This window comes from Martelella alba, from assembly GCF_006516955.1.
Classification (GTDB): domain Bacteria; phylum Pseudomonadota; class Alphaproteobacteria; order Rhizobiales; family Rhizobiaceae; genus Martelella; species Martelella alba.
Window position 1 is genome coordinate 282,944 of the sequence record NZ_VHLG01000003.1, and the last position, 57,671, is coordinate 340,614.

General features: G+C 58.8%; 52 protein-coding genes (2 of these 52 running past the window's edge). 29 read left to right on the plus strand and 23 right to left on the minus strand.

What is annotated here, in order from left to right:
- The 3 genes in view from FJU08_RS23065 to FJU08_RS07715 are tightly spaced (at most 33 nt apart) and all read right to left on the minus strand, a layout consistent with a single transcriptional unit that may run on beyond the window.
- Positions 1-1,079, minus strand: the 5' portion of a protein-coding gene (locus FJU08_RS23065) for a DUF2254 domain-containing protein (protein ID WP_141148391.1). 211 nt of this gene lie to the left of the window's left edge; 1,079 of the gene's 1,290 nt are visible here — the first part of the coding sequence; its start codon is at positions 1,077-1,079; its stop codon lies off the left edge, out of view.
- The gene (locus FJU08_RS07710; RefSeq protein ID WP_141148392.1) at positions 1,076-1,603 is read right to left on the minus strand and encodes a DUF1697 domain-containing protein; all 528 of its coding nucleotides are present in this window, start codon (positions 1,601-1,603) and stop codon (positions 1,076-1,078) included. The genes FJU08_RS23065 and FJU08_RS07710 overlap by 4 nt, the downstream gene beginning before the upstream one ends.
- Before the next feature lie 33 nt (positions 1,604-1,636).
- A complete protein-coding gene (locus FJU08_RS07715; RefSeq protein ID WP_141148393.1) occupies positions 1,637-3,751 on the minus strand; it encodes a S9 family peptidase in 2,115 nt (704 codons plus the stop codon).
- 161 nt (positions 3,752-3,912) lie between these two features.
- On the opposite strand from FJU08_RS07715, the gene FJU08_RS07720 reads away from it, so the two are divergent.
- Entirely contained in the window at positions 3,913-4,305 is a 393-nt protein-coding gene (locus FJU08_RS07720) for a DUF930 domain-containing protein (RefSeq protein ID WP_141148394.1), read from the plus strand.
- 60 nt (positions 4,306-4,365) lie between these two features.
- On the opposite strand, the gene FJU08_RS07725 is transcribed toward FJU08_RS07720, so the two are convergent.
- On the minus strand, positions 4,366-5,652 hold the full coding sequence (locus tag FJU08_RS07725; RefSeq protein WP_141148395.1) for an NAD(P)/FAD-dependent oxidoreductase: 1,287 nt from the start codon (positions 5,650-5,652) through the stop codon (positions 4,366-4,368).
- Positions 5,653-6,061: 409 nt separating this feature from the next.
- Here FJU08_RS07725 and FJU08_RS07730 point away from each other — a divergent pair, with 409 nt between their 5' ends.
- The 6 genes from FJU08_RS07730 (at position 6,062) to FJU08_RS07755 (ending at position 9,539) form a co-directional block, all read left to right on the plus strand.
- Positions 6,062-6,472, plus strand: coding sequence for a universal stress protein (locus tag FJU08_RS07730; RefSeq protein WP_141148396.1), 411 nt, complete (start codon positions 6,062-6,064; stop codon positions 6,470-6,472).
- Between the two features lie 41 nt (positions 6,473-6,513).
- On the plus strand, positions 6,514-6,837 hold the full coding sequence (locus FJU08_RS07735) for a TraR/DksA family transcriptional regulator (RefSeq protein ID WP_141148617.1): 324 nt from the start codon (positions 6,514-6,516) through the stop codon (positions 6,835-6,837).
- Between the two features lie 278 nt (positions 6,838-7,115).
- Positions 7,116-7,790 carry a PAQR family membrane homeostasis protein TrhA gene (trhA, locus tag FJU08_RS07740; protein WP_141148397.1) on the plus strand — a complete coding sequence of 225 codons (675 nt, stop codon included), beginning with the start codon at positions 7,116-7,118 and terminating at the stop codon, positions 7,788-7,790.
- Positions 7,791-7,793: 3 nt separating this feature from the next.
- Complete coding sequence (locus tag FJU08_RS07745; protein ID WP_141148398.1) at positions 7,794-8,306, plus strand: lysozyme inhibitor LprI family protein; 513 nt, start codon at positions 7,794-7,796, stop codon at positions 8,304-8,306.
- A gap of 88 nt (positions 8,307-8,394) precedes the next feature.
- Positions 8,395-8,886: a GNAT family N-acetyltransferase gene (locus FJU08_RS07750; RefSeq protein ID WP_141148399.1), complete on the plus strand. Its 492-nt coding sequence runs from the start codon at positions 8,395-8,397 to the stop codon at positions 8,884-8,886.
- Positions 8,887-8,894: 8 nt separating this feature from the next.
- A complete protein-coding gene (locus FJU08_RS07755) occupies positions 8,895-9,539 on the plus strand; it encodes a ThuA domain-containing protein (protein WP_141148400.1) in 645 nt (214 codons plus the stop codon).
- A gap of 7 nt (positions 9,540-9,546) precedes the next feature.
- On the opposite strand, the gene glpK is transcribed toward FJU08_RS07755, so the two are convergent.
- Positions 9,547-11,043 carry a glycerol kinase GlpK gene (gene glpK / locus FJU08_RS07760; RefSeq protein ID WP_141148401.1) on the minus strand — a complete coding sequence of 499 codons (1,497 nt, stop codon included), beginning with the start codon at positions 11,041-11,043 and terminating at the stop codon, positions 9,547-9,549.
- Positions 11,044-11,140: 97 nt separating this feature from the next.
- Positions 11,141-12,673: a glycerol-3-phosphate dehydrogenase gene (gene glpD, locus FJU08_RS07765; protein ID WP_141148402.1), complete on the minus strand. Its 1,533-nt coding sequence runs from the start codon at positions 12,671-12,673 to the stop codon at positions 11,141-11,143.
- 396 nt (positions 12,674-13,069) lie between these two features.
- Here glpD and FJU08_RS07770 point away from each other — a divergent pair, with 396 nt between their 5' ends.
- Together FJU08_RS07770 and FJU08_RS07775 are read left to right on the plus strand one after the other, a co-directional pair.
- Positions 13,070-14,236, plus strand: coding sequence for a dienelactone hydrolase family protein (locus tag FJU08_RS07770; protein ID WP_141148403.1), 1,167 nt, complete (start codon positions 13,070-13,072; stop codon positions 14,234-14,236).
- 136 nt (positions 14,237-14,372) lie between these two features.
- Positions 14,373-15,251 (plus strand): alpha/beta hydrolase, encoded by an 879-nt coding sequence (locus FJU08_RS07775; RefSeq protein WP_141148404.1) that lies wholly within the window; start codon positions 14,373-14,375, stop codon positions 15,249-15,251.
- 9 nt (positions 15,252-15,260) lie between these two features.
- Here FJU08_RS07775 and FJU08_RS07780 read toward each other — a convergent pair whose 3' ends face one another.
- Positions 15,261-16,661, minus strand: coding sequence for an MFS transporter (locus tag FJU08_RS07780; protein ID WP_141148405.1), 1,401 nt, complete (start codon positions 16,659-16,661; stop codon positions 15,261-15,263).
- A gap of 261 nt (positions 16,662-16,922) precedes the next feature.
- Between FJU08_RS07780 and FJU08_RS07785 the strand changes: the two genes are divergently transcribed.
- The 4 genes from FJU08_RS07785 to FJU08_RS07800 all read left to right on the plus strand — a co-directional run bounded on the left by FJU08_RS07785 (position 16,923) and on the right by FJU08_RS07800 (position 20,618).
- Entirely contained in the window at positions 16,923-17,912 is a 990-nt protein-coding gene (locus FJU08_RS07785; RefSeq protein ID WP_141148406.1) for an MBL fold metallo-hydrolase, read from the plus strand.
- A gap of 190 nt (positions 17,913-18,102) precedes the next feature.
- Positions 18,103-19,608 carry an IMP dehydrogenase gene (guaB, locus tag FJU08_RS07790; protein WP_141148407.1) on the plus strand — a complete coding sequence of 502 codons (1,506 nt, stop codon included), beginning with the start codon at positions 18,103-18,105 and terminating at the stop codon, positions 19,606-19,608.
- Positions 19,609-20,074: 466 nt separating this feature from the next.
- On the plus strand, positions 20,075-20,302 hold the full coding sequence (locus tag FJU08_RS07795; RefSeq protein WP_141148408.1) for a hypothetical protein: 228 nt from the start codon (positions 20,075-20,077) through the stop codon (positions 20,300-20,302).
- An 88-nt stretch (positions 20,303-20,390) separates the two neighbouring features.
- Positions 20,391-20,618 carry a hypothetical protein gene (locus FJU08_RS07800; RefSeq protein WP_141148409.1) on the plus strand — a complete coding sequence of 76 codons (228 nt, stop codon included), beginning with the start codon at positions 20,391-20,393 and terminating at the stop codon, positions 20,616-20,618.
- Positions 20,619-20,930: 312 nt separating this feature from the next.
- Here FJU08_RS07800 and FJU08_RS07810 read toward each other — a convergent pair whose 3' ends face one another.
- The 5 genes from FJU08_RS07810 to mnmC2 all read right to left on the minus strand — a co-directional run bounded on the left by FJU08_RS07810 (position 20,931) and on the right by mnmC2 (position 27,346).
- On the minus strand, positions 20,931-21,755 hold the full coding sequence (locus FJU08_RS07810; RefSeq protein ID WP_141148411.1) for a transglutaminase family protein: 825 nt from the start codon (positions 21,753-21,755) through the stop codon (positions 20,931-20,933).
- A 37-nt stretch (positions 21,756-21,792) separates the two neighbouring features.
- Positions 21,793-22,731, minus strand: coding sequence for an alpha-E domain-containing protein (locus FJU08_RS07815; RefSeq protein WP_141148412.1), 939 nt, complete (start codon positions 22,729-22,731; stop codon positions 21,793-21,795).
- A gap of 3 nt (positions 22,732-22,734) precedes the next feature.
- Complete coding sequence (locus tag FJU08_RS07820; RefSeq protein ID WP_141148618.1) at positions 22,735-24,132, minus strand: circularly permuted type 2 ATP-grasp protein; 1,398 nt, start codon at positions 24,130-24,132, stop codon at positions 22,735-22,737.
- 754 nt (positions 24,133-24,886) lie between these two features.
- Positions 24,887-26,314 carry a DEAD/DEAH box helicase gene (locus tag FJU08_RS07825; RefSeq protein ID WP_235890627.1) on the minus strand — a complete coding sequence of 476 codons (1,428 nt, stop codon included), beginning with the start codon at positions 26,312-26,314 and terminating at the stop codon, positions 24,887-24,889.
- A gap of 279 nt (positions 26,315-26,593) precedes the next feature.
- Positions 26,594-27,346 (minus strand): tRNA (5-methylaminomethyl-2-thiouridine)(34)-methyltransferase MnmC2, encoded by a 753-nt coding sequence (gene mnmC2 / locus FJU08_RS07830; RefSeq protein ID WP_141148414.1) that lies wholly within the window; start codon positions 27,344-27,346, stop codon positions 26,594-26,596.
- On the opposite strand from mnmC2, the gene FJU08_RS07835 reads away from it, so the two are divergent.
- The 8 genes from FJU08_RS07835 (at position 27,345) to FJU08_RS07870 (ending at position 33,586) form a co-directional block, all read left to right on the plus strand.
- Entirely contained in the window at positions 27,345-28,541 is a 1,197-nt protein-coding gene (locus FJU08_RS07835) for an NAD(P)/FAD-dependent oxidoreductase (protein ID WP_456237956.1), read from the plus strand. The genes mnmC2 and FJU08_RS07835 overlap by 2 nt on opposite strands.
- A 95-nt stretch (positions 28,542-28,636) precedes the next feature.
- Positions 28,637-29,371 (plus strand): DUF1045 domain-containing protein, encoded by a 735-nt coding sequence (locus tag FJU08_RS07840; protein ID WP_141148416.1) that lies wholly within the window; start codon positions 28,637-28,639, stop codon positions 29,369-29,371.
- Between the two features lie 116 nt (positions 29,372-29,487).
- Positions 29,488-30,420, plus strand: coding sequence for an allantoinase PuuE (gene puuE, locus FJU08_RS07845; protein ID WP_141148417.1), 933 nt, complete (start codon positions 29,488-29,490; stop codon positions 30,418-30,420).
- On the plus strand, positions 30,420-30,917 hold the full coding sequence (gene uraD, locus FJU08_RS07850) for a 2-oxo-4-hydroxy-4-carboxy-5-ureidoimidazoline decarboxylase (protein ID WP_141148418.1): 498 nt from the start codon (positions 30,420-30,422) through the stop codon (positions 30,915-30,917). The genes puuE and uraD overlap by 1 nt, the downstream gene beginning before the upstream one ends.
- Positions 30,918-31,949, plus strand: coding sequence for an allantoicase (alc, locus tag FJU08_RS07855; protein ID WP_141148419.1), 1,032 nt, complete (start codon positions 30,918-30,920; stop codon positions 31,947-31,949).
- A 3-nt stretch (positions 31,950-31,952) separates the two neighbouring features.
- Positions 31,953-32,453, plus strand: a complete 501-nt coding sequence (locus FJU08_RS07860) for an ureidoglycolate lyase (RefSeq protein WP_141148420.1) — start codon at positions 31,953-31,955, stop codon at positions 32,451-32,453.
- Entirely contained in the window at positions 32,450-32,806 is a 357-nt protein-coding gene (gene uraH, locus FJU08_RS07865) for a hydroxyisourate hydrolase (RefSeq protein WP_141148421.1), read from the plus strand. Before FJU08_RS07860 ends, uraH begins: the two co-directional genes overlap by 4 nt.
- Positions 32,807-32,845: 39 nt before the next feature.
- Positions 32,846-33,586, plus strand: a complete 741-nt coding sequence (locus FJU08_RS07870) for a metallophosphoesterase family protein (RefSeq protein WP_141148422.1) — start codon at positions 32,846-32,848, stop codon at positions 33,584-33,586.
- Between the two features lie 313 nt (positions 33,587-33,899).
- Here the strand turns inward: FJU08_RS07870 and FJU08_RS22965 are convergent, their stop codons facing one another.
- The 8 genes from FJU08_RS22965 to FJU08_RS07905 form a co-directional block, all read right to left on the minus strand.
- Positions 33,900-34,067 (minus strand): hypothetical protein, encoded by a 168-nt coding sequence (locus tag FJU08_RS22965; RefSeq protein WP_210245211.1) that lies wholly within the window; start codon positions 34,065-34,067, stop codon positions 33,900-33,902.
- 474 nt (positions 34,068-34,541) lie between these two features.
- Positions 34,542-35,690, minus strand: coding sequence for an alpha-hydroxy acid oxidase (locus FJU08_RS07875; protein WP_141148423.1), 1,149 nt, complete (start codon positions 35,688-35,690; stop codon positions 34,542-34,544).
- Between the two features lie 125 nt (positions 35,691-35,815).
- Positions 35,816-37,126, minus strand: coding sequence for a guanine deaminase (gene guaD, locus FJU08_RS07880; protein WP_141148424.1), 1,311 nt, complete (start codon positions 37,124-37,126; stop codon positions 35,816-35,818).
- On the minus strand, positions 37,123-38,364 hold the full coding sequence (locus FJU08_RS07885; RefSeq protein WP_141148425.1) for a urate hydroxylase PuuD: 1,242 nt from the start codon (positions 38,362-38,364) through the stop codon (positions 37,123-37,125). The genes guaD and FJU08_RS07885 overlap by 4 nt, the downstream gene beginning before the upstream one ends.
- Positions 38,365-38,496: 132 nt before the next feature.
- Positions 38,497-39,303, minus strand: a complete 807-nt coding sequence (xdhC, locus tag FJU08_RS07890; RefSeq protein WP_141148426.1) for a xanthine dehydrogenase accessory protein XdhC — start codon at positions 39,301-39,303, stop codon at positions 38,497-38,499.
- Positions 39,300-41,657 (minus strand): xanthine dehydrogenase molybdopterin binding subunit, encoded by a 2,358-nt coding sequence (xdhB, locus tag FJU08_RS07895; RefSeq protein ID WP_141148427.1) that lies wholly within the window; start codon positions 41,655-41,657, stop codon positions 39,300-39,302. The genes xdhC and xdhB overlap by 4 nt, the downstream gene beginning before the upstream one ends.
- A gap of 1 nt (position 41,658) precedes the next feature.
- Positions 41,659-43,119: a xanthine dehydrogenase small subunit gene (xdhA, locus tag FJU08_RS07900; protein ID WP_141148428.1), complete on the minus strand. Its 1,461-nt coding sequence runs from the start codon at positions 43,117-43,119 to the stop codon at positions 41,659-41,661.
- A 32-nt stretch (positions 43,120-43,151) separates the two neighbouring features.
- On the minus strand, positions 43,152-43,928 hold the full coding sequence (locus FJU08_RS07905; protein WP_141148429.1) for a 3-hydroxybutyrate dehydrogenase: 777 nt from the start codon (positions 43,926-43,928) through the stop codon (positions 43,152-43,154).
- A 273-nt stretch (positions 43,929-44,201) separates the two neighbouring features.
- Between FJU08_RS07905 and FJU08_RS07910 the strand changes: the two genes are divergently transcribed.
- The 6 genes from FJU08_RS07910 to der all read left to right on the plus strand — a co-directional run bounded on the left by FJU08_RS07910 (position 44,202) and on the right by der (position 50,591).
- The gene (locus FJU08_RS07910; RefSeq protein WP_141148430.1) at positions 44,202-45,245 is read left to right on the plus strand and encodes an LLM class flavin-dependent oxidoreductase; all 1,044 of its coding nucleotides are present in this window, start codon (positions 44,202-44,204) and stop codon (positions 45,243-45,245) included.
- A gap of 41 nt (positions 45,246-45,286) precedes the next feature.
- Positions 45,287-46,045, plus strand: coding sequence for a type I methionyl aminopeptidase (gene map / locus FJU08_RS07915; protein WP_141148431.1), 759 nt, complete (start codon positions 45,287-45,289; stop codon positions 46,043-46,045).
- A 126-nt stretch (positions 46,046-46,171) separates the two neighbouring features.
- On the plus strand, positions 46,172-47,458 hold the full coding sequence (gene sbmA / locus FJU08_RS07920; RefSeq protein ID WP_141148432.1) for a peptide antibiotic transporter SbmA: 1,287 nt from the start codon (positions 46,172-46,174) through the stop codon (positions 47,456-47,458).
- Between the two features lie 84 nt (positions 47,459-47,542).
- Complete coding sequence (locus FJU08_RS07925) at positions 47,543-48,130, plus strand: NnrU family protein (RefSeq protein WP_141148433.1); 588 nt, start codon at positions 47,543-47,545, stop codon at positions 48,128-48,130.
- Between the two features lie 123 nt (positions 48,131-48,253).
- On the plus strand, positions 48,254-49,036 hold the full coding sequence (locus tag FJU08_RS07930; RefSeq protein ID WP_141148434.1) for a tetratricopeptide repeat protein: 783 nt from the start codon (positions 48,254-48,256) through the stop codon (positions 49,034-49,036).
- Between the two features lie 127 nt (positions 49,037-49,163).
- The gene (gene der / locus FJU08_RS07935) at positions 49,164-50,591 is read left to right on the plus strand and encodes a ribosome biogenesis GTPase Der (RefSeq protein ID WP_141148435.1); all 1,428 of its coding nucleotides are present in this window, start codon (positions 49,164-49,166) and stop codon (positions 50,589-50,591) included.
- 101 nt (positions 50,592-50,692) lie between these two features.
- Here the strand turns inward: der and FJU08_RS07940 are convergent, their stop codons facing one another.
- Positions 50,693-51,733, minus strand: coding sequence for a glycosyltransferase family 4 protein (locus FJU08_RS07940; RefSeq protein ID WP_141148436.1), 1,041 nt, complete (start codon positions 51,731-51,733; stop codon positions 50,693-50,695).
- Positions 51,734-51,947: 214 nt separating this feature from the next.
- Here FJU08_RS07940 and bglA point away from each other — a divergent pair, with 214 nt between their 5' ends.
- Positions 51,948-53,594 carry a beta-galactosidase BglA gene (bglA, locus tag FJU08_RS07945; protein WP_141148437.1) on the plus strand — a complete coding sequence of 549 codons (1,647 nt, stop codon included), beginning with the start codon at positions 51,948-51,950 and terminating at the stop codon, positions 53,592-53,594.
- A 494-nt stretch (positions 53,595-54,088) separates the two neighbouring features.
- The gene (locus tag FJU08_RS07950; protein ID WP_141148438.1) at positions 54,089-55,519 is read left to right on the plus strand and encodes a hypothetical protein; all 1,431 of its coding nucleotides are present in this window, start codon (positions 54,089-54,091) and stop codon (positions 55,517-55,519) included.
- A gap of 5 nt (positions 55,520-55,524) precedes the next feature.
- Here FJU08_RS07950 and ade read toward each other — a convergent pair whose 3' ends face one another.
- The gene (ade, locus tag FJU08_RS07955) at positions 55,525-57,228 is read right to left on the minus strand and encodes an adenine deaminase (RefSeq protein WP_141148439.1); all 1,704 of its coding nucleotides are present in this window, start codon (positions 57,226-57,228) and stop codon (positions 55,525-55,527) included.
- Positions 57,229-57,315: 87 nt separating this feature from the next.
- On the minus strand, positions 57,316-57,671 hold the end of the coding sequence (locus FJU08_RS07960) for an aldose 1-epimerase family protein (protein ID WP_141148440.1). The gene runs 517 nt beyond the window's last position; 356 of the gene's 873 nt are visible here — the last part of the coding sequence; its start codon lies beyond the right edge, outside the window; its stop codon occupies positions 57,316-57,318.

Genomic DNA, 57,671 nt, shown 5'->3' on the forward strand with positions numbered 1-57,671 from the left:
ATCAGACCGGCGCCATCGCGTGAAATGCCAGTGAAAGCGGCATCGAAAAAGGCATTGGGCTCCAGCGGCATGATGTGAATGTGGCGATGAAGCGGTTCTGTCTCGGCCTTGATTTCCCGTCCGACAGCCAGAACCCGCACCAGATTGTTGATCACATCGATGGCGGTGCCGGGATCGTTGATGCCGGGCGACATGGCGCGCATGGCGATCTGCGATAAGACCGTCAGGCCGTAAAGCGGGTCCTGGTCATAGCTGCGTTCGGGTCCAAGCGCGAAAGTGGCGCGGATTTTCTCGATCATCTCGTCAGCGGGGCGCTTTCGGCCTTCAAGCTTCAGCCCGGCAACGAAACGGCCGGGCGTGACAAAGACACCGGGGCGCTCGAGGATATAGATATCCGCATCGACTTCCTCGGCGACAGCATTGAGCGCGGCAAGGTCGATGAAACGCAGATAGCCGATGTGATTGTGCTCGATCAGCGTCAGATCTTCAGGCGCATCGTGAAAGGCATGAGCACCGAAAAGCGGTGTCTGGCGAAAGCTGCACATGGCGAGCTGGGCGGCCTGTTCGACCTGCATGATGGTGTTGGAGACCTGGCCAAGGCTGCCGAGATGGCTGATCCAGCGCAGCAGCATGACGACGATCACCACGATCAGCAGCAGCGTGACGACGAACAGGACGAAACGCCCGCCATCGCCGTAAAGCCCGGACTTCAGGGCAATCAGCCCGACAAGGGAAAACAGGAAGGCACCGAGAAAGGTCGCCAGCGCGCCCTGCGCCGTGCGGTCCTGCAGCAGGTTGGAAACAGCGCGCGGCGTAGCGTTCTGCGCGGCTGACGAGGTGGCGGAAACAAGCGTGTTGAGTGAGAAGACTGTGACCGTCAGCATGCTGGTGGCGATGATTTCCAGCAGTGATCCGACGGCATCGATCCCGGCGAAATCACCAAGTGCCACAGGGATGTAGGGATCAAGCGCCGCACCGGCAAGCGCGGTGAAAACACCGGCAAGGCAGAAGGCCGCCGCCATGAACCAGATCTGGCGCATGGCCTCGCGGATCTGCCAGAGCGACATGCCCAGTTTCACGTTTCATCCCCTTCACATTCTGCTGCCATGACGCTGAGCTTTCTCAACGTATTGAGATTGCGTCCGGTTCCCCGTTCCAGCCCTTTCAGTTTCAGCTTCGAACGTCCCGAACCGGTCGGATAGTGGACATGGACCGCGTGGCCGATAATGCTCACCGTCTCGCCATCCGGCGCCATCATGGTGTCGAGTATGGCGGGATCGGGCGGTGTCTGGAACAGGTAGATGATCGAGCGGGCCGGATCACCGTCTCCCAGCGGTGAGGCCGCGAGCATCTGGTCGAATGCGGCGCGCGAGCACAGAAAAACCTCGAAATCCTGCCCGGTCAGCGCCAGAAGTGCCTGTTGCAGCCCGAAACGGGCGGCATCTTCCTGAAGCTGCGTTGCAAAGACGGCGTTGCCGCTCTGGATATAGGTCTTTACGCCGGAAAAACCCGCCGCCTCGCAGGCTGCTTTAAGCTCGGTTGCGGCAAGTCTGCCCCGGCCGCCGACATTGACCGCACGCAGGAGCGCTATGAATGCGGCCATGTCGGTGTCCTCGCTTTGCTAGAACTTGCTGGGCTAGAGCTTGCCCGCTGCCTTGATGGCGAAGGCATATTCAAGGGCGATTTCCTCCAGCCGCTGGAACCGGCCGGAGGCGCCGCCATGGCCTGCATCCATATTGGTGCGCAGCAGGATCGGCGCATCATCCGTGCTCCTGTCGCGCAGACGCGCCACCCATTTCGCAGGTTCCCAATAGGTTACCCGCGGATCGGTGAGGCCGCCAAGCGCCAGGATCGCCGGATAGGGCTTTTCCGCGACATTATCATAGGGGCTATAGCTCGCCATGTAGTCGTAGGATTCCTTCGATGCGATCGGATTGCCCCATTCGGGCCATTCCGGCGGTGTCAGCGGCAATGTATCGTCCAGCATGGTGTTCAGCACATCGACAAAGGGCACGGCGGCGATAATGCCGGAGAATAGTTCCGGCGCCATATTGGCAACCGCGCCCATCAGCATGCCGCCGGCCGAGCCACCCTCGGCGACGATCTGTCCCCGCGTGGTGAAGCCTTCGGCGATCAGCGCTTCGGCACTGGCGAGGAAGTCTGTGAAAGTGTTCTTCTTGGCAAACATCTTGCCGTCTTCATACCAGCCAAAGCCCTTGTCCTTGCCGCCGCGAATATGGGCGATGGCATAGATGAAGCCGCGATCAACCAGCGACAGGCAATTGGTCGAGAAGGAGGCGGGGATAGTGATGCCATAGGCGCCATAGCCATAGAGCAGGCAGGGCGCTGAGCCATCCAGCGGCGTGTCCTTGTGATAGACGATCGAGACCGGCACCAGCTGCCCATCGGCGGCTTTTGCCTGAATGCGGCGGGTGACATAATCATCCGGATTATGGCCAGACGGCACGTCCTGCGTTTTCAGAAGCGTGCGCTCGCGCGTCGCCATATTGTAATCATAGAGCTGCGACGGGGTCGTCATCGATGAATAGGAGAAGCGGATGACGTCGGTGTCATATTCGGCGGCACCCTGAAGGCCGAGCGCATAGGCTTCCTCATCAAAGGCAATGGCGTGCTCTTCACCGCTCTTGCGGTCGCGGATGACGATGCGCGGCAGGCCGCCGAAACGCTCGAGCCAGATGAGATGGCGGGCAAAGGCCATGTGGCTGAGGATCAGCCGGCCTTCCACATGCGGCACGACCTCGCGCCAGTTTTCCTTGCCCGGTGCCGTCACGGGTGTTTCGACGATCTTGAAGTCCTTGGCACCGTCGGCATTGGTGAGGATGTAGAAGACATCGCCGCCTTCCGTCAGATCATATTCGACCTGGGTCTCACGCGGGGCAACCAGCGCCGGGGGCTGGCCCAGCCGGTCTGCGGCGATGAGGTGCGTTTCCGAGGTCTCATGGTCGTGAATATCGATAAAGACGAAATCATCAAGGAGTGAGCCGCCGACACCGACGAAGAAACCAGGATCTTCTTCTTCGTAAACCAGGACGTCGGCGCTCTGTGCGGTTCCCAGAATATGGCGGAAGACCTTGGAAGGGCGGTGATTTTCGTCAACCTCGGTATAGAAGAAGCTTTTGCCGTCCGGTGCCCAGATCCCGTCGCCGCCGGTGTTTTCGATCCGGTCGTCAAGATCCGTGCCGGTCGTAAGGTCGCGAACACGCAGGGTGTAAAATTCCGACCCCTTGTCATCATAGCTCCAGATGCCAAGCTTGTGATCGCTGGAATGAGAAAGCCCGCCAAGCCGGAAATAGGCCTTGCCTTCGCTTTCCCTGTCGCCGTTGAGCAAGGTTGCGCGGATTGCCGCATCTTTGACATCACCGTCGCGCGGGATGCGAAAGAAATGCGGCTGCTCGCCACCAGTGACGAAGCCGGTGCCGTAGGCGAAGGGGCCGTCCTTCATTGGCACCGAGCTGTCATCTTCCTTGATACGGCCGCGCATTTCGGCAAACAACGCCTTTTGCAGCGCTTCGGTGTCTGCCATGGCGGCGGTCATATAGGCGTTTTCCGCCTCCAGATGGGCGCGGATTTCCAGATCCAGAATGGCCGGGTCCTTGAACATGGCCTGCCAGTTATCGGCGCGCAGCCAGGCATATTCGTCCGTGCGGGTGATGCCATGGCGCGTGTCTGTTGCCGGATGTTTGGGCGCATGCGGCGCTTTGGGCAGGTTTTTGAAGCGTTGTTCGGGCATGATTTTCCTTTCCCGTTTGGACAGGAAGATAAGTGGCTGCCACTTTTGCATCAAGATCCCTGTTCAATGTAGGCTAGCGCTGACACTGAAAACTATGCATAGTGCCGTCGCTTCGATTACAAGTTATTGCAAAAACTAGGAAAACAGGGAAACAAAGTACGATGAAAAAAAGGCTCGCTGCCGTCCTGTTGATTCTGGCCGGCTCCTGCCACAGCGTCTATGCCGAAAGCAAACGCATCGATAATGAACTCGAAAAACTTGAGCCGGAGGAAAGGCTTGAACAGCGCTGCGACATTGAGGCCCTGAGCCGAATCGATGCAGCACGCAAGGACATGTCACCCGACAAGGTGATCGCCTATACGTTCGGTGCACCGAAAGTTAAGGGCACGACCATTGATGCAAAGGGGGCGGTATTCCGCTCGCATGAACACTGGTACCGGCTGAGCTATCACTGCGAAGCCGATCCGACAGAACTGAATATCAAGAAATTTTCATTCAAGATCGGTGCGGAAGTGCCGCGCGCCAAGTGGACCCACTACTATCTCTATCCCTAAACGGGCGGGTGCAATAAAGGGGCCCCGAGTGCTGTCGCCGGAGTCCCCTTTGTATCGCGATCAGTTGTCGAAGGTGACGGCCTTGAGCTTGTCGATCTTCAGCGCCTGAAGCGCGAGTTTTTCATAAAATGGCTCGGCATGGCCATTGCGAACCTTGTGCAGAAAATATTTTTCAAAGCCCACCTTGGCCGTGTGGACCCAGCGTCCCGACGAGGACCAGTTGACATTGCGCGGCGGGATCTGCGGCTGCGCGACGAAGGCAACGCCCCCGTCACCGAAGTCGGCCAGGCAGACCGCATTCCATGTTGCCTGAACATTCGGTGCTTCACCCTCGATCATCAGCGCAATATTGGCGGCGGTGGCCGTCACCATCGATTCAATCATAAAGCCGGTTTTCGGTACGCCGACAGGCACGGCTGTCTTGCCGGTCGGGGCGATGGCAACGCAAACGCCGATGGCGAAGACATTTTTGAACTGCGGATTTTGCTGGTGGCGATCGACGATGATGAAGCCGCGCGGATTGGTGAGCCCTTCAATGCCGCGGACGGCGGAAACGCCGCGGAAGGCCGGCAGCAGCATGGAAAAGACCGCCGGTACCTCATGATGCTCCTTCACCGAGCCATCGTCATTGATCTCATCGGCAATGATTTTGTCGCCTTCGATCCGCTCGATCTTGGCATTGTTGATCCATTTGATGTGACGGGCGCGCAATTCGCTTTCCATCAGCCCCTTGGTGTCGCCCACGCCGTCAAGACCGAGATGGCCGATATAGGGCTCAGGGGTGACGAAGGTCATCGGCACGGCATCACGCACCTTGGCATCGCGCAGCGCCTTGTCGAGAATGAAGGCGAATTCATAGGCCGGGCCGAAGCAGGAGGCGCCCTGAACAGCCCCGACGACCACCGGGCCTGGCTTCCGCACCAATTGATCGAAAGCCTGCTTGGCGTCTGCAGCATGATCCGTCTGGCAGACGGACTGGGTAAAGCCCGCCGGGCCAAGCCCGTCGATCTCGTCGAAAGCCAGCTCCGGCCCGGTCGCGATAACGAGATAATCATAATCGACGGAAGAGCCGTCGGTTAGTTCAACACGATTTTCGTCCGGGTGAAGCTTTGCCGCGCCTTCCGGCCGCAGCGTGATGTTGCGCTTCTTAAAGGCCGGAACGAGGTCGACTTCCACGGCTTCGCGTTCGCGCCAGCCAACGGCGACCCACGGGTTAGAGGGGACGAATGAATAGACCGAGCCCTTGTTGACGACGGTGATTTCATGGTCACGGCCAAGTTTGTTTCTCAGCTCATAAGCCATGATCGTGCCGCCCAGGCCGGCGCCCAGAACAACGATTTTTGCCATTTTTTCCTCCACTCGAATAGCTTGCGATGTCGTCTTGCCCAACAGCCGGGCCCTGACGCCTCCCATCGCGCCTTGTCTAGATTATATATTCGTAAATATGAACATACGCAATAGTGAATTAGTTGGGCGCCTTTGAAGGCATCGGTGCGTTGTAAATGAGGCTTGTCGGCGGATGCGGCCTGTGTAACGCTTTGCGTGATGCTGATAATGATCAATTGCGTTCTTGATTCGGATCAATGGCGGCGCAAGTCAACGGGGGCAAGCTTGCTGCATGGGAATACCGGCCCCCGTCAGTTGAACACCGGGTCAGATTGAAGCCCGGGAAATGGTGGGAGAGACATGGTGCCGCGAGGCATTGTGATCAGGGCATGACCGGCAGGTGTTCCGGCGTTGGGCAAAGGAGGATGCCATGTTCAAACAGATACTCGTACCCGTTGATATTGCAGCGCTTGAAAAGGGTGGTGACATTCTTCGCAAGGCTTCGGAGCTTCTTGATGAGGGCGGCAGCATCACGCTTCTGCATGTCGTTGAAGAGGTCCCGGCCTATCTGTCGATTGATATCCCTGTCGATGTGATCGACAATGCCGTGGAAGATGCCAAGGACAAGCTGAAACAGCTCAAGGATGAGCTGAAGGTGGATGCCCATATTGAGCTTCGGACCGGGCCGGCCTCGCGTGAAATTCTCTCGGCAGCCAAGGACCGCAAGACCGATCTGATCATCATTGCGTCGCATCGGCCGGATCTGTCGAATTATCTCCTGGGGTCGACGGCCGACCGGGTGGTGCGTCACGCGACCTGCTCGGTGCTCGTGCGCCGCTGAGCGGCGTTTCAACCACGCGTCAGTTTGGGAGGACTGCGATGATGGATAGCTCTGTCTATAAAAATCGGCTTCTGGAGCGCAAGCACGAAATTCTCGGGCGCCTGACCAAGATCGACAACGATCTCGGGCGGACGAAAAACCCCGACAGTGCCGACCGCGCAACCGAGGCGGAGAATGATGAAGTGCTAGAAGAGTTCGGCCAGGTCGGCTCGGACGAGATGCGCGCCATTGATGCAGCCCTCGATCGGATCGAGGACGGTACGTTCGGCATCTGCGTGAATTGCGGCAAGCCGATCTCTGAGGAGCGGCTGGAGGCGGTTCCCTACACGCCGTTCTGCAAGAAATGTGCTGCTGAACTGAGATAGGGGTTCTGCCACTCGAACGATGGCCCCGGCCTTTCGCGACCGGGGCTTTTGCGCGTCCGGAGCAAGGTGATCTGGTTCGCTTTCGCCGGGTGGTGCGCTTTGAAACGGCTGACATCATCCGCCGTGAAAAGGCAGGGCGTGAGCTTGAGCGCCACCGGCCTTCGCATTGACCGGGCGTTCAGACATATCGTGTCTGTCTTGTCTGCCCTGACAATCGCCATAAATATAGGAGATGGACGGCCAGAATTTTCATCAGGCAGAGACTGGCAGGAGCGGTTATGGCGCACATTTTCCGTGTCAAGGCAACGTATGATTTCGGTGAGCTTGTCGCCGATGGCGTGGTGCATGGGATTGGCATCGTTTTCGCGCTTATCGGGGCTACGGTTCTGATTTTCTATGCCACCGTGTGGTCGACGCCGGGGGAGCTGGCTGCGGCCTGGATCTATAGTGCGGGCCTGGTTCTCGCACTGGCGATTTCGTGTTCCTATAATCTCATGCCGGGGACTGTGCCGCGAACCAAGGCGGTGTTCCGGCGGCTCGATCATTCGGCGATTTTCGTGCTGATTGCCGCTACTTACACGCCCTTTCTTGAGCGCGGTGCGGAGGACCCGGCGATCCGTGCTCTGCTTTTCGGCATCTGGATCATGGCTGGTGCCGGCGTCTTGCTGAAGGTTTTCTTTGCCGGACGCTATGACCGTCTGGCGATCCTGCTTTATCTTGCCATGGGCTGGAGCGGTGTTGCCGTGGCGCGGCCGCTCTTTCCCATGCTGCCGCTTGCCACCAGCATTCTGATCGTCATCGGCGGTGTCATCTATTCGGCCGGGGTTGTCTTTCACATCTGGGAGCGGCTGCGGTTTCAAAATGCGATCTGGCACGGATTTGTCGTTGCTGCCGCAGCCGTGCATTATGCTGCCATACTGGTGTTTTTCAGTGTGACGGGAACCGGGAGCTGAGCGATGAAACTGAGCCTTGCCTTGCTGACGACAGCATTGGGCCTGCTGGCGGCGGTGCCGACGCGCGCCGATGATATCCGCTATTCCAATGCGGCGACGGCGGCCTGCCTGGCGGATGCGGGTGATGCGGCGGCGCGACGGGATTGCGCCGGTCTCTCGGCAAAGGCCTGCGAAGATGCCACCGACGACGGCGCCACCACCTATGGCATGATCGAGTGCCTGCGGTTGGAAACCGGCTATTGGGATGATCTTCTGAACAAGACCTATCAGGATCTGCTCAAGCGTGCGGGCGACATGGATCAGGCCAATGCCGATGATCCGCGGACAACCATGCTGGTGCGCGATACATTGCGCGACATGCAGCGCGACTGGATTTCCTTCCGCGACAAGACCTGCACCTATGAATATTCGCTCTGGCAGGGCGGGACGATTTCTGGTCCGGTGAGCGCGTCGTGTTTTCTGCGCATGACCGCGGATCAGTATCTTTATCTGGCCGGTTCCTGGCCGGGCGAGTGAGCGATCGAAGAAATTCGACATGAGGCGTGGCCTTGCCGGTAAAGCTGATCTATCAAGGACCAAAAGCCTTTGATGAGAAAGCCTCCCCATGCTGATCCGTGATGCCCGCGAAAGCGATCTGCCTGTTATTGTCGAGATCTATAACGACGCCGTGGTTAACACGACCGCGATCTGGAACGATGTCCTGATTGATCTTGAAAACCGTGCATACTGGCTGGATCAACGCCGCCAGCGTGGCTTTCCGGTTCTGGTCGCCGAGGCGGAGGGCAGGGTGCTGGGCTATGCCAGCTATGGCGATTGGCGCGCCTTTGACGGCTACAAACATACAGTCGAACATTCGGTCTATGTCCACAAGGATGCGCGCGGCAAAGGCACCGGCCTCAAGCTGATGCAGGAATTGCTTGTCCGTGCCCGGGCCGGCAATGTCCATGTCATGATTGCCGCAATCGATGCCAGCAATAGCGCTTCGATCCGCCTTCATGAAAAGCTCGGCTTCGTTCATGCAGGACTCTACCGTGAAGTTGGCACCAAATTCGGCCGCTGGCTCGACCTGGCGACGCTGCAATACAGATTTGACTGAGGTGCGGTATGGCGCGGCGGGCTCAGATCATTTGGGGCGGATGGCCGGGGCATGAGCCTGAGCGCTGCGCCGATGTGATCGCCGGGATGCTGGAGGATGACGGTTTTTCCGTTTCGGTCTCAGGCGACCTGTCGCGGATTGCTGCGGGTGAAACGCTTGCTTCGGATCTGCTGGTGCCGATCGTTACCGGTGAGATGCTTGATGATCTTGATGTTCAAGCGTTGACCGGGGCGGTGCGCGGCGGGCTTGGCCTGGCAGGTTTTCATGCCGGCCTTGCAGCAAGCTTCAAGGCATCGACTGCGTTTCGATATCTGGCTGGTGTCACCTTTGCCGGTCATCCGGGCGGGATCATCGATTATCACGTCGATATCGCCCGGCCGGATGATCCGGTCATGGCGGGCGTTGAAGGTTTCGACTACCGCTCGGAGCAATATTACCTTCATTATGACCCGTCGGCCGATGTGCTGGCGACCACGCGTTTTTCCGGCCAGCATGATGATGCAACGAAAGGTGTCACCATGCCGGTCGTCATCAAAAGGCGCTTCGGGGCCGGACGGGTCTTTTATTCGGCCCTCGGTCATTCGGCGGCAGAGCTTTCCCACCCGCAGGCGCGGCTGATCCTTGAGCGCGGCCTTTCATGGGCTGCGCGATAACAGCTATTCAGCCAGCAAGCGGCCCCAATGTCCGGCTGACGGCATCCTTCCAGCCGCGATAGAGGCTCTCGCGTTTCTCCCGGTCCAGACGGGCGTGAAACTGCTTTTCAAGCGCCCAGTTCTCTGAAAACTCGGACAGACCCGGATAAAGCCCGGCGCGGCTGCCGGCAAGCCATGCGGCTCCGAGTGCCGTCGTCTCAACGACCTTCGGCCGGTCAACCGGAACGCCGAGAATGTCGGCCAGAAACTGCATGGTCCAGTCATTGGCGCTCATGCCGCCATCGACCCGCAGGATATTGGCAGAATCCTGCCCGCCCCAGTCCGCATGCATGGCCTCCAGCAGGTCGCGCGTCTGGTAGCCGACGGCCTGCAGGGCGGCGCGGGCGAATTCGGCCGGGCCGGAATTGCGGGTCAGGCCAAAAACGGCGCCACGGCATTCCGCATCCCAATAGGGGGCGCCCAGACCGGTAAAGGCGGGAACCATGTAGAGCGTCTGCTCGGGATCGGCGGCATTGGCTAGCTTGTCGGTTTCACTGGCATGGCGGATCACCTTCAAGCCGTCGCGCAGCCATTGCACCACCGCGCCAGCGATGAAGATCGAACCTTCCAGCGCATAGGTCGGCTTGCCGTCAAGCTGATAGGCAAGCGTGGTCAGCATGCGATGCGTGCTGGCAACGAATTTGTCGCCGGTGTTCAAAAGCGCGAAACAACCCGTGCCATAGGTGGATTTGATCATGCCCGGCTCGAAACAGGCCTGGCCGACGGTGGCCGCCTGCTGATCGCCCGCAACACCGAAAATCGGGATTTCGCGGCTGAAGAGATCGGCACGTGTCATGCCGAAATCGGCGGCGCAGTCCTTCACCTCCGGCAGGATCTCCATCGGGATGTCAAGAAGCGCGCAGATATCCTCGTCCCAGCACCCTTTGCGAATATTGTAGATCATCGTGCGGGCGGCATTGGTGGCGTCTGTCACATGGCTCTTGCCGCCGGTCAACCGCCAGATCAGATAGGTGTCGACGGTGCCGAAAGCGAGCTTGCCCGCCTTTGCCTCGGCGCGCGCGCCTTCCACATGATCCAGCAGCCAGGCGATCTTGGTGGCGGAGAAATAGGGATCGAGGATCAGCCCCGTTGCCGAGCGGATGAAGCCCTCATGGCCTTCCTCGCGCAGCCGCGCACAGGTATCGGCCGTGCGCCGGTCCTGCCAGACAATGGCATTATGGATCGGCCTGCCGGTCTCCTTGTCCCAGATCAGCGTGGTTTCGCGCTGATTGGCAATGCCGATTGCGGCAATCTCGGCTGCTGAAATTTCCGCGCGTTCAATGGCTGAGCGGCATGTGCCGGCAACGGTCGACCAGATATCGGCGGGGTCATGTTCCACCAGGCCCGACGAGGGGTAGATCTGCGGAAACTCCTCCTGTGCGGAGGCGACGATCCGCATGTGCCTGTCAAACAGGATCGCCCGGCTGGACGTCGTGCCCTGGTCGATCGCCAGAATATAACCCATTCATTCCTCCCATTGCCGGTTCCCTGAGCCGGCGCGATGGCGCGGTCAGGCGCGCATCGGATTTTGCGGCACAAACGCCTCCCGGGTGCTCCGCACCTCAGGCGGTCCTCCTCGATGCCCTGTCGGCAAGCCATGCGTCAAGGGCGATGACCTCCTCCTGCGTCATCTTCAGACCCAGCTTGGTCCGTCGCCAGACAATATCTTCGGCGTTCACGGCAAATTCCCGGCTTACCAGCCATTTGACCTCGGCTTCATAGAGCGTATGGCCGAAATCCTGACCGAGATCCGCGGCTGATGTTGCCTCGCCGAGAATGTGCCAGCAATCCCGGCCATAATTGCGAAACAGGCGCTCTGCCCAGCCTGTCGTCAGGAAGGGATAATCGGTGATCAGTTCACCGAGAAGGGCGTTGCGTTCGCCGACGGCGAATTCACCGCCCGGCAAAATGCTGTCGGCCGTCCATTCCCCCTTTGCATCGGGGAAAAAGGGCTGAAGCTTTTCCAGCGCATGTTCGGCAAGCTTGCGATGGGTGGTGATCTTGCCGCCGAAGATGGACAGCAGCGGCGCGCCTTCCGCACGCAGCGACAGAACATAATCGCGTGTGGCAGCCGTCGCCGATTGTGCACCATCATCATAAAGCGGACGGACGCCGGAATAGGTCCAGACGACATCGGCAGGCGTCACCGGCTTTTCGAAATAGTCCGAGGCAAAGCGACAGAGATATTCGGCTTCCTCAGGCGTGCATTCGACCTTGCCGGGGTCGGCCTTGTGATCCTTGTCGGTCGTGCCGATCAGCGTGTAATCCTGCTCATAGGGAATGGCGAAGATGATCCGGCCATCCTTTCCCTGAAAGAAATAGCAGCGGTCGTGGTCGTAGAGCTTTTTCACCACGATATGCGAGCCGCGCACCAGCCGCACGCCTTCACTCGAAGCAAGATTGAGCGTGTCGGTGATGACGTTTGCGACCCAGGGTCCTCCGGCATTGACCAGTGCACGGGCATAGACGGGGGCCAGCGTGCCAACGCCCTCGGCGGAAAGCGAAACTTTCCAAAGTGGCCCGTTATTACCGTCAATCTGCTTCGCTGCGGTGACACGGGTACGGGTCATGATGGTTGCGCCGCGCTCAAAGGCGTCGCGGGCCATCAGCGAGACCAGGCGCGCATCCTGAACCCAGCAATCGGAATATTCGAATGCGCGGTGATAGTCGCTTTTCAAGGGGGTGCCAGCTGGATCGCCTGAGAGCTTCAGCGCTCTGGTTGCGGGCAGGATCTTGCGGCCACCCAGATGATCATAGAGAAACAGGCCGAGCCGCAGCATCCACCAGGGGCGCAGCCCCTTGTGATAGGGCAGGACAAAGCGCATCGGCCAGGAAATATGCGGCATGGATTTCAAAAGCACTTCGCGCTCGATCAGCGCCTCGCGCACCAGTCTGAACTCGTAATATTCGAGATAGCGCAGGCCGCCGTGAAACAGCTTGGTCGAGGCCGATGAGGTGGCGGAGGCAAGATCATGCATTTCCGCCAGCCCGACCGTCAGACCGCGTCCGCAGGCATCGCGGGCAATTGCGGTTCCATTTACACCGCCACCGATCACAAACAGGTCAAGCGGGTCAGCAGAGCTTGCACCAGGCATTGTTCTTCACTCCTCAGAAGGGCCATCGCTTGCCCATAGATGCGCGTAAATTTTCGTTTTGTCAAATTTATGGTTCGTTTTGGTTCGTTTTTTGGACCTGAATAGAGGTGCCTTGAGCGCATCTTCGGCAGTGCAGCAAGGCGTGACAAAGATGATATTTGTTAAAATGCTGATTTAAATATTCAAATTTGAACTTTCGAATTGCTCGGCCACGCGAATCTTCTAGTATGTCAGTTGCGGGAGGGGGAACCGGACGGCTCCGGGAGGTTTATCAGATGGCGCGGTTTCGCGTCCGGGCGTCGTGCGTGTTGTTTCCTCTTCTCTTGATCCCTGGACATGCAGAGAGTGCTCCCGGCTTTTCTGCCGCCTTGGCGATCTTATCCTGGAGGACTATTCATGAAGTTGCTGACATCAACCATTCTGATCGGACTTGCCATGGCCACCACCGTCTATGCTCAATCCGCCGAGACACCGCTGGAGCCGAAATCGGGGACTTTCTTCGAGACGCATCCGATCACCGATGGCAATCTGCCGACCTTCTTTTCCGAACTGAAGGCGAAGATGACCTATCCGCTTGCCTATGATGGCGGCGATCCGAAGGCCTGGCATGACCGCGTTTTGCCATCGGCCGAAGCGCTGATGTTACCGTCGACCGATACGGTGGATTTCGCGCCGGAAGTGATCGACAAGGTCGATCGCGGTGGATTCACCGCCATGCGCGTTGCCTTCAATGTCACCGATGAAAGCCGCATCGCGGCCATCGTTCTGGTGCCCAAGGGCGAGGGACCGTTTCCCGGCGTCCTGATGCTGCACGATCACGGTGCACGTTTCGATATCGGCAAGGAAAAATGGATCCGCCCCTGGTATGATGAGGAGCGGCTGAAATCGACAACCCAATGGTCGCAGAAATATTTCTCCGGCCTGTTCCCGGGCGAGGAACTGGTAAAGCGCGGCTATGTGGTGGTTGCCACCGATGCGCTCGGCTGGGGTGATCGTGCCGGCAATGGCTATGAGGCGCAGCAGGCGCTTGCCTCCAATCTCTCCAATCTCGGCTCATCGCTGGCCGGCATCATGGCCCAGGAAGATGTGCGGGCCTCTGAATTTGTTGCCAGCCTGCCGGAGGTCGATCCCGACAAGGTTGGGGTGGTCGGCTTCTCCATGGGCGCATTCCGCGCCTGGCAGGTCGCCGCGCTTTCCCCCGTCGTCAAGGCAACGGTCGCCGATTGCTGGATGGCGACCTATGACGGGTTGATGGTTCCGGGCAATAACCAGCTCAAGGGCCAGTCGGCCTGGTATATGAACCATCCCGGCATTGCACGGCTGATGGACTATCCCGATGTCGCCTCGCTTGCAGCTCCCAAGGCGCTCTATTTCATGGAGGGTGTCGAGGATCCGCTGTTTCCCAAGGCTTCGGTGGAGGATGCCTATGCCAAGATGCGCGTTGTCTGGGACGCCTATAATGCCGATGACAAGCTGAAGACCGATTTCTTCGATGGTGGCCACATCTTCACGGAAGACCGGCAGAAGGCGGCGTTCGACTGGCTCGACAGCCAGCTGAAATAATTCGGCCCTGGCTAAATAATACGACCGGTCCCGCTTGTCGTGCTTGCGGAACTGGTCATTCTTTCGACCGGCGGAATGGGTGCAGTGCAGCCGTTCCGCCGGTCTCGTCTCGGCCATGCATAGAGGAGTGCATATCATGGCGCTTGCCCACGAACAGGTTATTCCGCTCTGGCCCGGACGTCCGAAGGGTACGCCTGCCGATCTTGAGCCGGTTATCACCGAAAGATCCGAGAACCTGTTTCGCACCAGCCGTGTGATCACCGGTGTCAGTGCACCATCGCTGACGGCCATCGTGCCGGAAAAGCCCAATGGGGTCTCTCTGATCGCCGCGCCAGGCGGCGGTTATCGCCGGATATCGCTCGATGCAGCCGGCTATCAACTGGCGCTGGAGCTGGCCCCGCTCGGGATCACGACTTTCATGATGATCTACCGGTTGCCGGGAGAGGGGCATGAGAATGCCGCGGATGTGCCTTTGATGGATGCACAGCGGGCCGTTCGCCTGATCCGGCGCAACGCTGCCGATTGGGGGCTGTCCCCGGACCGGATCGGTTTTCTCGGCTCGTCCGCCGCCGGGCATATGGCGGCTTCGGTGGCAACGGCTCATGCAAGGCAGGTCTATGCACCGATGGATGATGCCGACCAGCTTTCCGCCAGACCCGATTTTTTGGGCCTGATGGTGCCGGTCATCACCATGCAGGATCCCTTTGTTCATAACGGCTCGCGTGAGGCGCTTTTAGGCGATAGGGCCGATGAAGCGGCAAAGCGGGATTATTCGCCCGATCTTCAGGTCACGTCAGATGCGCCGGAAACCTTTTTGGTCCTGGCCGATGATGATCAGTCGGTGCCAGCCGAAAACGGTCTTGGCTTTTATGCTGCCCTGCGCCGGGCCGGTGTGCCTGCCGAGCTTCATGTCTTCCGCGATGGCGGACACACCTTTTCCGTGCCGGGCGCACCGGTCCGCGACTGGTCGCGGCTGTTCATCGACTGGCTGCGGCAGATCGGCATGCTGGACTGACGGATACTCTCAATGGCCGCCTTCGGCCGCACCGTGACGGTTCTGACCGGAAACATTGGCGCCGGATTCACGCGTCAGTGTCAGGATCGGCACCACGGCTAGTGCCGAGCAGATCGCCACCACATGGAAGGCGACATGGAACTGGGCAACGGACAGGGCTGTTCCGGCAAAGAGCGAGGAGATTTCCAGCACCACGGCGGCAAAGGCGACACCGAGCGCCAGGCTGACCTGCTGGATTGTCGAGCTCATCGCCGTCGCCTGGCTGGCGGCGCGGCCGTCAATATCGGCATAGGCCAGCACGTTGATGCTGGTGAAGAAGAAGGACCGCGTGAAGCCGGAAATCAGCAATACACCGAGAATGACGGCAGTGGGTGTTGTTGGTTCGATCAGACCGATGGCGAACATTAACAGCGCGCCAAGCGTTCCGGTGGTCAGCAGCAGGCGCTTGAAGCCGGCAAAGGCCAGAACACGCGGGGCGATGAATTTGGTGGCGATCGCACCAATGGCGCCGATAAAGGTGGTCATGCCCGACTGGAAGGGCGTGAAGCCGAAGCCGATCTGCAGCATCAGCGGCAGCAGAAAGGGGAAGGCGCCGGCGGCGATGCGGAAAAACGTTCCGGCCAGAATGGCGGTGCGGAAGGTCGGCACGGCAAACAGCTTGAGATCGAGAAGCGGCTTTTCAACTTTGCGGGCGTGGATGATGTACCAGAGCGTTGCGCCACAGCCGATGACCGTCGTGCTGATGCCAACTGCTGGCGGCAATGCCGGCATGCTGATCACCGACAGACCGAACACGACACCGGAAGCGGCGGTGGCGAGAAGGACAAAGCCGGTCCAGTCGATCGGCGGCGGGCGCTCCGCCTCGATCTTCGGCAGATAGATCGAGGTCAGGATCAATCCCAATATGCCGATCGGGATGTTGATCAGAAAGATCCAGTGCCAGGTGAAATAGGTGGTGATGAAGCCGCCAAGCGGCGGACCGGCCAGAGGGCCGACAAGGCCTGGAATGGTCAAAAGTGCCATGGCGCGTACCAGCTCGGTCCGCGATGTCGTACGCAGGATGACGAGGCGGCCGACCGGCGTCATCATCGCGCCGCCCATGCCCTGCAGAAAGCGCGAGATGACGAATGCACTCAGGCTTCCGGAAAAGGCGCACATGGCCGAACCGGTCAGAAACACCGCGATTGCGGTTCGAAACACCAGCTTGGCGCCGAAGCGGTCTGCCATCCAGCCGGAGATCGGAATGAAGATCGCCAGCGCCACCATATAGGCCGTCAGCGCCAGTTTCAGCGTGATTGGCCCGACATGAAGATCGGCTGCAATTGCCGGGAGTGCCGTGGCGATCACGGTCGAATCCATCTGCTCCATGAACAGGGCGACGGCAAGGATGAGCGGGACGATCGGATTCATCGGTTGGATTTTGGCCAGATTTATGTGACAAGAGCAAACGTCTTATCCGCCTTCTCGATGCTTGCCAATCCGGAAAATACAGATGCTCCGATCAGGGTTCCGGCTGTCTGCTTTGTCTGTCGCCGCTTTCACAAACTCTTGATCGGCGGACAGCCACCTTATCCGGCTTAGCCCGTTGAAACTGGCCTTAGAAAGGCAAGTTTTAGTCCATGCATGTTGAGCAGCCGGTCATGGTGCCGCAAACAGCGAGGGAAGTGCGTGATGAAGACAACAGTTAAACTCGGACGCCGCGGCCTGATGAAGGGTGTTGGCTTGACCACTTTAGCGGCTCCCGCTCTGCTTGCGGGTGCCGCCCATGCGCAGGAAGACCAGATGACAGAAATGCCGAAAGACATGCCCGAGACGAAACGGTTTTCGATGGGGGACTTCAAATTCGTCGTCGTGCGCGACGGTGTTCGCAAGATGGAAAATCCAGGCTCGATCTTTGGTGCCGATCAACCGCCTGAGACGGTTGCAGCGCTGCTCCGGCAAAATTTCCTGCCCGCCGATGTCTCGGTCAACATGTTCTCGCCGACGCTGATTGATACAGGTTCCGAGGTGATGCTGTTCGACACCGGCATGGGCGAGGCGGGCCGCTCCTGGGGGGCAGGGCAGCTGCGGAAAGGGCTTTCGGCGGAAGGTTACGATCCTGAAGATATCGATGTCGTGGTGATCACCCACATGCATGGCGACCACATAAACGGGCTGATGGAAGCCGGTGCGCCAGCCTTCCCCAATGCGCGCTATGTTTTCGGGCAGACGGAATATGATTTCTGGACCGATCCGGCCCGGATCGGCACGCCGGCCGAGGGTGGCCATAATGCGGTCAAGGCGATGGTCGTGCCGTTGGCGGAAAAGGCAAGCTTCATCGCCGACGGGGCAAGCATCGCGCCGGGGATCACCGCCATGGACGCGCCCGGCCACACGCCCGGCCACATGGTCTTCATGGTCGAATCGGCCGGTCGCCAGCTGCTGCTGACCGCTGATACAGCGAATCACTATGTCTTGTCGCTGCAGCGACCGGACTGGCAGGTTCGCTTTGATACCGATCCGGTAATGGCGTCGGCCACCCGCCGCAGGATCTTCGACATGGTGGCTGCGGACCGCATTCCCTTTCTGGGGTATCACATGCCGTTTCCGGCGGTCGGATACGCCGAAAAACAGGGCGAAGGTTATCGTTTCGTGCCGGCAAGCTATCAGTTTGAGCTCTGATCCGCGCCTGCGGAAACGCATTTCTTAAGATATGGCTGACCGATCCGGGTGAGAAAATCCGGATCGGCTATTTTCAAGTCGTCATGATCGTGTTACGAGCACTCGCCAACTTCCAAGATATTCTTGCAAGGGACCGGACGAGCGAAAATCGATCGCCCGGGCCATTTCGTTTATGAAAAGGAAATTGGCCATGGCTCAACTCATTCAAGCCGCGACCGGCATGCTGGCACTCACCTTTGATGATGTGCTGCTGCAGCCGGGACACTCGGAAGTCATGCCCGGACAGGTCGATGTTTCGACCACGATTGCCCGCGACATTGACCTCAATCTCCCGATCCTTTCTTCTGCGATGGATACTGTGACCGAAGCCCGTCTGGCGATCGCCATGGCGCAGGCTGGCGGTATCGGCGTGATCCACCGTAACCTGACCCCGCATGAACAGGCCGAGCAGGTCCGTCAGGTCAAGAAGTTCGAGAGCGGCATGGTCGTCAATCCCGTGACGATCGGCCCGGACGCGACGCTGGCCGAGGCGCTTGCGCTGATGAAGGCGCACAAGATTTCCGGTATTCCGGTGGTCGAGCATGGCACCAGCAACGAGTATACGGCCGGCCGTCTGGTCGGTATTCTCACCAACCGCGATGTGCGTTTCGCCTCCAATCCCGATCAGCGCATCTATGAGCTGATGACCCGCGAAAATCTGATCACGGTGCGTGAAAATGTTGATCAGCAGGAAGCCAAGCGCCTGTTGCATCGTCATCGCATCGAAAAGCTGCTGGTGGTTGATGGTGACGGCAATTGCGTTGGCCTCATCACTGTCAAGGATATCGAGAAGTCGCAGCTGAACCCCAATGCTTCCAAGGATGCGCAGGGTCGTCTTCGCGCCGCTGCAGCCATTTCAGTCGGTGATGACGGCTTTCAGCGCGCCGAAATGCTGGTGGATGCCGGTGTCGATCTGATCGTCATCGATACGGCCCATGGCCACTCGCAGAAGGTTCTCGATGCGGTTGGCCGGGTCAAGCAGTTGTCCAATTCGGTCCGTATCATGGCGGGCAATGTCGCGACAGCAGATGGCACCAGGGCACTGATCGACGCCGGTGCGGATTCGGTCAAGGTCGGTATCGGCCCCGGTTCAATCTGCACCACGCGCATCGTTGCCGGTGTCGGCGTGCCGCAGCTTGCCGCGATCATGGGCGCTGTCGATGCCGCAAAGGATGCCGGCATTCCGGTGATTGCTGATGGCGGCATCAAGTTCTCCGGCGACATGGCCAAGGCCATTGCCGCCGGTGCATCCGCCGTCATGATCGGCTCGCTTCTGGCCGGTACCGATGAAAGCCCGGGCGAGGTCTTCCTTTATCAGGGCCGTTCCTTCAAGGCCTATCGCGGCATGGGCTCTGTCGGCGCGATGGCGCGTGGTTCCGCTGACCGCTATTTCCAGGCTGAGGTTCGCGACACGCTGAAGCTGGTGCCGGAAGGCATTGAAGGTCAGGTGCCCTACAAGGGGCCGACCAGTGGCGTTCTGCATCAGCTCGCCGGTGGCCTGCGCGCCGCCATGGGCTATGTCGGCGGCAAGGATATTCCCTCCTTCCAGGAACGCGCCACCTTCGTACAGATCTCCAATGCGGGTCTGCGCGAGAGCCATGCTCATGATGTCACGATCACACGTGAGAGCCCGAACTATCCGGGCAGTGTCGGCTGATCCGATCTGTTCCATCTGAAATTCTGGAACCCCCGGTGCCTGGCACCGGGGTCAGACTGTTGACAAAGCCATTCATATTGGATGTTTGAGGTGGAGCACCCCCTCCCTCCGTCGTCATCCCCGTGCTTGTCACGGGGATCCATACTCTCAAGGATTTGAATAAGCAGTTTCTTTCGCCGCGCGGACGCGCGGCGGCTGGATGCCTGTGGACCAAGCACAGGCATGACGTCAGAAAAAGGGGCAAGTTTTGTCAGCAATCTGACCCCGGTGCCTGGCACCGGGGTTTTTCTATAGCTGGGCGCTGTTCACACGGGCGTGATCGTCAACGATGATTTTGTGATCGATGCGTGAATGTCTATGAATAGTGAACAATCAGTTGATTAAATGTGGAATTGTCGTCGGCTCCTCATCGGACTATCTCTCCGTCAACAGAAACGAACAACAAACATTCCCAAGGAGAATTCAAATGTCCAAGTTCATCGCTGCCGCTGCCCTCGTTGCAAGCTTCGCCGCCGCTCCCGCCGTCTTCGCCGCTCAGCCTGTTGCCCAGAGCGCCGACCACCTGACCAAGGCGCCGGCCGGGTCGATGGTTCAGATCGAAAGCCGCGACAATGGCACCCAGATCGACAACATCTACCGCGTCAGCGCCGATGGTTCGCTGAAGCTCGTTGATCAGGTTCGTCACGAAGACTGATTGCGACTTTAAAGAAAAATAACGGAAACCCCCGCGGTCAACCGGCGCTTTTGAAAACAGCCGGAACCGCCCCCCAAGGAGAATTCAAATGTCCAAGTTCATCGCTGCCGCTGCCCTCGTTGCAAGCTTCGCCGCCGCTCCCGCCGTCTTCGCCGCTCAGCCGGTTGCCCAGAGCGCCGACCACCTGACCAAGGCCCCTGCCGGTTCGATGGTTCAGGTGAGCGATATCCACCAGGGCGATCGGGTTGAAAACATCTATCGCGTCAGTGCCGATGGTTCGCTGAAGCTCGTTGATCAGGTTCGTTACGAAGACTGATTGCCGGTCTGATACAGCACACAATAGCAGAAGGCCTCGGATCGCATGATCCGGGGCCTTCTGCTGACAAGCTCATCCAGATTGCCTGTTGGGGGCGGAATAGCCGCCCCCTCCGTCGTCATCCCCGTGCCTGTCACGGGGATCCAGTTTCATATGGCACTGAACAGAGGCGGAGTCCTTCGCCGCGCGGACGCGCGTCGGCTGGATGCCTGTGACAGGCACAGGCATGACGTTGGAGAAGGGGGCAAGCTTTGTGTCAACGGTCTTCCCCCGGATCATGCCGATCCGGGGCCTCTTTCGTTTCTTTCTCTGTCAGCTCTGGCTTTGCGACTGGCTCTGATTTTGGCTGATGACCTGCAGGTTGACCGACATCTGGCCGGGGCCGCCGCCAAGCGTCATGCCGACAACTGGTGCGGCATCCGTGTAGTCGAGACCACAGGCGATCCGAACATAGCGCTCATCCGGGCAGACTTTGTTGGCGGCATCGAAGCCAACCCAGCCAAGCCCTTCCAGATAGATCTCTGCCCAGGCATGGCTTGCCGACTGGTCAGTGGTGCCTTCCATGAAAAGGTAGCCGGAAACATAGCGTGCGGGCAGTTTCATTTGCCGCGCGCAGGCCAGAACGATATGGGCATAGTCCTGACAGACGCCGGCTTCGTGCTCCAGTGCCTCTTCCGCTGAGGTCGTGGTGCTGGTTATGCCCGGCTTGAAGGTCATCTTTTCGTAAAGCCTTCCCATCAGATCATGCAGGCGTGCCAGATCACTGTCGCCTTCCAGCGATGACACGATTGCACGGGTGTGCTTGCCGATCTCTGTCAGCGGCGTTTCCCTGAGGAAAAGCCACAATGGGCAATCGGAAGAATGCGGGCCGAAAATACCGTCTGTGTCACGCGTTTCCACCGTGCCGGTGGCGATCAGCCGCATGGCGGACTGTTCGCCATCAACAGAGACGAGCCGGACCAGATTCTCATACTGGTCACTATAAGTGACCTCGTTCTTGGCCCCTTCAATGGCAACGCTCCAGTCAACGACCGTCTGACCCGCTGAATTGACGGGTGTCAGTCGCAGCCGCTGCAGCGAAAAGACGACCGGCTCCTCATAGCGGTATTCGGTCACATGGTTGATCTTCAAAAACATCGTCGTTTCCCGATCCCTGTTTGTGCCTGCTACCGCTTCATTGATAGAAACGGTAGCCATCGCTGATTTGCTGGCTCAGCTGGTTGTTGTGACAGACGAAATCCTCAAGAAACTCGTGCAGCCCATTGTCCATGATCGTCTTGATCTTCTGGCTGCGGAGCTTGTTGCGAATGCCATTCGCCGTATCATGGGCAGCAAGCCTGCTGCCGTAATCGGCCGCCAGATAATCGAGATTGGCGACGATCTTTTCATAGCAATAGGCGAGCGAACGCGGCAATTGCACATCAAGAATCAGAAAATCGGCGATCTGGCTCGGAATATATTCGCCATTATAGACCCAGCCATAGGCCCTGTGGGCCGATACCGACCGCAGGATTGATTCCCATTGCAGATTGTCGAGCGAGGAACCGACGTGATGGACTGAGGGCAGCAGGACGTAATATTTCACGTCGAGAATCCGGCTGGTATTGTCCGCGCGCTCGATGAAAGTGCCGATATGCGCGAAATTATAGATCTCGTTGCGCAGCATCGATCCGTGAAACGTGCCGCGGATGAGTGCCGTCCGGTGCTTGATCGAATCGATCACCTGCGGCAGGTCGGCTGCCTTGACCTTGCCTGACAGGATCCGTGTGACCTCGATCCAGCATTCATTGGTCGCTTCCCAGATCTCGCGGGTCAGCGCCGTGCGCACCAGGCGCGCATTGTTGCGGCCGGCATCGATGCATGACAGCACGCTTGAAGGGTTGCGGCGGTCGCGCAGCAGAAAGTCGACTGCATTATCAGCGGTCAGCTCATCATAGGCGTCCTTGAAGGTGTCGGCGACGCCGGCACTTTGCAAAACGCCGTCCCAGTCATCCGCACCTTTGGAGCGGGTCAGAGAGACACGCTGACCGGCGTCGATCAGTCGGGCGATATTTTCGGCCCGCTCGATGTAGCGGAACATCCAGAAGAGGCCGTTTGCGGTTTTTCCCAGCATCGATCAGTCCTCCAGAACCCAGGTATCCTTGGTGCCGCCGCCCTGCGAAGAGTTGACGACGAGCGACCCCTCCTTGAGTGCGACACGGGTCAGTCCGCCCGGCATGATGCGGACGCGATCCGAAACCAGGACATAGGGGCGCAAATCGACATGGCGTGGCGCGATGCCTTTTTTCACCATGATCGGCACAGTCGACAGCGAAAGCGTCGGCTGGGCGATATAATTGGCGGGTTTTGCCTTCAGCTTGTCGGCAAAGGCCTCGCGTTCCTTCTTGCTGGCGGTCGGGCCGACCAGCATGCCGTAGCCGCCGGAACCATGCACTTCCTTGACCACCAGATCAGCCAGATTGTCGAGCACATAGGCAAGGCTCTCCGGCTCCGAACAGCGCCAGGTCGGAACATTTTCCAGCATCGGCTTGGCGCCGGTGTAGAATTCGACGATTTCCGGCATATAGGAATAGATCGCCTTGTCATCGGCAATGCCCGTTCCCGGCGCATTGGCGATGGTGATATGGCCGGCGCGATAGACATCCATGATACCGGGAATGCCAAGCGCCGAATCCGGGCGGAAGGTCAGAGGATCGAGAAAATCGTCGTCGACACGGCGATAAAGCACATCGATTGCCTCATAACCGCGGGTGGTGCGCATCTTCACCTTGCCGTCGATGACGCGCAGATCCGAGCCCTCGACCAGTTCCGCACCCATCATGTCGGCGAGAAAGGAATGTTCGTAATAGGCTGAATTGAAGATGCCGGGTGTCAGCACGCCAATGCGCGGCCGGGTGCCGGTGAAGCCGGGTGGTGCAAGTGTCGCCAGGCTCTGGCGCAGCGCCTGGGGATAGTCTTCGACGCGACGAACACGGTTCTTGTAAAACAGTTCCGGGAACATCTGCATCATGGTTTCGCGATTTTCCAGCATGTAGGAAACGCCGGAAGGTGTGCGGACATTGTCTTCCAGCACATAGAACTGGTCTTCGCCGGTGCGCACAATATCCGTGCCGCAAATATGGGTATAGACCCCGCCGGGCGGTTCAAAGCCAATCATCTGCGGCAGAAAGGCGTCGTTTTCCTCGATCAGCCGGCGCGGCACGCGGCCCGCCTTGATGATCTCCTGCTTGTGATAGATATCCTGCAGAAAAGCATTGAGCGCAATCACGCGCTGCTCGATGCCGGCTGCAAGTTTGCGCCATTCCTTGCCGGAAATGATGCGCGGAATGATATCGAAGGGGATCAGTTTCTCAGACGAATCCGCATGTCCGTAGACGGCGAAGGTGATGCCTGTTTTTCTGAAAATATTCTCTGCTTCGCGGGATTTCGCCAGCAGATGTTGAGGATTTTGTTGGGAATACCAGTCGTAATAATCTTTATATGGCTCACGCGGTGCTGAGCCGTCGCCCATCATTTCATCGAAGGTCAAAGCGTTCTTCCCCCGTTTGTTATGCTTGTATAGAAATACAACATAAGCACCAATGCAAGCACCATGCCTGATTGAAAATGGCTTTCTGTTCAGCTTTCCCCGGTGTCAAAGGTTCTGAAAAAAAGGCATTTTTCCAAGTTCGCTGAACATTTGGGCAAAGTTTGCCGCAGGTCTATCCCTGCTATTGGGCGCCAAAAAGCGGAAGCCGGGACTTTTCCGGATGCATTTTCAATGCTTCGCGGGGAAAATATGGAACCCGCCGGTTGAAACCGCATGCCGGATGCAAGCGCCGGAAAGAGCATCCAAAATCTGCCGGACGGTAGCGTCTGTTGCGCCACAAGCCCGAGAGACTCTGCGTCAACTATGCGAGCGACAGGGAAGATGTTGACATGACCGGCATGCCGCTTTCGGTGAACAGCCGCGACAGCCCGTGGAAGTACAGCTTCACAGAAAAGGCCCGCCGGTCATGTGCCGGCGGGCCCAGCTTGCTGACAAAGTCATTCAGCTTGTCTGTTTGGGGTGAAATCGCCCCTCCCTCCGTCGTCATCCCCGTGCTTGTCACGGGGATCCATACTCTTAAGGATTTGAATAAGCAGAGTCTTTCGCCGCGCGGACGCGCGTCGGCTGGATGCCTGTGACAAGCACAGGCATGACGTTAAAGAAGGGGCTAGGGTTTGTCAGAAATCTGAGCCCGCCGGTTATGTGCCGGCGGGCCTTCTTCTTCATTGGTCAATCAGCCTCAGGCCGAATGGCGGGCCGGGCGGCCATTGCCGGAGAAGCGGCGCTTCTGGCCCTGACCGGGCTTGCGCGGTCGCTCACTACGGTTTTCGTTGCGACGGCCGGCTGCGTGGTGCTCGCCGCCATTGCCGCGCTCACCATTGTTACGTTCGCCACGGCTGCGCTCGGAATGGCCCCGCTCTGAATGCGCGCGTTCACCATTGTTGCGATCACCGGCAAAGCGGGAGGGTTTGCGCGGGCCGCGGCCATTGCCGCCACCGCCGCGGCGCTTCTGCTGCGTCGGGCGATCAGCGCCGGCATGTGGCTCGCCGCTGGCGACGGCAATCTCGACGCCGGTCAGCTTCTGGATATCGCGCAGCAGGCGCGCTTCGTCAGGCGCGCAGAAGGCAACCGCGATACCGGCCTTGCCCGCGCGTGCGGTCCGGCCAATGCGGTGAACATAGGCGTCCGGCACTTCCGGCAGATCGTAATTATAGACATGGGTGACGCCGGGTACATCAATGCCACGGGCAGCAACATCGGTGGCCACCAGCACGTTGACCTGACCTTCACGGAAGGCCTTCAATGCGCGTTCGCGCTGGCCCTGGCTCTTGTTGCCATGGATCGAGGCAGTGGCGAAGCCGCGCGAATCCAGGAACTTCATCAGCTTTTCAGCGCCATGCTTGGTGCGCAGGAAGACGATGGCACGGCCATCGGGATGTTCCGACAGCGCGGTCCTCAGTACTTCGGTCTTCTCGGCCTTGCCGGCGACGAAGTGGACATACTGATCGACGCGGTCGGCGGTCTTGCCGGGCGGGGTGACCTCAACGCGGGCTGGCGAAGACAGGAACCGGCTGGCGAGATCCGAAATCGATTTCGGCATGGTGGCCGAAAACAGCAGCGTCTGGCGCTCATCGGGCACCAGATTGGCGATCTTCTTCAGGTCGTGAATAAAGCCGAGGTCCAGCATCTGGTCGGCTTCGTCAAGCACGAGATGTTCGACCGTGTCGAGGCGCACGGCGCGGCGGTCAACGAGGTCGAGCAGGCGTCCGGGGGTGGCGACAAGAATATCGGCGCCGCGCTGCAGCTGGAAGGACTGGCGGTTAATGGAGGCACCACCGACCACAAGCGTGACCTTCAGCGGGGTCTTGCGGGCAAAAAGCTTCAGGTTTTCAGCGATCTGGTTCACCAGTTCGCGGGTCGGGGCGAGAATCAGCGCCCGCACGGTTGTCGGTGCCGGCTTGTGGCCGCCGCGCAGCAGCATGTCGACCAGCGGCAGGCCGAAAGCGGCCGTCTTGCCGGTGCCGGTCTGCGCCAGGCCCATAAGGTCGCCGCCTTCGAGAACAAGGGGAATAGCCTTTTCCTGGATCGGGGTGGGCTTTTCGTAACCCTCGTTGGCGATGCGGTCGGAAAGCTTGGCAGAGAGGCCGAGCTCAGAGAAATTTGTCAAAACAAAGCGCCTTTCAAGGCAAAACCAATCGACCCGGACGAGGTCATCAGACCTTCCGGTATCGTCTGGTTTCAAGAACCCCGCGTGAAGTGGGAACTTGTCGGGTGAAAACTGCTTTCCCGCGCGCCGGAGACCCGGCCTTACGTCAGTTGCGCTTGTCCCAGACCTGCCGGCGATCCCGTTTAAGGAAAATCCTGTCCGGCCGGCATGCTCACGCGGCATGCGGAAAAGGAGGAAAGCTTCGGCCTAGATGCGGGTGAACCTTCAAAATGTCAAGTTTTATTTCGGCATGGTTGCATTGCATCGCCGGCCCGCCAGCATCTCGCGCTTGCCGGCAAAGCCGGGCAGGCGTTCAACGATGAAGCCGGCTGCAGCAAGGTTGCGCCGCACGAAACCGGCCGCGGTATAGGTGCCGAAAGTCCCGCCATCGGCGGTCAGACGGAAGACGTGGCGCAGCAGGTCTTCCGACCACATGTCGGGATTTCTTGATGGCGCGAAGCCATCAAGAAACCAGGCATTGAATGTCTGATCCAGTCGGGACAACTGCTCCAGTGCGTCGCCGCATGAAATGGTGAGGCGGGTCTGGTCATCGATTGAAAGCGAGAATGTTGCAGACGGGATCGGCGGCCAGAGCCGGACAAGCGCGTCACGCTCGCTGTCGATCTCAATCCAGCGCGACAGCGCCCGGTCAATGTCTGATGCCTTCAGCGGGTAGCGCTCGAAGGAGGTGAATTCAAGCATGGCGCCGGGCAGGCGGGCTGCCTTCCACTGTCGATATGTCTCGCAGAAATTGAGCCCGGTGCCAAAGCCAAGTTCACCAATGCGGATCGTGCCGCCAGCGGCAAAGCGTGAAGGCAGGGCATTGGCGTTGATGAAGACATGGCCGCATTCGGCGCGGCCATCGTTTTTCGAATAGAAATGGTCGCCGAAGCCTTCAGAAAAAGGCTGACCGTCCTCATCCCAGGAGAGGGAGAGACTTTCGCCATCGGTTTTTCTTGCATCGGGCGCTTGTTTGTGGTCCGCATCGCTCATGATTGATGGCGATAAATCCGGAATGGCCGCCGGTCAAACGGCTTCTGCGAAAATGACGGCTGATCTCGTGATTGTCGGCGGCGGCATTATGGGGCTTTGGGCGGCTTATCACGCTGAAAAAGCAGGGATAGAGACCCTTGTTGTCGATGCCGGGACGCCGGGGCATGGCGCCAGCAACGGGCTTGTCGGCGTGCTGATGGCCTATATGCCGGATCTCTGGGACGAGAAGAAGCAGTTCCAGTTCGATGCGCTTTTGCGGCTGGAACGCGATCTTGCCATGCTTTCCGCCGAAACCGGGATTGAGACCAGCTATCGCCGCAGTGGCCGCATCATGCCGATCAACAGCGAGCGTCAACGCAACACCGCCCTTGCCCGCCAGGAAGAAGCCCGCATCAACTGGAAGGTGGGCGATCGCCGGTTCCGCTTTGACGTGTTGGAGGATGCGCCGGTTACCGGTTGGCCTGCCGCCCGGCCGGACCGTTTCGGCTATATCTTCGACGATCTGGCGGCGCACGTCTTTCCGCGCGATGTGGTTACCGCACTTCTGGCGTTTCTGGCTGATGCCCGCCATGTGCGGATCATGCCGGAGATGCCGGTTACAGGGATCGATACAGCTGGCCATGCGATCCGGTTGGCCGATGGTGGAACAATTGGTTTCGGCTCGGTCATCATCGCCGCAGGTACCGGTGCTTTTCCCCTGATGCAGCCGCATCTGGCGCCTGAAGGCCGCGCTCTCGGGCGCGGCGTCAAGGGGCAGGCGGCGCTGATGGCCGCCGATCTCGATCCAGGCCTGCCGATCCTTTATGATGAGGGGCTTTATGTCGTGCCGCATTCCGGCGGGCGTGTTGCCATCGGCTCGACCAGTGAGGACCGTTTTGCTGATCCGTCCTCGACCGATCAGCAGCTTGAGGCGCTGATTGCCGCCGCCCGGCTGGCGGTGCCGGCACTTGCCGATGCGCCGGTGATCGAGCGCTGGGCAGGGCTCAGGCCGCGGGCAATTGCACGCGATCCCGTCGTCGGGGCTTTGCCCGGTCTTGACCATGTGATCGCGCTTGCCGGTGGCTTCAAAACCTCTTTCGGTCTTGCCCATGTTCTGGCCGAACATGCCGTGCTTACTGCAGCAGGTAATGTTTCGGTTGCGCTACCATTGAAATTTCATCCGAAAATTCATCACGACTGGGCAATGAAAAAGTAAAGTTCAAGTATTTCCGTCTTTCTTGTCGTCTTGCTGTCACCCAAATCACCTAATTCGGGCGTGAGGGAAGGAACTCTATTTGAAAGTTGGCGACAATGGCCGAGACCAGGCGCTATGCGATTTACTTTTCGCCCGCACCCGATGATGCGCTGACGCTGGTGGCAGCAAGCTGGCTGGGGCGCAATCCCTATTCGGGTGAAATGGTCGACCCGCCGATGATACCGGGGATCGGCATGCATGAAATCGCCTATCACACTGCGCTTCCGCGCCGCTATGGTTTTCACGCGGCGCTCAAATCCTCCTTCATCATGGCGGATGATGATGATGAGCAGCAGCTCTTGCGGGCGCTGATGCATTTCGCTTTCATTTCTGAGCCTTTTGTGCTGCCGCGGCTTGCTGTCGTGACAATCGGCGATGTTCTGGCGCTTGTTCCCGCAGTGGATTGTCCGCAGATCAACGCACTTGCGGCGGAAATCGTTGCCCGCTTCGATCACTTTCGCGCGCCCCTGTCGGAGGCCGATATTGAGCGGCGCGATCCTGATGGCCTGTCGCCGCAGCAATTTGCCAATCTGCATCGCTGGGGCGAGCCGAATGTAATGGAGGCGTTCCGTTTTCACATGGCGCTGACCGGTCCGCTTCCGGCGCATGATCGCGCGCGGTTCGAACGCTCGGCGCAGGATTTTTTCGGGCCGGTTCTGGTCGATCCGGTGACCGTCGACAATATCGCGCTTTTTGTTGAAGAGGAGCCTGGCGCACCCTTCCGGGTTCATTCGCTCCATCCCATGGGGCCGGTTCGCACCCGGCGCAGCGGCAGACGGCGTGTTGCCTAATCGCGACTGCCATGCGTCCTTTTTTGCTGCGATATGCCGCCGGATTGGCCCTTTGAAGCGCTTCCCCTTTGGCGGGAAAGGCTCTAACCTCGCCCCACTGCAACATGGGTGAATCGATGAGCGACTATCTTTCCAACTATCCCCGCGATCTTGTCGGCTTTGGCCGGACCACGCCGGATCCAAAATGGCCTGGCGACGCGCGTATCGCCGTTCAGTTCGTCATCAACTATGAAGAAGGTGGCGAAAGCACCATTATGGATGGTGACCCGGCCTCGGAATCCCTTCTTTCGGAGATCGTCGGTGCCGCGCCCTGGCCGGGGCAGCGCAATCTGAATATGGAATCGCTCTATGAATATGGCTCGCGTGCCGGCTTCTGGCGGCTGTGGCGGCTGTTCACCAGCCTGAAAGTGCCGGCGACGGTCTATGGCGTGACCATGGCCATGGCCCGCAACCCGGAGGCCGTAGCGGCGATGAAAGAGGCTGGCTGGGAGATTGCCAGCCATGGCTATCGCTGGCTGGAATACAAGGATTTCGATATTGAGGCGGAGCGGCGGCACATTCAGGAGGCGGTGCGCCTTCACACCGAAATCACTGGCGAGCGGCCTCTCGGCATCTATCAGGGCAAGCCGTCCGACAATACGCTGAAACTGGTGATGGAAGAGGGCGGCTTCGTCTATTCCGCCGACAGCTATGCCGATGATCTGCCCTATTGGGTCAAGACACCGGAGGGCAAGCCTTTCCTGATCGTACCCTATACGCTTGATACCAATGACATGCGTTTTGCCACCCCGCAGGGGTTCAATTCCGGCGACCAGTTTTTCACCTATCTGAAGGATGCTTTCGATACGCTTTACGAGGAGGGCCGGGAGGGCCATGCCAAAATGCTGTCGATCGGGCTTCACTGCCGTCTCGTCGGCCGGCCGGCGCGTGTTGCAGCGCTCCGCCGCTTCATGGAATATGTACTTTCTTTCGACAAGGTCTGGATACCCCGCCGCATCGATATCGCCCGCCACTGGCATGACAACCATTTTCCGGAGATTGCACCCTGATGATTGCCCGTGACGATTTCGTCAGCCGCTTTGGCGGTGTTTTCGAGCATTCACCCTTCATTGCTGAACGGGCCTATGATCAGGGGCTTGTTGCAGAACCGCTGACCGTCAAGAGCGTTCATGATGCGCTTTGCACGGTGTTTCGCGCTGCCTCGACCGAGGAGCGGCTTGATGTGCTGCGCAAGCATCCCGATCTTGCCGGAAAACTTGCAACAGCGGGCAATCTGACCATGGAAAGCCATCGTGAGCAGTCCGGCGCCGGTCTTGATCGCCTGAGCGCAGAAGAACATGCGGAGTTTACGAAGCTCAATTCCGCCTATATAGAGAAATTCCAATTCCCTTTCATTATTGCAGTCACGGGGCTCAATAAGGACGATATTCTTGCTGCGTTCAAACAGCGGGTCGCAAACGACGCCGATGTTGAACTGGCCACTGCCTGCCTGCAGGTAGAGAAGATCGCCGGCATCCGGCTGCAGTTCCTGCTTCCGGAGTCGTAAATGTCCGAACAAGAAATGACTGTGTCCCTGCCGGATTTCGCCATAGGCGCGATCAATCTGGCATCGGCCAGGCTTGGCGCGCGCGCGCTTTATGCAACGGATCAGTTCTTCGCGCCGCTGTCGCGCATGCTGAAGGATGATGCCGCCGTCTTCCTGCCGGGCGAATATGATGAACATGGCAAGTGGATGGATGGCTGGGAAAGCCGCCGCAAGCGCGTTCCCGGTCATGACTGGGCTGTGATCAAGCTGGCCATGCCGGGCCGTATTCGCGGTTTTGACGTCGATACCAGCCATTTCACCGGAAATTTCCCGCCGCAGTGCTCGATTGAGGGCTGCTATATGGAAAAGGGCGATCCCGATGACAGTTCCGACTGGCAGGAAGTGCTCAGCCGCGAGGATCTGAAGGGCAACAGTCATCATTATTTCGAGATGGATCAGGAAAGGCGGCAGAAGGTCTTCACCCATCTACGCCTGCATATCTATCCCGATGGCGGCATTGCGCGTCTGCGCGCCTATGGCTCGGCCTATTTCAACTGGGACAAGGTGGGCGACGGTGAAGAGGTTGATCTCGCCTATATCTTCGGTGGCACCCATGCACTACACTGGTCGGATGCTCATTTCGGCCATCCCGACCGCATGTTCGCGCCCGGTCGCGGCGTCAATATGGGTGATGGCTGGGAAACGGCCCGCCGTCGCGGCCCCGGCCATGACTGGGTTATCCTGAAGCTCGGCCATCCGGGCATTATTCGCCGCGTTGTCGTCGATACGGCCCATTTCAAGGGCAATTTCCCCGACAGCTGTGCGCTTTTCGGCGCCTACCTGCCCGATCAGGCCGATGTTTTCACGGCTGAGGAAATCGCAGGCTCGGAAAACTGGCAGCCAATCCTGGAACAGACCAAGCTTTCTGCCGATCATATCCATGAATTCGGTTCCGATCAGGTGAAGACGATCGGTCCGGTTACCCATGTCAGGGTCGCAAACTATCCCGATGGCGGCATCAGCCGGCTTCGTCTCTACGGCGTGAAGGGCTGAGCCATGAGTATTCCGGTTAGGGTCGAACCGCTGACACCTGAAGCATTTGCCCCGTTCGGATCGGTGATTTTCGCCGATCCGTCCACTGTCCGGATGATCAATGGCGGCACCACAACACGGTTTCATGGCCTTGCAAAGGCTGAAGCCAAAGGGCTGGACGCGGAGGTGATTATCAGCATTTTTCGCGGCCAGGCGCGCAAGTTTCCCTATCATGTCGACATGATGGAACGCCATCCCGATGGCAGCCAGAGCTTCTCGCCACTCTCCGACCGCCCCTTTCTGGTGATCGTTGCCGAGGATATGGGCGGAACACCGGGCAAGCCGCGCGCTTTTCTGGCGCGGCCGGGTGAGGGCGTGAATTATCGCGCCAATGTCTGGCATCATCCGTTGATGGCGCTTTACGAGACCAGCGACTTTCTGGTTGTGGATCGCGCCGGACCGGGTAACAATCTGGAAGAGTATTTCTATCCCGCCCTGTTCGTGATTGAGGAGGAACCCAGGTGACTGGTTTGACAACCCACGTTCTCGACACCGCGCTCGGCCAGCCGGCCGATGAGCTGAAGATCGATCTCTACCGTATCGGCAAGGATGGCCGTCAGTTCCTCAAGACCGTTTATACCAATGATGACGGCCGTATCGATGGCGACCCGATCCTCACTGTTCAGGAGATCGAGACCGGGCAATATGAACTGGTCTTTCATGTCGGTGACTATCTGCGCCGCACCGGTGCGGCCATGACGGAACCTGCCTTTCTGGAAGATATCCCGATCCGCTTTGCGATTGCCGATGTGACGGCGCATTATCATGTGCCGCTGCTGCTCTCGGCCCATGGCTATTCGACCTATCGCGGCAGCTGACACTTAATTTTCGAACCGTACTGAAAAAGGGAGGTGACCATGCGGATTGCAGTCATCGCCGATATTCACGGCAATTGCGATGCTCTGGAGGCCGTTCTGGACGATATCGTCCACCGGGACGTTGATCTCACCGTCAATCTGGGCGATTGCCTGTCTAGCCCGCTTCAGGCCGGTGCGACGGCAGAACGGCTGATGGCGCTCAACCTGCCGACCGTGCGCGGCAATCACGACCGGGCGCTGATCGACCGTCCTTTTGCGGAAATGGGCGACTGGGAGGAACCGGCTTTTCGCCAGCTTTCCGAGGCGCAGCTTGACTGGGTGCGGAGCCTGCCGGAAACGCTGGTCGTGGCTGACGAGGTGTTCATGTGTCATGCGACGCCCGGCGATGACAACATCATGTGGACCGAGGCTCTGCATGAAAGCGGTTTTTTCACCCTGCGGCCGCGCGATGAGATCGAGGCCTATGCGGACGGCACCGACTATCCGCTGATGTTGTGCGGTCATTCCCATATTGCCCGCTCGGTCATGCTCGCCGACGGCCGTCTGATCGTCAATCCCGGCAGCGTTGGCTGCCCCGGTTTCGATTACGACGTGCCCTTCTATCACAAGCTCGAAACGGCAACGCCATTCGCCTGCTATGCCATCGTCGAGAAACGGGTGTCTGGATGGGTGCCGAGTTTTTACCAGCTGCGCTACGATACCACACGTGTGGTGGCGCTGGCGAAACAGAGCGGGCTTAAGGACTGGCCATCGGCTCTGGCGACGGGCTTTGTGGCATAGGCTGTCGGTTCGGCACTGTTATCGATTTTTCCGAATTTGTAACGCCATCTCCCTGATCTAGCTTCTTACATGTTCTTAGAAAGAAGGGGGAGGCTTGATGCCTGTTGATCCAGCCCGGATATCCGTCAATGGTTCTCGCGCGGTGCCGGTGCAGAGTGAATGTGCGCCACAGTCGCAATCACGCAAGCGCAATATATCTTCAGCGTCTGTGAGGAAAACCGCCAGAGCGGACACGCCCGCGACTTATCCAACGCTTCCGGCTTTGCATGCAGATCGCAATGATGGGCGGCAGATGTTTGCGAGCCAGCGCGCTTCAGGGCAGGCAGACCTTCAGGCGCAAAGCCCGCGCCAGACTGATGTCGAACGCGATTTGCAGGACTATATCATGAGGAAGTTTTCGCGCATGGGCCGCGATATCTTTCTTCGCGAATGCCGTGCAACGGGCAGGGGGCATGTTCTGTCCATAGATGAGAAACAGCATGAGCAGGCTGTCGTGTCTGATTGCAAGAAGCAATTGATGTGGCTTGGCTGGATAAGGGATGCGCGGGCAGAGCAGGCCCGGGCCGGCGCCAATCCCGGTCCGTCCGCGCCGGTCCCGAGCCACGAAGCTTTTGTACCCCAGGGAGCTTTTGTGCCCCAGGGCGTCTTTGTACCATTACCGGCTCAGGCGCAACCGGGGCCGTCCGGGGGGAGCCATGCTCCGCCCACTTACGAGCAGACGATGATGCAGATGTACGGGTTTGTTCCCGACCGGTCTCATGGGGATATGCGGGTCGGAATGCTCTATTCAGGGGTCGGTATTGCGCCTCAGCAATACCGCTTCGCAACAAGTCCGGAGGACAATGTGCCTCCAGCGCCTGTAGCTGTAATTCGGCCATGGCCCGTGGGAATGTAAGACCTGCCAGCTCATCGGGCGATGAATTTTAGCCGCCCGATGGTCCAATCATCTGATCTCTCAGAAATCGGCTTTGGCAATGATATCGCGACCGATCGTTTCGATATCGCGTTTGCCGCACAGTGCCATGGTGATATCGAGTTCCTTGCGGATGATCTCCAGCGCCTTGGTGACGCCGGGCTTGCCCATGGCGCCGAGACCATAAAGGAAGGGGCGGCCGATGAAGACACCCTTAGCACCCAACGCGCGGGCCTTCAGTACGTCCTGGCCGGAGCGAATACCGCCATCCATATGGATTTCAATCTCGCCGCCGACGGCATCGACAATTTCCGGCAGGACGGAGATCGAGGAACGCGCGCCATCGAGCTGGCGGCCACCATGGTTGGAAACGATGATGGCATCGGCACCGGTCTTTGCCGCCATTTTCGCGTCCTCGGCATCGAGAATGCCCTTGAGGATCAGCTTGCCGCCCCAACGTTCCTTGATCCAATTGACATCGGCCCAGGAAAGCTTGGGGTCGAACTGTTCCGAGGTCCAGGCGGAGAGCGAGGAAAGATCTGAGACGCCCTTTGCGTGGCCGGCAATATTGCGGAAGGTCCGGCGTTTGGTCTGGAGCATTTCCAGCGCCCAGAAGGGGCGGGTTCCAACCTGCCAGAGATGCTTCGGCGTGAATTTCGGCGGCGTTGAAAGGCCGTTCAGAATATCCTTGTGACGCTGGCCGAGGATCTGCAGATCGAGCGTGAGCACGAGCGCGGAACATTTGGCGGCCTTGGCCCGGTCGATCAGGCTGGCAATGAAGTCGCGGTCCTTCATCACGTAGAGCTGGAACCAGAAGGGCTTTGTCGTGTTTTCCGCCACATCCTCGATCGAGCAGACACTCATGGTCGAAAGAGTGAAGGGAATGCCGAATTCTTCCGCTGCCTGAGCCGCGAGGATTTCGCCATCGGCATGCTGCATGCCGCAAAGCCCGGTCGGAGCAATGGCAACCGGCATAGACACATTCTCGCCGATCATGGTGGAGGCCAGCGACCGGTTGGTCATGTCCACCAGCACACGCTGGCGCAGCTTGATTTTTGTAAAATCGCTCTCATTGGCCCGGTAGGTGCTTTCCGTCCAGGCGCCGCTGTCAGCATAATCGAAGAACATTTTCGGCACGCGCCATTTTGCCCGGCGTTTCAGGTCTGCAATTGTCAGCGGCTCGGAAAACATGATGATCTCTCCTCCAAGTATAAATAGCCTTATCACATATGGGTGAAAAGATGCCAAGTAGGATCATGTCCCCAGCCATTCGCAAATGGCCGGGGATTGATATTCGTCATGCGCCCTTCGGATAGCTAAAGCAAGGACTTGGCAGGTTCACCAGCAATATAGGTCTCGGCGATGGCGCGATCATCGCCAAGTGTCTGCAGCAGGAACAGTTCCTCGGCCAGTGTCGAGACAACTTCGTGTTTCAAGGCCATCGCCGGTGTTGCCATGGCGTCAAGAACCACGAGATCGGCATCAAAACCGGGATCAAGCGCGCCGATCCGGTCCGACAGCGACAGTGCTTCGGCATTGCCGCGGGTCAGGTAATAGAAGCTGGTCAGCGGGTCGAGCCGCTGTGATCTGAGCTGCTGCACCTTATAGGCCTCGTCCATGGTCTGCAGCATGGAATAGGAGGAACCGCCGCCGACATCGGTGGCAACGGCGATGCGAAGCGGCTTGACCCGGTCTTCGCATTCGCGGAAGGCAAACAGGCCCGAGCCGAGAAACAGGTTCGAAGTCGGGCAGTGAACCGCAACCGCGCCGGCTTCCGAGATCGCATCGCGCTCACGTTCGCTCAAGTGAATGGCGTGGCCGAGCAGAGTCTTCTCGCCGAGCAGGCCATAGCGCGCATAGATGTCGGTATAATCGACCGCTTCGGGGTAAAGCGAGCAGGCAAAATCAATCTCGGCCAGATTTTCCGAAAGATGGGTCTGGATGTGGAGATGAGGGTGCTCGGCGGCGAGCGTCTTTGCTGCTTCCATCTGCTCTGGCGTCGAGGTGATGGCAAAGCGCGGCGAAATGACGACATGGTTGCGTCCCTTGCCATGCCAGTCGGCGATCACTTGTTTCGTCTCGTCATAGCCCTTCTGCGCCGTATCGGTCAGCGCATCCGGCGCATTGCGGTCCATCATCACCTTGCCGCCGAGCGCCAGAAAACCGCGCTTCTCCGCTTCGGCGAAATAGGCATCGGCGGAGGCCTTGTGGACCGAGCAATAGGCAACCGGCGTTGTCGTGCCATGGCGCACCATCTCGTCGAAGAAATGCGTGGCGATGCGGGCAGCGTGCCCTTCATTGGCAAAGCGCTGTTCCTCCACGAATGTATAGGTGTTGAGCCATTCCAGAAGATTGGCAGCGTAGGAGCCGATCACCTGCATCTGCGGGAAATGCAGATGCGCGTCGATGAAACCGGGCATGATCAGATACGGACGGTGATCGATGATCTCCGGATCGCCGGATGCCTCTTTCCGCACCGTCTCAAAAGGTCCGGCAGCAAGAATACGGCCTCCCTGAATGAGGAGGCCGCCATCTTCTTCGTAGAAATAGGCATCTGTGTCGGCGAGCGTTTCCGGCCGACGATGGAAGGACAAGAGCCGGCCGCGCAGAAGGCGTGTTTTCGTCATTTGTTTGGTTTCGCTCCGATGCTTGATTGGTACCAGGCGACCAGTGTGGCACGCTCTTGTGGCGTCATGTCGGTCACATTGCCTGGAGGCATGGCATGGCTGCGTCCGGCCTGCAAGTAGATCTGGCTGGCGCGGGCGGCGATCTCCGCATCATTTTCCAACTGAACATTGAGCGGCGGGCGATGAATGCCATCCCAGACCGGCTCGGCCGCATGGCACATGGAGCAGCGCGACGAGACGATTTCCTTGGCGTCGGCAAAGTGCGGATCGTCCGCGAATTTCTCGAAAGCCGGTGCTACCGCCGTGTTCGGATCTTCCGGCTTCAAGATGCGCGGCGACGTCGACAGCCACATGATGGTGATGAAGATGATCGCCGTCAGCGCCCAGGTCCAGTTGGGCTGGCCCTTGCGGGCATGCATGGTGTTGAAATAATGCCGGATGGTCACGCCCATCAGGAAGACCAGCGAAGCAATCACCCAGTTGAACGAGGTCGCAAAAGCCAGCGGATAGTGGTTCGACAGCATGAAGAACAGCACCGGCAGGGTGAGGTAATTATTATGCGTCGAGCGCTGCTTGGCGATCTTGCCATATTTCGGATCGGGCGTGCGCCCTGCGCGCAGGTCGGCAACGACGATCTTCTGGTTCGGGATGATGATGAAGAACACATTCGCGGTCATGATGGTCGCGGTGAAGGCGCCCATATGCAGGAATGCGGCCCGGCCGGTGAAGATATGGGTGTAGCCATAGGCCATGCAGATCAGCAGCACATAGAGCAGCAGCATCAGCCCGACCGTATGCTTGCCGATCGGCGATTTGCACAACAGATCATAGACCAGCCAGCCGATTGACAGCGAGGCCAGCGAAATCAGGATCGAGACGGGGGCGGAAACATCAAGAGCCTCGCGATTGACGAGGAAAAGATCGGCGCCGCCATAATAGAGCAGGCAGAGCATCAGGAAGCCCGATACCCAGGTCATGTAGCTTTCCCACTTGAACCAGATCAGGTGGTCAGGCATGTGCTCGGGGGCAACGTTATATTTCTGGATATGGTAGAAACCGCCGGCATGGACCTGCCATTCCTCGCCGGAAACACCCGGCGGATGATGCGGGCGTTTTACCAGGCCCAGATCCAGCGCGATGAAGTAGAAAGACGAGCCGATCCAAGCAATGGCGGTGATGACGTGAAGCCATCGAACCGCAAATTGCGCCCACTCCCCGATGATCGCCAGTTCAAACATTCAATCGTTCCCCCGAATATGAACTTATTGTGATCTTGCGCAATTTCGCGCGAGAAAAAAAGCTCTGTTTTACGTTGGCGTGCAATTGCCGGGAGTGGAGCGCGTAAATGCCTTGTCTTCGGGCAGAATGCCTCAGGATGCTGCAGAAAAAACGGTCAAAAGTTCAGCTGCCACCATGGCGGCGATAACCTCCGGCCGCTTGTCCCTGACAACGGCGCCGCCGATTGGCAGCACCAGATTTGCAATAGAAGCGTCGGACAGGCCCGCCTCACGGGCGTGGCTTGCAAAGGTGGCGCGCTTGGTTTTCGAGCCGACCATGCCGCAATAGGCTAGATCACCGCGTTTGAGGGCTTCAACCGCAATCAGAAAATCCAGCGCATGGTCATGGGTGAGGATGACAACGGCGCTGCCGGGGGGCAGGGCAGCAATCTCGGCCTCAGGCACGGCAACAAGACGCGGCGTGACTGCATCAGGCAGGCCCTTCAGTGTTTCCGCACGGGTCTCGACGAGGCGGACATTCATCGGCAGCGGCGCCAGCGCTGTGGCAAGGGCTGCACCGACATGGCCGCCACCGAAAATGGCTACATGCGGATTACCGGCGGATTCGGCCCGCGCCTGTGCGGCAAGGCTGTTGATGGCGACTTCGTCGGCCTTAGCAAAGGATAGTGCAATCCGCCCGCCGCAGCACTGACCAATCTCGGGTCCGAGCGGGATATCGAGCAGGTGCTCGCCATCCGCCCCGCCAAGCAGCCTGCGGGCGTGATTAATGGCGATGAATTCCAGCTGACCGCCGCCGATCGTGCCGAAAAGCTCCGTTTTTGACACCAGCATATAGGCGCCCTGTTCACGCGGGGAGGAGCCTTTCACACCGGCGATGGTGACCATCACCGCCGGTGCCTCACGCGCAATCCAGGCCGTAAGGCCATCGACGGTGATCATTGTCCGCTCCGCACCGCCTTCATCCGCTCAACCGCCATCAGCACGCGTTCGGGCGTTGCCGGGGCATCGAGCCGCGGGCAGACGGAGTAATCCGCCACCGAGGCCACCGCCATATCCAGTGCCTCAAGTGCCGAGATCGCCAGCATGAAGGGCGGTTCGCCGACGGCCTTGGAGCGGCCGATGGTTTCCTCGATATTGGGCGAGAAATCAGTAAGCGCGACGTTGAAGATCTTCGGCCGGTCGGAGGCCAGCGGGATCTTGTAGGTGGAGGGCGCATGGGTTCTGAGCCGGCCCTTATTGTCCCACCACAATTCTTCCGTCGTCAGCCAGCCGAGACCCTGGATATAACCGCCTTCGATCTGGCCGATATCAATCGCCGGATTGAGCGAGCGGCCAACATCGTGAAGGATATCGGCACGCTCCATCAGATATTCGCCGGTCAGCGTGTCGATCGAGACTTCGGTGCAGGAGGCGCCGTAAGCATAGTAGAAGAACGGGCGGCCGCGACCGGCCGCGCGGTCCCAGTGGATCTTGGGCGTCTTGTAAAAGCCCGCTGCCGAGAGCTGTACGCGGCCGCCGTAGGCGCGTTTGGCAAGTTCGCCAAAGGGGATTTCCTCATCGCCGATCCTGACCCGGTTGGGCAGAAATTCCACCTCTTCCGGCTTCACCTTGAAGGTTTCGGCGGCAAAGGCGATCAGCCGGTCCTTGATCTGGGTTGCGGCGTTGAAGGCCGCCGCCCCATTGAGATCGGCGCCGGACGAGGCTGCCGTCGGTGCGGTGTTGGGCACCTTGCCGGTCGTGGTGGCGGTGATCTTCACCCGCTCCAGATCGATCTGGAACACATCGGCGACCACCTGTGCGACCTTGACGTACAGGCCCTGACCCATTTCCGTGCCGCCATGATTGAGCTGCACGGAGCCATCCTGATAGACATGCACCAGCGCGCCGGCCTGATTGGATGAGGTCAGCGTGAAGGAAATGCCGAACTTGACCGGGGTGAGGGCAATGCCCTTCTTGATCACCCGGCTCGTCTTGTTGAAGTCGATGATCGCCTGACGGCGGGCGCGGTAATCGCTCGAGCGTTCCAGCTCCTCGACCAGGCGCAGGATGATGTTGTCCTCCACCGTCTGATAGTATGGCGTCACATCCCGGCCGGAACCCGGCTGACCGTAGAAATTGGCCTTGCGGATATCGAGTGGATCCTTGCCGAGCGCATAGGCGATTTCTTCCACCAGCCTTTCGCCGAGCACCATGCCCTGCGGACCGCCAAAGCCGCGATAGGCGGTGTTGGAGCAGGTATGGGTTTTCAGCGGCCGGGAGACCAGATGCACATTTGGCAGGTAATAGGACGAATCCGCGTGAAACAGCGAGCGGTCGGTGACCGGGCCTGACAGATCGGCAGAAAAGCCGCAGCGTGCGGCAAAGGTCGCATCCACCGCCTCGATCATGCCGTTTTCGTCAAAGCCGATATCATAGGATGTCACGAAGTCGTGGCGCTTGCCGGTGATCGCCATGTCTTCATCGCGATCCGGGCGGATCTTGACGGCGCGGTTGAGCTTTTTGGCGGCGAGCGCTGCAATTGCGGCAAAGGCGTTGCCCTGCGTTTCCTTGCCGCCGAAGCCACCGCCCATGCGGCGCTGGAACACGGTTACGGCATGGGACGGGATGTGCAGGATATGGCCGACAATATGCTGGATCTCGCTTGGATGCTGGGTTGAGGCCCAGACGGAAACCTCATCGTCTTCGCCGGGGATCGCCATGGAGATCTGGCTTTCCAGATAGAAATGCTCCTGACCGCCAATTTCCATTTCCGCCGTGATGCGGTGCTTTGCGCGGGCAAGCGCCTCTTTCACATCGCCGCGCTGCAGCGTCATCGGCGTGCAGACATTGGGCGCATCGGCGGCAATCGCATCGCGCACATTGGTCCAGAAGGGCAGATCGCGATAGATGATCTTCGCCAGCCGCGCTGCCGAACGTGCGAGCGCGCGGGTCTCGGCGACAACCGCAAAGATGATCTGGCTGTGATATTCCACTTTCGTGTCGGCAAACAGCGGCTCATCGCCGATCCCGGCAGACGAGATATCGTTGACGCCCGGCAGGTCCTTCGCCGTCAGGACACAGACGACACCCGGTGCCTTTTCAACGGCGGCAAGATCCATGTCGATGATCTCGGCATGCGGCCGGTCCGAAAGGCCGAGGCCGACATGGAGCAGCCCCTGGGGTTCGGGGATATCGTCGATATATTCGGCGGCGCCAGCCACATGCTTGTGGGCCGAGTCATGGCGGCGCGGATCATGCATTCCACCGCTGATGCGGGTCTTGCTGACGATCATGTCATTGGCGGACTTGTCCATTTCACACCTCCGCGGTTTCAAAGCGGACGAGTTCCTGGCGCTCGCCTGTGGTTTCGAGGAAGAAGCGGGTCAGAAGGTTCTTCGCCGTCAGCATCCGATAGGCCGATGTGGCGCGCCAGTCGGAGAGCGGGGTGAAATCGCTTTCAAAGGCGGCGCGCACGGTCTCGATCACCTCTTCGCTCCATGGCTTGCCTGCAAGGGCAGCCTCGACATGGCTCGCCCGCTTCGGCGTTCCGGCCATGCCGCCAAAGGCGATGCGGATCTCTTTCACCGTGGCATCCCCGGCAAGGGTGAGGAAGAAGGCGCCGCAAGCTGCGGAAATATCCTCTTCCCGGCGCTTGGATAGCTTGTAGACGGCGTAATGGCTGCCGGTCGCGGGTTTCGGCACTGTGATGGCTTCCACAAATTCGCCGGGCGCGCGGTCCTGCTTGCCGTATTCGATGAAGAAATCTTCAAGCGGCAATGTGCGGCGGCCTGCAGTCGATGCCAGCGTCACCGTTGCACCAAGGGCGATCAGGGCTGGCGGGGTGTCGCCGATCGGCGAACCATTGGCGATATTGCCGCCGATCGTGCCCATATTGCGCACCTGCTGGCCGCCGATCCGGTCGATCAGCCTGCCCAGTGCCGGGATTGCTTTCGCCAGAACCGGGAAGGCCTCCGAATAAGTGACGCCAGCGCCGATGGTGATCTCCGTATCGCTCTCGCTGATGGTCTGCAGCGCCTCGATATGGTTGATGAACACCACCGGGTCGAGCGGCCGCATCTGCTTGGTGACCCAAAGTCCGACATCGGTGGAACCGGCGACGATGGTGGCCGCCGGCTCACGGGCGAGCACTGCGGCAAGATCGTCCGGCGTAGCGGGAATGATGGCGCGGCTCTTGCCATCGCCGATGGTGATGGTTTCGTGCTGCTTCAGCGCTTCAAGCGCGGTGATCACGCTGTCACGCTCGCGGGCAATGGCATCGAAAGCCGCGTCCGGGCGGGTGGCGGCGGCGCGCTCCGCCGCCTTGATGATGGGCTCATAGCCGGTGCAGCGACAGAGATTGCCCTGCAACGCCTTTTCAATCGCCGCCCGCGAGGGGTTTTCGTTTTCCATCCACAGCGCATAAAGCGACATGACGATGCCCGGCGTGCAGAAGCCGCATTGGGAACCATGCATGTCAACCATGGCCTGTTGCACGGGATGCAATGTGCCGCCTGCCGCCAGATGCTCCACCGTCACCACATGGGTGGCGTTGAGCGAGGCGACAAAGCGGATGCAGGAATTGACCGTCTCATAAACCAGCCTGCCGCCCGAAAGCCTGCCGACAAGCACGGTGCAGGCACCGCAATCACCTTCTGCGCAGCCTTCCTTGGAGCCGGTCAGGCGTTTTTTCAGCCGGAGAAAATCGAGCAGCGTCTCGGTTGGAGCCAAAGTCTCCAGCGCGATAGCTTCGTCATTGAGTATGAAACGGATCGTCATCAAAACTTCCTGCTAAAGGGAGGCTGGGCGGCCTATTGGGCCGTCCAGCCTCCGTCGATCGAAATATGTGTACCTGTGATCTGCTTTGCGTCATCGCTGGCGAGAAACAGCGCTGCGGCTGCAATCTCTCCGGTGGTGACGAATTCCTTGGTTGGCTGGGCGGCCAGCAGCACATTCTGCTTGACCTCCTCCTCGGTAATGCCGCGCGCCTTTGCCGTATCGGGGATCTGCTTTTCGACCAGCGGCGTCAGCACATAGCCGGGGCAGATCGAATTGCAGGTGATGCCGAAGGTTGCCAGTTCCAGCGCCACCGTCTTGCTCAGCCCCATCACGCCATGCTTGGCGGCGACATAGGCCGATTTGAACGGCGAGGCGACAAGGCCGTGGGCGGAAACGAGATTGATGATCCGCCCCTTGCCGGCCTTCTTCATGATCGGCACGGCGTGATGGATCGTGTGGAAGGCACTCGACAGGTTGATGGCAATGATCTGATCCCATTTTTCCGTCGGGAAATCCTCAACCGGGCTGACAAACTGAATGCCGGCATTATTGACCAGCACATCAAGGCCGCCGAAGGTGCGCTCCGCTGTTGCGATCAGGTCGGCAATCTCTTCCGGCTTGGTCATGTCGGCCGGATGGTAGATCACTGCGCCATCGCCGAGACTGCCGATGCGGGCAACTGCCTGATTGATATCCTCCTCCTTACCAAAGCCGTTCAGAACAATATTGTCACCAGCCTTGGCAAAGCCTTCGGCGATGCCCAGCCCGATGCCGCTTGTCGAACCCGTAATTACTACACTGCGTGCCATTCAGAATGTCTCCTCAATCCATTCCCCGCTCTGCTATGGCAGGGCGTATCCCTTCCACGTTAAGCGTATTGCGCGGCGCTTTCAATCTGCGATGCGTCAAGCGCAGGCCAAGTTTCAAGCGTTATTTTGCTGGCAGTGCGCGCGCTTTTTGGCATCGCAGCTGCTCGTCTGCGTGAAAACAGTGTTCACCGATTGGTGCTTTTCAGCCTCTTCTCTTCTGTCAGTCGTGAACGATATTGTGGTGCAAAAGAAACAATATTCTTCGGAGCCAGCATGGAACTTGGAATTTTCACCTTTGCCGATGTCGATCCCGCTGACGGCATTGATCGCGGACGGGAAGCCGAACGGCGGATGAAGAACCTGTTGGAAGAGATCAGTCTGGCTGACGAGCTTGGTCTCGATGTCTTCGGCGTCGGTGAGCATCACCGGGTCGATTATCTGGTGTCGTCTCCGGCAACGGTGCTGGCGGCCGCTGCCGCCACAACCAAAAAGATCAGGCTCACCAGTGCGGTCACCATCCTGTCGTCCGATGATCCGGTTCGGGTGTTCCAGCAATTTTCCTCCGTTGATCTCATTTCCGGCGGCCGGGCGGAAATCATGGCCGGGCGCGGCTCCTTCATCGAATCCTTCCCGCTCTTCGGCCATGCGCTGGAAGATTATGATCAGCTCTATGCCGAAAAGCTCGATCTGCTGCTGAAGATCCGTGACAACGAACATGTCACATGGTCGGGTGAGACACGGCCGCCCCTGACCGGGCAGGGCATCTATCCGCGTCCGGTTCAGAACCCGCTGCCGGTCTGGATTGCCGCTGGCGGCACGCCGCAATCCATGGCGCGGGCGGGCTTTCTCGGCCTGCCGCTGATCATCGCCATTCTCGGTGGCCAGCCACGCCGGTTTGCGCCGCTTTTCGATCTTTACGCCCGGGCTGCCGAACAGGCGGGCCATGACCAAAAGAGCCTGAAGCGCGGGATTTCGGTTCATGGCTTCGTCGCTGAAACGGCGGAGAGAGCACGCGACATTTTCTACGCACCGCAGGCCGCCGTGATGAACCGGCTTGGCCGCGAGCGCGGCTGGGGGCCGACATCGAGGGCACAGTTCGATGCCTCGACCGGGCCGGAAGGCGCGCTTTTCGTCGGTGAACCGGAAGGTCTGGCGAAAAAGATCGTCGCCCATGCCCGGATTTTCGGGCTTGACCGTTTCATGCTGCAGATGGCAGTCGGTCTCGTGCCGCATGATGAACTGATGCGGGCGATCGAACTTTTTGCCACGAAGACGGCGCCGATGGTGCGCGACATGCTGGCCGACGATAAGGCATAGGGCCTGGCGGTATTTTTTCGCCAGGTTTGGAAAGGACTGAAATGATTGTAGAAACCGAAGCAGAACTCGAGGCATTAAGGGAGATCGGGCAGATCTGCGCGCTGGCTGTGAAAACCATGGCAGAGGCGCTGGAACCCGGCATCACCACGCGTGAACTCGATCTGATTGGGCGCAAGGTGCTGGAAGATCATGATGCGCGCTCGGCGCCTGAGGTCTGCTATGCCTTTCCTGGCGCGACCTGCATTTCGGTAAACGAGGAGGTTGCCCACGGCATTCCGGGTGATCGGGTGATCGGCGCTGGCGATCTCGTCAATCTCGACGTTTCGGGCGAAAAGAACGGCTTCTTTGGCGATACCGGCTCATCTTTCGCCGTTCCTCCAGTCTCCTCGCGGGTCTCCAAACTCTGCCGGGATGGCAGGCGGGCCATGTGGGTCGGCATCAATCAGGTCAAGCCGGGTGCCCGTTTCGGCGCGATCGGCGATGCGATCGGCAAATTTGCCCGCAAGAACCATTATACGCTGATCCAGAACCTTGCCAGCCATGGTATCGGCCGCTCGCTGCATGAAGAGCCGTCGGAGCTGTCGACCTGGCCGGATCGCAGCGACCGGCGCCAGATCGCCGAAGGCCAGGTTTTCACCATCGAGCCCTTTCTGTCGCTCGGGGCTGAATGGGCGGAGGAAGAGGACGAAGAGTGGATCCTCTACAGCCAGCCGCGGGCCTTGACCGTGCAATACGAGCACACGCTGGTCGCGACCCGGAACGGGCCGCTGATCCTGACGCTTCCCGACGGGGTTAGCTAAAAGCGGTAGGTATGGCGGAAAACACCATTTCGAAATATTAATGTTTACATACTATTTCTTGCCTGAATTGCTGGTTCAGTTGCGTATAATCGCGCCCTGCACGCAGCATTTTCAGAAGGTGTTTTCTTGTTCCAGTCGTTTTTTCCGAAGCCGCATCTGCTTTTCTCATCTGCCGTTATCTGGGCGCTGATCGGCGTTGTCTCATGGTATACGATCGGTCAGCAGATCGGCATCAATCTCGGTTTCGCGCTGTCGCCGGAAGACCAGAACCGTGCAGGGCTTGGCTATTTCGTCACGGCGGATTTCGTCTGGTTCTATCTCTATTACGCGTTTTTCACGCTGACATTCGGTGCCGCCTGGTGGTTCATGGGCGGCAATCACCGCTGGCAGCTCTGGTCGATCTGGGGCTCGTCGCTGATTATCTTCATTACCTATTTTTCCGTGCAGGTTTCGGTCGCGCTCAATAACTGGAACCGGCTTTACGGCGACATGTTGCAGAAGGCTTTTGAGGGCAAGCAAGGGGTCACGGTGGGCGATTTCTATTCGCTCTTTGTGATCTTTGCCGAGATCGCCGCCGTTGCCATCACCGTCTTTGCCTTTCAGCGTTTTTTTGTCAGCCATTATGTGTTCCGCTGGCGCACGGCGATGAATGATTACTATGTCAGCCTGTGGCCCAAGGTCCGCCATATCGAAGGTGCTTCCCAGCGTATCCAGGAAGACACGATGCGTTTCGCCACCATCATGGAAGGGCTGGGTGTATCGATGATCAACGCGGTCATGACGCTGATCGCCTTCCTGCCGGTGCTGTTTGCCCTTTCAAGCTATGTGAAGGTGCTGCCGATCGTCGGCGCCATTCCCGCGCCGCTCTTCACCGCGGCAATCATCTGGTCCCTTTTCGGCACGGTTTTTCTGGCCGCAGTCGGCATCAAGCTGCCGGGGCTTGAGTTTCGCAACCAGCGTGTCGAGGCCGCCTACCGTAAGGAGTTGGTGCTGGGCGAGGACTATGAGAACCGCGCTGAACCGCTGACGCTGAAAGAGTTGTTCACCAATGTCCGGAAGAACTATTTCCGGCTCTATTTCCACTACACCTATTTCAATCTCGCCCGGTCCTTCTTCATCAATGCCGACAATATCTTTTCAACCGCGATCCTGGTGCCGACCATTGTCAGCGGCACGATCACGCTCGGCATCTTCAACCAGATTTCCACCGCTTTCGGTCAGGTCTCTAATTCCTTCCAGTATCTGGTGAATTCCTGGACAACGATCGTCGAACTTCTGTCGATCCACAAACGTCTGCGATCCTTCGAGGCCGCTATTGAAGGCATTGATCTGCCCGAGATTGAGCAGGAGCAATATATGGCCCCCCATCAGGATCCCGCCAGTTCGGTGACAAGAACCCGGCCCGGTCCCTGATTGCGGCATCAGGCCGCTTCAAATTGCGCGTTTTCGCAGCTAGTGTGAGCGCCAGATATCCGGTCCTTGGAAGAGGGGTTCTCCATGGCAATGCTCGTCGTCGCCGTTCTTGTTTTCACGCTTCTGCATCTCATTCATGCTTTCGCGCCGGCTTTTCGCCAGCAGATGATCGACCGGCTGGGCGAGAAGGGCTGGCGCGGGGTCTTCTCGATTGCGGCACTGGCCGCCTTTGTCTTCATGGTCTGGTCATTCGGTCAGGCCCGGCAGGTCACCGGCGTTCTTTATACGCCGCCGTTCTGGATGGCGCATATCACCATTCTTCTGATGCTGATCGCGATGATCTGTCTGTCTGCCAGCTTCTTTCCGCCCGGCCATATCGCCCGTGTGATGAAGCATCCGATGGTGGTTTCGGTCAAAGTCTGGGCATTCGCGCATCTGCTTGCCAATGGCGAAACGGCGTCGGTGATCCTGTTTGCCGGTATCCTGATCTGGGCCGTCATCCTGCGGATTGCCCTTGCCCGGCGTGAGCGGGCGGGCCTCTTGACGCGCAAGCCCTTCGTGTCCGCACGTTACGATCTTTATGCCATCGTGCTTGGTCTGGTACTCTGGGGACTGTTCGTCTGGAAGCTGCATCTCTGGCTGATTGGCCTGCCGATCAGCTTTGCCGCTTGAAAAATACATCAAATTGCCGGGACATTCCGTCCCGTTCAGGCATTTTGTCCTTACAACAGCCAAAAAATAGGCTAGAAGGCCCGGCACTGGAACATGATTTATCGGTGCCGGAGTAGGTAGAATATGGCCAACCAGAACGACAGCTTTATCCGCGAAGTCAATGAGGAACTGCGCTCCGACCGGATGCGCGACGCCTGGCGCCGCTATGGCCGCTATCTCATTGCGCTCGCCGTTCTGGCCGTTGTCGGCACCGCCGCATGGCGCGGTTATGAATATTGGCAGGACCGCAAGGCGGCAAGCTCCGGCGATATCTTCATGACGGCGCTGAACCAGATCAAGGCTGGCGACAACGATGCTGCCAAGAAGACGCTGGCCGAACTTGAAGCCTCCGGCCATGGCGACTATCCGGTGCTGGCCAAGCTGCGTGCGGCAACGCTTCTGGAGCAGAATGGCGATACGGCCGCTGCCGTTTCGGCCTTCTCCGCCATTGGCAAGGATCGCGGGATACCCGAAGCGCTTCGTCAGGCTGCAAAGCTGCGTGCCGGCTGGCTGCTGGTGGATACCGGCACCTACGATCAGGTGTCCTCCGAGGTCGAGGAACTGGCGGTTGACGGCAATCCGTTCCGCTTTTCGGCGCGGGAAATCCTCGGCCTTTCCGCCTTCCGCAACGGCAATTATGATGAAGCCAAGCAGCTTTTCGATGAAATTACCGCTGACAGCCAGGCGCCGGTGAATATCCTCAATCGCGCCCAGATCGTGCTTGATGTGATGGCTGCCGATGGCGACACCAAGCCGGATGCGGCACCTGCCGTCGTAGACCAGTCACCGGCTGCTGCAGATGAAAGCCAGTCCGCCGATGATCAGTCGACTGACGGCGACGCCAAGGCAGATAGCGGCACGAACTAAGCCTTAGAGCGCGATTTCGGGACAGGGGAACAGAGGTTCTCTCCCGCATTGCGCAAATCAAAGAGTTGGCGCATTTTCGCTTTTCAGGGAAAAGCGGAAATGTTTGCGTTTTAAGGGAAGAACCATCATGAGCTTCAAGGTTGCCATCGTCGGGCGTCCGAATGTCGGCAAGTCGACGCTGTTCAACCGGCTCGTCGGGCAGAAGATCGCCATTGTCGACGATACGCCGGGTGTGACCCGTGACCGTCGTCCGGGCGAGGCCAAGCTTTACGATCTCCGTTTCACCATCATCGACACGGCAGGTCTTGAAGAGGCCGGTGCCGACACGCTGCCGGGCCGCATGCGCGCGCAGACGGAAGCGGCGATCGATGAGGCCGACCTGTCGCTGTTCATCGTTGACGCGAAGATGGGGTTGACCCCGGCCGACAACACGCTGGCCGATATGTTGCGCCGTCGCGGCAAGCCGGTCGTGCTGGTTGCCAACAAGTCCGAAGCACGCGGTTCCGATGCCGGCTTCTACGACGCCTTCACGCTTGGTCTTGGTGAACCATGCCCGATTTCGGCTGAGCATGGCCAGGGCATGACCGATCTGCGCGATGCGATCATTGCAGCGATTGGTGAGGAGCGTGCCTTCCCCAAGGAAGAGCCGGTCGACGAGGCGCTGACCGATGTCATGCTGACCAAGGAAGAGGCCGACGACCCGGATGCAGCGCCGGCCTATGATGACAAGAAGCCGCTTCGCGTGGCCATTGTCGGCCGCCCCAATGCCGGAAAATCGACGCTGATCAACCGCTATCTCGGCGAAGACCGGCTGTTGACCGGGCCTGAGGCCGGGATTACCCGCGATTCGATCTCGGTTGAGTGGGAATGGCGCGGCCGGCCGATCAAGCTCTTCGATACTGCTGGCATGCGCCGTAAGGCGCGAGTGATCGAAAAGCTCGAAAAATTGTCGGTTGCCGATACGCTTCGCGCCATCCGCTTTGCCGAATGTGTGGTCATTGTCTTCGACGCGACGATCCCGTTTGAAAAACAGGATCTGCAGATCGTTGATCTGGTGATCCGCGAGGGCCGCGCCGCCGTGCTGGCCTTCAACAAATGGGATCTGATCGAGGATCAGCAGGCATTGCTGAGCGAGCTCAGGGAAAAGACCGAGCGTCTTCTGCCGCAGGCGCGCGGCATTCGTGCCGTCACGGTTTCGGGGGAACGCGGGACCGGGCTGGACAAGCTGATGCAGGCAATCGCCGATACCGACCGGGTCTGGAACAGCCGCATCTCGACGGCCAGGCTCAATCGCTGGCTCGATGGCCAGCAGGTCTCCCATCCGCCACCGGCCGTTTCCGGCCGTCGCCTGAAGATGAAGTACATGACGCAGATGAAGACCCGTCCGCCGGGCTTCATGATCTCCTGTACCCGTCCCGATGCCGTACCGGAAAGCTATACCCGCTATCTGATCAACGGCTTGCGCAATGATTTCAACATGCCCGGCGTGCCGATCCGGCTCTATTTCCGGGCAGGCGACAATCCGTTTGAGCACAAGCGCCGCAAAAAGCGCTAGAGCGCCGTGCATCCATTCGGATGCACAAAGGACGCTCTAACCCATTGAAACTACGCATCGGCCCGAAAATCGAAATCGATTTTCGGGCCGATGCTGTAAGCTCAGACATTATCGTGGGCGCTACGGATATTGTCGTAAAACTGTGTTGCGGCCGCCTGCCATGAATAATGTTGCGAGAGTGCAATTGCTGCCTCTTTTGATAAGGTCAGCGCCCGCAGTGCTGCCTTTGCGAGATCATCATCCAGCGCTCCGGCATCCTTGCGCCCGTTGAGAATGTCGAGCGGGCCGGTGACGGGAAAGGCGGCAACAGGAACGCCGCTTGCCAGCGCCTCGATGATGGTATTGCCGAAAGTGTCGGTCTTTGACGAGAACACGAAGACATCGGCCTGTGCATAGGCGCGCGCCAGCGCTTCGCCATGCAGCATACCGGTGAAGTGGACATCGGGATGGGCCTCCTGCAGCGCTTCACGTGCCGGGCCGTCGCCCACCACAACCTTTGTGCCCGGCAGGTCGAGATCGAGAAAGGCCGGCAGGTTTTTCTCCACCGCCACGCGTGACACCGTCATGAAGATCGGGCGATGAAGGCCGAATGGGCGTTCCTCGCGTTCCCGCGGGTGAAACAGCGTGTGGTCGATGCCGCGGCTCCAGCGCATCAGGTTTTTCAGTCCCCGCGCTTCAAGCTCTTTCGCCAGACTGTCGGTTGCCACCATGCAGCCATTGCCGGAATTGTGAAACCAGCGCATGAAGCGGTAAAGCAGGCTGATCGGCACCGGAAAACGCGCCGAGACATATTCGGGAAAACGGGTGTGATAACTGGTGGTAAAAGGGATGCCGTTCTTTAGGCACCAGCGCCGTGCTTTCAGACCCAGCGGGCCTTCCGTGGCGATATGAACATAATCGGGCTCTGTTTTTCGGATTGCGGCACTGACCCGCCGGTAGCCCGCCAGTGCCAGCCGGATCTCGGGATAGGTGGGCATCGGCATGCTGCGAAACAGGTTGGGGGTGATCATCGAAATCAAAATGCCGCGCTTTTCGAGCTCGGCATTGGTGTTTTCGATCGAGCGGACGACGCCGTTGACCTGTGGATGCCAGGCATCGGAGATGATGGTCAATCGGCTTGGCGCATCGCTCTGTTTCGTCATTCGGGCTTTCCGATTCGGGAACGTGGCTGCCAGTTCTGGCGGTTACGCCGTGTTATCCGCGAATGATGATGGTTTTATTACATAAGGTTGCGTAAGCCGTTCCAGACTCGGCTGCGCTGTCATGCTGCACAGCACCATCATCGGCAATCGACACATTTACGACAGGCTGCGCCATCTATAGTCTCAGGCGCAGACAGACAAGCGGGGATAGGGCATGAGCAAGGAACAGGACGGCAAGCACCTCTGGTGGCGTGGCGGGGTGATCTACCAGATCTATCCGCGTTCGTTTCAGGATACGAGCGGCGATGGCATTGGCGATCTGAAAGGCATTACCCGACGGCTCTCCTATGTCGCTGAACTCGGTGTCGATGCGATCTGGCTCTCCCCCTTCTTCAAGTCGCCAATGGCTGACATGGGCTATGACGTTTCCGATTATTGCGATGTTGATCCGATGTTCGGCACGCTTGCGGATTTCGATGCATTGGTCGGTGAAGCGCACCGGCTCGGGCTGAAGGTGATCATCGATCAGGTTCTCTCCCATACATCCGACAAACATCCCTGGTTTGCCGAAAGCCGCTCGTCAAAGGACAATGACAGGGCGGACTGGTTCGTCTGGGCCGATGCCAAGCCGGATGGTACCGCGCCCAATAACTGGATGTCTGTCTTCGGCGGGCCTGCCTGGGAATGGGACGGCGTGCGCAAGCAATATTACATGCACAACTTCCTCGCCTCGCAGCCGGATCTGAATTTCCACTGTGAAGCGGTGCAGGATGCGCTGCTGGACACGGTGCGGTTCTGGCTGGAGCGCGGTGTTGACGGCTTCCGTCTCGATACGGTCAACTACTATTTCTGCGATGCCGAACTGCGGGACAACCCGGCTGTTGACGGAGAGCTCGGCCCCACGGGGCTCGATGCGCCGGACGTGAACCCCTATGGTTTTCAGCAGCATATTTTTGACAAGACGCGACCGGAGAATATCGGCTTCCTGCAGCGTTTCCGCGCTTTGCTTGATGAATATGACGATCGCACTTCCGTGGGCGAGGTGGGAGATGGCGCGCGTTCGCTGAAGACGGTGGCCGATTACACATCGGGCGGCGACAAGCTGCATATGTGCTACACCTTCGATTTCCTCGGGCCGCATTTCTCGCCCGCCCATATCCGCAGCTGTGTCACTAATTTCTTCGACGTGGTGGCAGATGGCTGGGTCTGCTGGGCCTTTTCCAATCATGATGTTGACCGCCATGTCTCCCGCTTTGCCAAAAGCGAGGCAGAGCGGGTTCCGGTTGCCAGGCTTGCGCTTTCGGTCATCGCATCGCTCAAAGGCTCGGTCTGCCTTTATCAGGGTGAAGAACTAGGTCTGCCGCAGGCGGAGCTTGCCTTTGAAGATCTGCGCGACCCCTATGGCATCCGCTTCTGGCCTGCCTTCAAGGGTCGGGACGGTTGCCGCACGCCGATGGTATGGAATGGCAAACAGGCCAATGCCGGCTTCTCATCTGGAAAACCCTGGCTGCCGGTGCCGGAAGACCATCTGCCGCTTGCCGCGGCCGATCAGGCGGCCGTGCCGGAAAGCGTCTATATGCATTACCGGGCGATGCTGGATTTTCGCCGCGAGCATGAAGCCATGTTTGATGGCGAGATCGATTTCATCGACAGTGATGACGAGGATATTCTGGCGTTCACGCGTGAAAGCGGGGGAGAGCGGCTTCTGTTCGTCTATAATTTTGCTGACGAGCCGCGACGTTTCACACCGGGCATTCTACTGGATGGGCTGAAGCCACTTGATCTTCCCGGCATGTATGCGGAAATGAATGATGCCTGTGTTGATCTGGGTGCTTTTGACGGGTTTTGTGCACAGCTTTAGCGATCAACAGGCTGTTCCGAAAACCGCAGAGAATTCTCTCCAAGTTTGAGCGGTAGATCCGGCCTGATCATGTTGCAGCAGCAATGCGGACGGCGTGGCGATATGAGCCATGCTGAACGAAGGGCGCATGCGGCGTCCGTATCAGGATTTATGAATGCTGTATTTGCAGAAATTTGTATAAAAACGAATTTGTTGAAATATTTTCGCGTGGAACTGTACTTTGATCTCTTTTTGAAGAGTGTTTCAGTCGCGTCTGATAGTCAAAATCCCGGCTTGTTTTAGAAATACGCCAGGAAAACTGTCCAACTCTTTCGGATATGCCAATTGGAGCTTGAAATATGATGCCGACACGCTTGTCCGGGACTGTCCCGTCAACATATTCAGGCTCTGATGGTGAGGCCGGGCCGTCTGCACCCAAAAGACCTGGCCCGGAAAGAACTGGCGCCGGACCGGCCGTTCCCGAAAGCCCGGACAATGTTGGGCATGATGACAACATGAATCTCTCCAAGGTTTTGAAACAGCATTCTGACCTTATTATCCGCTCGCTTGACCGGGATGATATCGAGTCTTTGGTGTGCGCTTTGCCGAGCAGCATATCTGGAAGCCCGTTGGCTGACCCCGCGCCTCATTATCGGCAGGAGCACGGTTTTCGACAGCTTATGGATGGTGTCACAAATCCGCTGAGTGACAACTTTGATCTGAGCCGAAAGGAAATGCGGGACCATGCTCTGAATATCATTGACAATGGCCGCGCGCTCGACGGTCGCAAATACAAACTGAACCTGATGCAGCAGCAAAGCCTGTTGGCAAAGATTGGCATCACCGATGACGAAGACGATGACTGTGATTATGCTGGCACATTCCAGACGGTGCTCGACACAGCAGATCGTCTTGCTGCCAAGGGGAGAAAGACGCCATATTCTGAACCCTCGCTCTTTAGCGGCTTGATTGACAGCTTGAAAATGATGCCGGAAGAGTTGCGCTGTTCCAGCTATGACAAGCTCGAAAGTCGCATTGATGAAGGCGGCGGAAGTTATGATGACAATCGCCTTGCGCTTGCGGAAAATCTTTGTTTGTTGCCGCCGGGTAGTCCACAGAGCGAGCGAATTCATCGGTTGATCGGAAAGATTGAACCGGTCGAAAGCGAGGATATCCGTCATCAACTTTACGGGGTTCTCTCGCAGACGGCGCGGGGGGATGTACCAGACCGGGATTTCAGGGCAATCATTCACAGTCTCAGCAATATCGATCGAATGGATGTTTGGACGTCCATGATTGAGGATATTTGCTTTGCGACATTCTCCAGTCGAGGGTTCTCGCCCGAACAGCAGAGAAGCCGGGTCAATGCATTGATGGATGAAATGGCCACGCTTTCACCAGGACGGGCAGCAGTCGGATCTGCGCATATTGCATTTGTACTGGCTTGCTGGGGACAAGGCCCAGAACAGTTTCCTGTTGCGAGGTTAATGCAACTCATAAACACGATGAGCCGTTCCTGTCCTGAGCGATGGGACGTCCCTGTTCGGGAAATGATGAATAGAATGGTCAACCCATGTGACAGTGTACAAAAGGCCCGGTTGTATGATTGCATTCTCGACGCGGCTCCGCCCGTTTCACATGACGTGCCGGCACGTGGCTGGCGAGACTATTCTCCGCCCGGAACGCAGCCCGGACTGCGCATTCTTGCGGACACGTTTTGCTGGAACGACGTGCAAAAAGGCCTCATCGATAACGTGGTGTCGCGCAAACACGCCGCCCCGCTGGACTTTCCTGCCGTCTTCGAACGGCTCCTTGAACGGATAGCGCAAAATGCCGATGATCTGCGCCGCCCCGCTCTGGTGCAGCTGTCACAGGTTCTGGCGCAGGACCCGGCTTGCGCAGATGAGCTGGCGCTGGTCGAGCAGCGTCTCGCCGAAACGGCCTGACAGGTTCAGACCGACGGATCGAGAAGCCTGAAATTGTCGACATCGACCATGCCGCGATCGGAAATCTTTAAATGCGGGATGACCGGCAGCGGCAGAAATGCGACCTGGAGGAAGGGCTCCTCCAGCGTCGTTCCGAGATCATAGGCCGCCTGCCGCAGGGTGATGAGATTGTCGCGCACCGCCTCATAGGGATCAAGGCTCATCAGCCCGGCAATCGGCAGGGCGATCTCACCGGTGATCCTGCCGCCTTCGGCAACGACGAAGCCACCGCGGATCTGTTTCAGCCGGTTGACGGCGAGCGCCATATCATCAGCATCGACTCCGACGACGCAGATATTGTGGCTGTCATGGCCAACAGTCGAGGCGATGGCGCCGCGTTTCAGGCCGAAGCCCTGGACGAAACCATTGGCGTGATTGCCATTCTTGCCGTGGCGTTCGATCACCGCCACCTTGATGATGTCATTGTCGAGATCGATACTGGCCTCATTGCCGGATTTCGGCAGGTGATAGCGGCGATGCTCGGTGATGATGCGACCCGGCACAACGCCGATTACCGACCATTCGCCGTCTCGCGCCGCGATGGAAAAGTCTGCCGGGGCAACGGTTTGCGCCTTCACGCTATCAAGACCAACGGGCGCAACGGGATTGCGGGTATCAAAGAGTGCCTCATTCACCAACCGTCCTGCCGAAAACACCATTTCGGCCCGGCAGTCCTCGAGCGTGTCTATGACCACGAGATCGGCACGCTTTCCCGGTGCAACAAGGCCGCGATCGAAAAGACCGAAAGCCCTGGCCGCTGAAATCGAGGCAGCGCGATAGACCGCCAGCGGCGATGCGCCAGCGGAAATGGCGGTGCGGATCATGTAATCAAGATGGCCATGTTCGGCGATATCAAGCGGATTCCGGTCGTCGGTGCAAAGCGCGATATAGGGCGAAAGCCGTTCGGTGATGATCGGCGTCAGCGCTGCAAGGTCCTTGGATACCGAACCCTCGCGGATGAGGATATGCATGCCCTTGCGGATTTTCTCCAGCGCTTCCTCAGCCGTTGTTGCCTCATGCTCGGTGGAAATGCCTGCCGAAATATAGGCGTTGAGATCCCGTCCCGACAGAAGCGGCGCATGGCCGTCAATATGGCCGCCGGCAAAAGCCTTCAGCTTGGCCATGGCGATCGGGTCCTTGTGGACGACACCGGGAAAATTCATGAATTCCGCCAGTCCGATCACTTGTGGGTGATCGCGGAACGGCAGCAGGGCTTCCACGGGCAGGTCTGCGCCGGAGGTCTCCAGATGCGTCGCCGGTACGCAGGAGGACAGCTGCACACGGATGTCCATGATCGTTTCGAGCGAGGATTCGAGAAAGAAGCGGATGCCCTCTGCCCCGATGACATTGGCGATTTCATGCGGATCGCAGATCACCGTCGTGACGCCGCAGGGCAGGACACAGCGATCGAATTCATGCGGTGTGACGAGTGAGGATTCGATGTGAAGATGGGTGTCGATAAAGCCCGGAACGACAATGCGGCCGGAGATGTCGATCTCGCGGGTGCCTTCATAGGTCTCAGCCGTACCGATGATCATATCGCCGCAAAGGGCAATGTCGGAGGCCACAAGTTCGCCGGTGACAAGATCGAAAAAGCGCCCGCCCTTCAGGACGATATCGGCCTTTTCACGTCCGGTTGCCTGGTCAATTCTGTTTTCGAGCGTGGCCATGGAACCTCCGGCTGCCGCAGATGATTCGCCTCAGTTTAGCGGCTGCCGCATGGCTTGAAAATGGGGCGGCGCAGAACGCCGCCGCGCTTAGCCTTCAATGGTAACGGCAAAGGAAAATTCTGCAGTTTCACCTGGCGGCAGGATCTTGGTCGAGGGTCTGTTGACGATATCGGATCCCTTGCCGTGCGCCTCGGCCATGCCGTGCCAGGGCTCAATGCAGATATAGGGCGCGCCGGGTTTGGTCCACAGCGCCAGATTGGGCAGGTTTTCAAAGCTGAAGGCGAGCGACGGGCCGTTTTCGGCACTCAGCGTCAACCGGTCGCCAGCGCCTTCAGGAAAGATCATCGCATCATCGATGAAATAGTCATGGTCCAGCGCCAGCAGGCCTTCGGAGAAGGGGGAGGGCAGTGGCGTCAGGTCGATCAGGCCATCACGCAGACGCA

Coding starts and splice junctions, on each gene's coding strand:
- xdhA (WP_141148428.1), bottom strand. CDS start 43,119: ATGACGATCCGTTTCATACTCAATGACGAAGCTATCGCGCTGGAGACT.
- trhA (WP_141148397.1), top strand. CDS start 7,116: ATGGCGCACATTTTCCGTGTCAAGGCAACGTATGATTTCGGTGAGCTT.
- FJU08_RS07775 (WP_141148404.1), top strand. CDS start 14,373: ATGGCGCTTGCCCACGAACAGGTTATTCCGCTCTGGCCCGGACGTCCG.
- FJU08_RS07785 (WP_141148406.1), top strand. CDS start 16,923: ATGAAGACAACAGTTAAACTCGGACGCCGCGGCCTGATGAAGGGTGTT.
- glpD (WP_141148402.1), bottom strand. CDS start 12,673: ATGCCTGGTGCAAGCTCTGCTGACCCGCTTGACCTGTTTGTGATCGGT.
- FJU08_RS07905 (WP_141148429.1), bottom strand. CDS start 43,928: ATGGCACGCAGTGTAGTAATTACGGGTTCGACAAGCGGCATCGGGCTG.
- FJU08_RS07745 (WP_141148398.1), top strand. CDS start 7,794: ATGAAACTGAGCCTTGCCTTGCTGACGACAGCATTGGGCCTGCTGGCG.
- map (WP_141148431.1), top strand. CDS start 45,287: ATGATTGTAGAAACCGAAGCAGAACTCGAGGCATTAAGGGAGATCGGG.
- FJU08_RS07720 (WP_141148394.1), top strand. CDS start 3,913: ATGAAAAAAAGGCTCGCTGCCGTCCTGTTGATTCTGGCCGGCTCCTGC.
- FJU08_RS07710 (WP_141148392.1), bottom strand. CDS start 1,603: ATGGCCGCATTCATAGCGCTCCTGCGTGCGGTCAATGTCGGCGGCCGG.
- mnmC2 (WP_141148414.1), bottom strand. CDS start 27,346: ATGAGCGATGCGGACCACAAACAAGCGCCCGATGCAAGAAAAACCGAT.
- FJU08_RS07810 (WP_141148411.1), bottom strand. CDS start 21,755: ATGTTTTTGAAGATCAACCATGTGACCGAATACCGCTATGAGGAGCCG.
- uraD (WP_141148418.1), top strand. CDS start 30,420: ATGATTGCCCGTGACGATTTCGTCAGCCGCTTTGGCGGTGTTTTCGAG.
- FJU08_RS07770 (WP_141148403.1), top strand. CDS start 13,070: ATGAAGTTGCTGACATCAACCATTCTGATCGGACTTGCCATGGCCACC.
- xdhB (WP_141148427.1), bottom strand. CDS start 41,657: ATGGACAAGTCCGCCAATGACATGATCGTCAGCAAGACCCGCATCAGC.
- FJU08_RS07725 (WP_141148395.1), bottom strand. CDS start 5,652: ATGGCAAAAATCGTTGTTCTGGGCGCCGGCCTGGGCGGCACGATCATG.
- FJU08_RS07715 (WP_141148393.1), bottom strand. CDS start 3,751: ATGCCCGAACAACGCTTCAAAAACCTGCCCAAAGCGCCGCATGCGCCC.
- FJU08_RS07885 (WP_141148425.1), bottom strand. CDS start 38,364: ATGTTTGAACTGGCGATCATCGGGGAGTGGGCGCAATTTGCGGTTCGA.
- FJU08_RS07925 (WP_141148433.1), top strand. CDS start 47,543: ATGGCAATGCTCGTCGTCGCCGTTCTTGTTTTCACGCTTCTGCATCTC.
- FJU08_RS07800 (WP_141148409.1), top strand. CDS start 20,391: ATGTCCAAGTTCATCGCTGCCGCTGCCCTCGTTGCAAGCTTCGCCGCC.
- alc (WP_141148419.1), top strand. CDS start 30,918: ATGTCCGAACAAGAAATGACTGTGTCCCTGCCGGATTTCGCCATAGGC.
- puuE (WP_141148417.1), top strand. CDS start 29,488: ATGAGCGACTATCTTTCCAACTATCCCCGCGATCTTGTCGGCTTTGGC.
- FJU08_RS22965 (WP_210245211.1), bottom strand. CDS start 34,067: ATGCTGTTTCTCATCTATGGACAGAACATGCCCCCTGCCCGTTGCACG.
- FJU08_RS07750 (WP_141148399.1), top strand. CDS start 8,395: ATGCTGATCCGTGATGCCCGCGAAAGCGATCTGCCTGTTATTGTCGAG.
- FJU08_RS07795 (WP_141148408.1), top strand. CDS start 20,075: ATGTCCAAGTTCATCGCTGCCGCTGCCCTCGTTGCAAGCTTCGCCGCC.
- bglA (WP_141148437.1), top strand. CDS start 51,948: ATGAGCAAGGAACAGGACGGCAAGCACCTCTGGTGGCGTGGCGGGGTG.
- der (WP_141148435.1), top strand. CDS start 49,164: ATGAGCTTCAAGGTTGCCATCGTCGGGCGTCCGAATGTCGGCAAGTCG.
- FJU08_RS07910 (WP_141148430.1), top strand. CDS start 44,202: ATGGAACTTGGAATTTTCACCTTTGCCGATGTCGATCCCGCTGACGGC.
- FJU08_RS07840 (WP_141148416.1), top strand. CDS start 28,637: ATGGCCGAGACCAGGCGCTATGCGATTTACTTTTCGCCCGCACCCGAT.
- FJU08_RS07780 (WP_141148405.1), bottom strand. CDS start 16,661: ATGAATCCGATCGTCCCGCTCATCCTTGCCGTCGCCCTGTTCATGGAG.
- ade (WP_141148439.1), bottom strand. CDS start 57,228: ATGGCCACGCTCGAAAACAGAATTGACCAGGCAACCGGACGTGAAAAG.
- FJU08_RS07735 (WP_141148617.1), top strand. CDS start 6,514: ATGGATAGCTCTGTCTATAAAAATCGGCTTCTGGAGCGCAAGCACGAA.
- xdhC (WP_141148426.1), bottom strand. CDS start 39,303: ATGATCACCGTCGATGGCCTTACGGCCTGGATTGCGCGTGAGGCACCG.
- FJU08_RS07730 (WP_141148396.1), top strand. CDS start 6,062: ATGTTCAAACAGATACTCGTACCCGTTGATATTGCAGCGCTTGAAAAG.
- guaD (WP_141148424.1), bottom strand. CDS start 37,126: ATGACGAAAACACGCCTTCTGCGCGGCCGGCTCTTGTCCTTCCATCGT.
- guaB (WP_141148407.1), top strand. CDS start 18,103: ATGGCTCAACTCATTCAAGCCGCGACCGGCATGCTGGCACTCACCTTT.
- FJU08_RS07755 (WP_141148400.1), top strand. CDS start 8,895: ATGGCGCGGCGGGCTCAGATCATTTGGGGCGGATGGCCGGGGCATGAG.
- FJU08_RS07940 (WP_141148436.1), bottom strand. CDS start 51,733: ATGACGAAACAGAGCGATGCGCCAAGCCGATTGACCATCATCTCCGAT.
- FJU08_RS07835 (WP_456237956.1), top strand. CDS start 27,345: ATGATTGATGGCGATAAATCCGGAATGGCCGCCGGTCAAACGGCTTCT.
- glpK (WP_141148401.1), bottom strand. CDS start 11,043: ATGGGTTATATTCTGGCGATCGACCAGGGCACGACGTCCAGCCGGGCG.
- FJU08_RS07875 (WP_141148423.1), bottom strand. CDS start 35,690: ATGTTTTCCGAGCCGCTGACAATTGCAGACCTGAAACGCCGGGCAAAA.
- FJU08_RS07950 (WP_141148438.1), top strand. CDS start 54,089: ATGAATCTCTCCAAGGTTTTGAAACAGCATTCTGACCTTATTATCCGC.
- FJU08_RS07820 (WP_141148618.1), bottom strand. CDS start 24,132: ATGATGGGCGACGGCTCAGCACCGCGTGAGCCATATAAAGATTATTAC.
- FJU08_RS07930 (WP_141148434.1), top strand. CDS start 48,254: ATGGCCAACCAGAACGACAGCTTTATCCGCGAAGTCAATGAGGAACTG.
- FJU08_RS07860 (WP_141148420.1), top strand. CDS start 31,953: ATGAGTATTCCGGTTAGGGTCGAACCGCTGACACCTGAAGCATTTGCC.
- FJU08_RS07815 (WP_141148412.1), bottom strand. CDS start 22,731: ATGCTGGGAAAAACCGCAAACGGCCTCTTCTGGATGTTCCGCTACATC.
- FJU08_RS07870 (WP_141148422.1), top strand. CDS start 32,846: ATGCGGATTGCAGTCATCGCCGATATTCACGGCAATTGCGATGCTCTG.